Raw genomic sequence first — 55,944 nt, 5'->3', positions numbered from 1 at the left:
CGCCGCCGGCTGGGATCGGTGTCGGTGTGGACGGACAAGCGCGGGCTGACGAAATTCATTGCCCTGCCCGACCATGTCGAGACGATGGACAAGTATCGCGACCGCGGCCTGCCGCTGCGGTCGGCCACCTGGTGGAGCGAGGACCGGCCCGGCGACGCGGCCCTCACCCGGGGTTTGCGCATGCTCGCGAGCACCGCGCAGCGGCGGGTACGGGAGACGCGGCCCGGAGCGAGCTAAGCGAGCAGGCGGTCGAGGGCCTCGGCCGTGAGGACCTCGTAGGAGTCGGTGACGCCGTTGTACCACCAGGTGTTCTCGCCCGGTTCCAGGCGCACCGCGGACTGCACGGCACGAGTGGAGGGCCGATAGGTCGAGCTGCGGGGGATCTCGTCGACGACATAGATCAGATCGGGTCGCCGGGCGGGGTCGAGGGCGCGCAGGCACTCGGTGACGTCCTTCGGCTCCAGCCGATAGCCGCCGCGGATGCTGACCGCGGCGACGGCGAACGTGCGGCCGGAGTCGGCGCGCAGGCCGAACGCCACCTCCATGTCGACCGCGGTGATGTCGTTGAGCGCGTCCACGATCGGCTGGGTGTACACCGGGCCGCGGGCGGTCTGGATGACCGTGTCGCGGCGATCCATCAACCAGTAGTCGCCGTCGCTGTCGCGGCGGAACAGGTTCTCCGTCGGCATCCAGGCATCGCCGGGAGTGAACACCCCGCGCAGGCCACCGCGCGAGATGTCGACCGTGTCGGACGCCTTGCCGATCAGCAGACCCACCTCGTTGTCCGCCGCCCGGCGGGCGAAACCCTGTGCGTCGGTGGCGATCTCGTCGGTCGCCGGATCGTAGGACACCAGCTCGACCCGCGCCGCGCCGGGCACCGGGCGGCCCTTGCTGCCGATCTTCGCGCCCGCCACATTGGCCAGCACCACGTCCCCTTCGATGGAGGCGTAGAACTCCAGAACCCGTGCGGGCGCGAACCTTTCGGTGGTGCGCCGCCACAGTCCGGCGGGCATGCCGGAGCCGATGAACAGCCGGATCGGGTGGGGGTGGCCGTTCGGGAAGGTGTCGGCGTCGAGGATGTCGCGCATCATCGTCCAGGTGTAGGTGACGACGGTGACCCCGTATCGGTGCACCTCCTCGGCGAACCGCGCGGGATCCAGCGAATGCGCCAGCGCGATCCGGCTGCCGCCCGCCACCGCGCCGCCCAGACTCACCAGCAGCCCGGACGAATGATGGAGGGGCGCAAGGCAATACACGGTGTCGCGGCGATCGAGATCGGCGGAGCCCGCGGTGCCGAATGCCGACACCGCCCACCGGTGATTGGTGATGTATTTGATGTCGAGCTTGTCGCCGGTGCCGGTCACCAGCACGAAGGCCAGCTCCCGCGCCAGGCCCGGATCGGGCCGGAACCAGCCGGGCAGCACCACCCGCGACGGATCGATCTGCTCGAGATCGACCACCTCCCGCCCCGGCGGCACGTCCAGTTCGCGCGCGTCGCCACCGCCGAGCACCAGTACCCGCGCGCCGGTGTCGGCGGCGTCGCGCAGGTTCTCCGGGTCGGACACGATCGTCTTGATACCGGTCAGCTCGACGGCGCGCCGCAGTTCGCTGCCGGGGGCGAGCAGGACCGCCACCGCACCGAGCCGCGATAGCGCGGCCACCGTCGCCAGCGCGCTCGGCCTGGTCTCCATCAACACGCCGATCCGGGTCCCGGGCCGGACCCCGACCGAGATCAGCCCGCGCACCACGTTGTCGATGCGCACGTTCACCGCGGCGTTGGTGTGCACGCGGTCGTCGAACAGGAACAGGTCCCGCAGCGGCGCCCGGCGCGCCTGCTCGGCGAGCAGGCGGCCCAGCGAGATTCGGGTGTGCGGCTGGATCATCCCGAGACGCGTCAGCCGCGGCAGTGCGCGCGCCGCCTCGCCGGTCAGCTCCACCGAGCCGCGCAGGGTGCTGTTGGCGATGCTGCCCAGCGCCGCCCCCAGCCCGGCGCCCGCCTCGGCCAGGGTCGCCGCCGTGTGCACGACACGCGTCGCGGCCGAGCGCGGGCGGTTGCTCGCCACGTGTTCGCGCATCGGCGCGATCTGCTCGGGCAGTTCACCTCGGCCGCCGAGCCACCGCACCCAATCGCGCACGAGCGGCCAGGTCTGCTGTGTGGCCGTACTCCCGGCCACCAGGCCGAAATGCCCGGCCACCAGCGACGCCTCGTAGACGTCGGCGTTCGGTGCGGCGCGCACGATGCCGCGCACCGCCGCCGGTTGCCCGATATCGTCGACCTCGCCGACGAATGCCAGGATCGGGCACTTCAGCTCCGCCAGCGAGATCGGCTGGTCGCGAATCACGAACCCGCCCAGCATCATCCGGTTGTGCGCCACGAACTGCTTGAGCAGATCCGCGGCGGCGGGCCCGGAATAGCCGACCCAGCCGTCCTGTTCGAGGAAGCGGCGCTGACGCTCCTTGGGCAGCAGCGCCTCCCGGTCGTGCAGCTGGCGCAGAAAATCGATGCGCGCCTTGGCCGTCTTGACCGGATCCAGCATCTGGAAGCCGACCCGCACCATGGCGTCGGTGATCGGCAGTCGGTTGAGCACGTGGTCCGCGACGAAATCGGCCACGTCGGACACCAGGCCGTGCGGGAGCCCGAACGGCAGGCCCGCCACGATATCGACGGGGCTGCCGAAGGTGACGATGCTCTCGACGCCCTTGCCGTAGCGATAGGCGGTGCTCTGATAGGTGAACATGCCGCCCTGCGAATACCCCATCAGGTGGACGCCGTGCCCGGTCAGCTCGTTGACCGTATCGATCGCGCTGTTGAGGGCCAGCACATGGTCGGCCAGGTCGCGCTGCCAGCCGCCCTCCTCGCTGGCCGGGGAGCCGAAATCGATGACCCAGCAATCGATTCCGGCGCGCTGCAGGATGCCGACCGCGCCGCCCTCGGCGTTGACGTCGTAGATGTCGGCGCTCACCATCAACGGCGGGACCAGCAGGGCCACGGGGCGGCCGGGGGTGGTGTCGTCCGGGAAGTAGTGCCGCAGCCGGTACATGCGCTTGCGCTCGGTCACCTCGTAGGGCGACGACTCCACGTCGTGCGTCAGTCCCCCGAACCGGACGACCTCGAGCCCGTTCTGCGCGGTCGCCATCAACCGCTGCACCGACTGCGCGACGAACCTCGTATCGAACTTCACGGTTACTCCCAGCCCTCACCCTGCATGTGGCGCGCGTCACACATACCGCCGCGTTTCTCCGAGCTTGCCACACACCTACCCTACTGCGCTGCGGCTGTGATCAGTCGCATGCCGTGCGCAGCTATCACCGGGGCCCGCCGGACACCTCCGGCGGCGAGCGACGGAATCGGCCCGGAAGCCCCGCACCGACCGGTTCGTCCCATGATGTCACCGGCAGTTCCTCCGATCGAACGCGTGTCGTAACCATCCGCCAGGGGTTTCGCCCGAGTATTCCAATTCCGCTGCACCGCAACCGTTTCGCAACTACCATCGGTGATGCTGGAACGCACTGTTGCGCACAGCATTTCGCTCGAGTGATCAGTATTCCGAAGGCCCCTGCCGCCTGCCGCACTGCCGTGAGCGTCGCCACCGCCGCCGTCGCACCCCATCTCGACGTGAGGATCCCGCATGACCATCGAAATGCCCGCGGAGACCGAGAATCACGCCCCCAAGAGCCTGTCCACGGGCGCTGCCCATCAGCTCGCGCACACCACCAAATCCGAACCCCAGATGCAGGGCATCAGCTCCCGGTGGCTGACCCGGGCACTGCCGTGGGTCCAGGTCAAGGGCGGTGTGTATCGGGTGAACCGGCGCCTGACCCACACCCTCGGCGACGGCAAGGTGGAATTCGCCGTCGACGGCGGGAAGGCCCAAGTCATCCCCCAGGAGCTGCGGGAACTGCCGCAGCTGCGCGGCTTCGACGACGACGATGTGCTGCGCGCACTCGCGGAGCGCTGCGAACAGCGCGACCTGGAGCCGGGAACGATCGTCGCCGAATTCGGCAACCCGGTGGATCAGCTGCTGCTGGTCGTGCACGGCAAGCTGAGCAAGATCGGCACCGGCGACTACGGCGAGAGCACGAGGCTCGGAATGCTCTCCGGCGGAGCCTATTTCGGCGAAGAGATGCTCATCGACCGCGGCGCCATCTGGCCGGTGACCGTCAAGACCGTCACGCGCACAACGCTGTTGAGCCTGCCGCGCGCCGCCCTGGACCAGCTGATCGAGGAGGCGCCCGCGCTGCGGCGGCACCTGTCCGAGTACGCCGCCGCGCGCACCCGCCCGCAGAACAAGCACGGCGAGGCGAATATCGAGATCTCCTCCGGACATGTGGGCGAGCCGCTGCTGCAGGGCACCTTCGTCGACTACGACAGCGCCCCCCGCGAATACGAACTGGGCATCGGCCAGAGCGTGCTGCGGGTGCACACCCGCGTCGCGGACCTGTTCAACGAGCCGCACAATCAGATCGAGCAGCAGCTACGACTGACCATCGAGGCCCTCTACGAGCGCCGCGAACACGACCTGGTGAACAACCCCGAGTTCGGCCTGCTGCACAACTGCGATCTCAAGCAGCGCATCTACACCGAGTCCGGGCCGCCCACCCCGGACGATATGGACGAGCTGCTGAGCATGCGGCGCAGCACGAAACTGTTTCTGGCACACCCGAAAGCGATCGCCGCGTTCGGGCGCGAGTGCACGCGGCACGGCATCTACCCGGACCCCGTGGACGTCGACGGCCACCGCATTCCGGCGTGGCGCGGCGTGCCGATCTTCCCGTGCGGCAAGATCCCCGTCAGCGACACCGGGACCACCTCCATCCTCGCCATGCGCACCGGCGAGAAGGATCAGGGCGTGGTGGGCCTGCACCAGACCGGCATCCCCGACGAGTTCGAGCCCGGGCTGAACGTGCGGTTCAAGGGCATCGACGACCAGTCGATCATCTCCTACCTCGTCAGCTGCTACTACTCGGCCGCGGTCCTGGTCCCCGACGCGCTGGGCATTCTCGACAATGTCCTGGTCGCCCGGCAGACCGACTGACGGGAGCGGGCAACCATGTCGGTGCTGTCGCGCGCCGCGGCCCCGCCGGCCACCGGAGAGGTGGCCGCGGTCGTCGCCGCGCTCCTGAGCAATCTCGACCACGCGCCCCCGGCACGGCTGGCCGTGCCGGAAGACGCCGAGTCCCGAGAACCCCCGCCGGAGAAGGTCGAATCCGAAGCGGCCCAGCCGGTCCCAGCCGATCTCGGCGGCATGGTCGGTGCCGCCGTGCCGCACAGGCTCCTCGGGCCGACCGGACTGGGCGCCCCTTACCTACCGAAACCACCGGGGCTGGAGGCTACGCCGGCCGCCGGTTCCACCAACGGTGCGCCACCTGCTGCCGACTCCGGTACGGAGCCGGATCACGCTGCCGCACAGTCTGATTCGGCGGACCTCGACGACCCGGGATCGTCGTCCGGCCGTGGGATCAACTCAGCCCTCGACCAACTACTTTCGGGTAGAACAGATCTCACCCGGTTAAGAACCCGGGTGACCCGAACCGACACCACCACCGAAGACCCCACATCCCCCGGGGCCACGGGCGGTCCGCAGCGCTCCGGCGGCCCGGTTCCGGCCCAGCAATCCGCGATCCCGCCGCTGTACTGCCCGCCACCCGTGCGCGACGACCCCGCGCTCGCCGCGGCGGTCAACGAGGGAATCCTCCTCTGGGCCGAGACGATCGGGCTCTACGAGGGCAAGCTCGACGAGCTGCGCAAGGCCGACTTCGGGCGGCTGATCATGCTGGCACACCCGGATTGCGACGATCCGGACCGGCTGCTCGCCGTCGCCAAGTGCGCGGTGTCGGAATGGTCGGTGGACGACTACTACTGCGAGGAGGACGCCGACGACCGCGCCCCCGACGGCACCCCGTCCAGCGCCGAGGCCGAGCTGGGTCCCCGGCTCGAATTGGCCGCGGCCGCCATCGATCCCGTGCACCTACCGGCCCGGTATCAGGCGCAGCTGGAACGCGCCCTGCAGGCGGATCCGATCCTGCGGGCCTTCCGCACGTCGTTCGAGCACCTGTCGCACTACGCGACACCCGCGCAGCTGGCCCGGCTGCGCACCGAGATCGGCGGCTGGTTCATCGCGCTGGGCGCGGAGGCGGGCTGGCGGGCCGCCGACCGGATGCCGCCGGTCTGGGAGTACCTGACCAACCGGCAGCCGCACAGCTTCCTGCCGTGCATGGCCCCGATCGACGTGGTCGGCGGCTACGAGCTGTCCGCGCCCGAGTACACCGATCCCCGGGTGCGGCGGTTGGTCACCACGGCGGCCCTGGCCGCGCAGATGGTCAACGACCTGTATTCGATGGCGCGCGAGGATCTTTCCGGCGGAAGGGAATTCAACCTGCCCACGGTGTTCGCGGCCGAGGAGCAGTGCCCGCGCCGGGCCGCGGTGCGCCGCACGGCGGAGATCCACGACGAACTGGTGCACCGCTTCGAACGCGAGGCCTCGGCCGTCGCGGCCACCGGTTCTCCCGCGCTGCGGCGTTTCCTGGGCGGGCTGTGGGCGTGGATGGGCGGCAATCGCGCCTGGCACGCCGACAGCCGTCGATACCACGAAAAAGACTGATACACACCGCATTTCGAGCACGACCCGGGACCCACCCCGATTCGAGAGGATGATCCGCGATGACCATGCTCGAGCACGAGACCGACAATGTCCTGCGCACCAGCTACCAGCGATCGGTTGCCGCCTACTGGAACGACAACCCCAACGACGACCGGGTCAACACCCGCCTCGGCGAGGTCGACGGCCTCTACCATCACCACTACGGCGTCGGCGAGCCCGACCTGTCGGTGCTGGAGGGTGCGGCCGAGACCCGCCAGGAGCGCATCGTGCGGGAGCTGCACCGGCTCGAGACCGCCCAGGCCGACCTGCTGCTCGACCAGTTCGGCGACGTCCGCCCCGGCGACCGCCTGCTCGACGCGGGCTGCGGGCGTGGAGGCACCAGCATCATGGCCAACCAGCGCTTCGGCTGCCGGGTGGACGGCGTGACGATCTCGGAGTACCAGGCCGGTTTCGCCAACGGCCAGGCCCGCGAGCGTGGGGTCGAGGACAGCGTGAAGTTCCACTTCAAGAACATGCTCGACACCGGATTCGACGCGGGCAGCATGCGCGGCCTGTGGACCAACGAGACCACCATGTACGTCGACCTGCACGACCTGTTCGCCGAGTTCGCCCGGGTGCTGGCACCGGGCGGGCGCTACGTCTGCATCACCGGCTGCTCCAACGACGTCACCGGCGGCCGCTCGTCCTCGGTGAGCTGGATCGACGCGCACTACGGCTGCATGATCCATCCGCGCGGCGAGTACTTCCGCGCGCTCGCCGCGCACGGGCTGGTCCCGATCACCGTCACCGACCTGACCCCCGCCACCATCCCGTACTGGGAGCTGCGCACCCACTCCGAACTGGCCACCGGGGTGGAGAAGCCGTTCCTGACCGCCTATCGGGAGGGCAGCTTCCAGTACCTGCTGATCGCCGCCGATAAGGTAGGTCGGTGATCCCCGAAGCCACGACCGCGATCGACCGCGAGACCCTGCCCGTCGAGCTGGTGGACGAGCAGGGCCGGCCGACCGGGGCGTGCCCGGTGGCGCAGGCGCACACCGCCCCCGGCCGGCTGCACCGAGCGTTCTCGGTGCTGCTGTTCGACGCCGACGGGCGAGTGCTGCTGCAGCAGCGTGCGGGGGTCAAGACTCGGTTCCCCCTCCTATGGACCAACACCTGCTGCGGGCATCCCGCGCCGGATACCGATGTCACCGACGCGGCGGCGGAGCGGCTCGTCGAGGAACTCGGGATCCGCGCGGCACTGACCGAGGTCGGCACGTTCACCTACCGCGCCGCCGATCCGGAGACCAGCCGCGTGGAGTACGAGTGGGATCACGTTCTCGTCGGGCGTTTCGACGGTGAGCCGCCACGCCCGGATCCGGCCGAGATCGCCGCCCACACCTGGATGTGGCCGACTGATTTGCAGGCCGCTATGGCCGCCGACCCGGACGCCTATACGCCGTGGCTCTCGGGGGTGCTGGCGGTGATCAGCCGGTCCGAGGTCAGCCAGCCTCAGTGATCGAGCAGCCAGTCGTTGGGCGCGAACAGCTCGAAATGCACGCGCCGGTCCGGGACTCCGGCCGCCATCAGCTGGGCGCGCACCGACTGCAGGAACTCGCTGCCGCCGCAGAGGTAGAAGTCCGCGTCGGGCGGCAGGTCGACCTCGGACAGGTCCATCAGGCCGTGTCCCTCGGCCTCGTACCAGGCGCGGAACGCGGCATTGCGCAGCGCGCCGACACGGTCACGGATCCGCTCCCGCAGGGGATGCGCCCGCTCGGACCGATCGGCGTGCAGCACAACGGTCCGCCGCTCCGGGGTGTCGGCCGCCAGGTACTCGAGGATGCCCGCCATCGGCGTGGCGCCGATACCCGCCGAGATCAGCACGACCGGGGTGGTCGCGGCGGGATCGATGGTGAGATCGCCGAACGGCAGCGTGATCTGCAGCCGGTCGCCGGGAAATACGGTGTCGTGCAACCAGGTCGACACCTCACCGGCCGGATTCGCCTCGCCCGCCTCGACCTTGCGCACGGCGAAGGCGAGCAGGCCCGCGCCCGGCCGCTCGACCAGGCTGTACTGGCGCAGCTGGCGCGCCCCGTCGGGTAGGTCGGCGCCGACCGAAACATACTGTCCCGGTAGGAAATTCGGCAGTGGGCGGTCGGGGTCCGGCGACTCCACCACGAAGACCGCCGCCCCGGACGGGTCGTCGCGCCGCTCGACCACCCGGGTCTCGCGGAACACATCTCCCGGCTCGACACCGGCGGCCCGGTAGAGCCCGCGCTCGACGTCGATGAGCGTGGTCGCCATCAGCCAGTAGACCCGATCCCACGCGGCGGCGATCTCGGGCATGACCACCTCGGCGCCCAGCACCTCCACGATCGCGGCGAACAGGTGCTCGTGCACGATCCGGTACTCCGGCTCGGTCACCCCGAGCGAGGCGTGCTTGTGGCCGATCCGGGCCAGCAGTTCGCGGGGATGCGGCAGGCCCGGGTCCACCAGGTGCACCGCGAAGGTGGCGATGGACGCCGCCAGCGCCTTCTGCTGGGCTCCCTGGGCCTGATTGCCGCGATTGAACCGGTCGCGCAACAACTCCGGGTGCGCGGCGAACATCTTGCGGTAGAACAGCGGGGTGATCTCGTCGATCCGGGTGGCGATCAGCGGCAGGGTCGCGCGGATCACGTCGGCATGCTCTGGTTCCAGCTCGGGCATCGTGTGCAGAGCCGATTCCGGCACGGTGGTCATAGCTCCTGACCTTTCTCGGTAGGTGGCCGAGCCCGCATCCGGCGGGTGCGAATCACCCTGGGGCGGCGGGTATGGCTTCTCTTTATTCGTTGTGCGACAGGAATGCGGGCGCCGCGGTGAGATGCAGCAACTCGACGGTGCGTTGGTCGACCAGATCGCTCAGCGTGTATTTGTCCAGCTCCTCGTAGAACGCCTGCTGGGCGTCGGCCAGCACCCGCCGCAATCGGCAGGCGCCGACCAGCGGGCAGGGGCGTTCGCCGAGACATTCGACGACTTCGCTGTCCCCCTCGAGGCCGCGCACGATCTGCCCGACCGTCGCGGTCCGCCCCGCCTCGGTGAGGAAGATGCCGCCCGCGCGGCCGCGCTGCGAGGCGACCAGGCCCAGGTCGGACAGCTTGGTGACGGCCTTGGCGACGTAGTGCTCCGAGGCATCGACCTGTCGGGCAATTCGTTTCGCGGTGACCCTCTCCTCGGCACCGCGGCTGACCGCCAGCCGCATCATCGCGCGCAGGCCGAGATCGGTGAACCGGGAAAGTTGCATACCTCTACGCTACGTATTTCCGTGTGGAAAAAGCGCATTCCACGGGTGTGCCCTTTAATACTCATTCGGCTGCGGTTTTTGCGGCGGGCGTCACAGTTGCCGGAAATACATAGCAAAATTGCAGCTAATACAATCTCCGGCAGGTGAACGCTGCCATCCGGCGCACGCCCGACGCGATGCGCTGCCCAAACCCGCACAGACCCGCCGCGCGACTGCGCCCCGCCGGTCGTCGCGATCCCGAAATACAGCCCCGTTGGGCGATCTGCGCAGCTGGCGCCTCCCGCAGACGCGTCAGCTCAGCAGTCCGCCCAGCCGGCGTCGCGCTCGCGGACCGGGCAGCAATTGTCTGGCAGCATGTCGGCCATGGAGTTGATCGGGCTGGATCGCATCGAGTCGGCGGCGAAACTGCTGGGGCCGGTCATCCGGCGCACGCCGCTGGTGGCGTCGCGGGTGCTGTCGGAACGCACCGGGGTCGAGGTGCGGCTCAAGTGCGAGAACCTGCAGCGCACCGGATCATTCAAGCCGCGCGGCGCCTACAACCGGATCGCGAACCTGCCCGAGGCCGACCGGCGGCGCGGCGTGGTGGCCGCCAGCGCGGGCAACCACGCGCAGGGAGTGGCTTGGTCCGCAACGACTTTGGGCATCGAATCGACGGTGTTCATGCCCGTGGGCGCCTCGCTGCCGAAGCTGGTGGCCACCAGGGCATACGGCGCCACCGTGCACCAGGTCGGCGATACCATCGACCGATCCCTCACCGCCGCATTGGATTTCGCGGAGCAGACCGGCGCGACCCTGATCCACCCGTTCGACCACCCCGATATCGTCGCGGGGCAGGCGACGGTGGCGCTGGAGGTCCTGGAGCAGCTTCCGGAGGTCGGCACGGTCATCGTGCCCACCGGCGGCGGCGGACTGCTCGCGGGCGTGGCCGAGGCGCTGCACCATCTCGCCCCGCAGGTGCGCGTCGTCGGCGTCCAGGCCGCGCAGGCGGCCGCCTGGCCGGACTCGCTGGCGGCCGGTAAACCGGTTGCGCTGGAACGGATGTCGACGATGGCCGACGGCATCGCCGTCGGGCTGCCCGGCGAGGTCCCGTTCGCGCACGTGGCCGAGCACGCCCCCGCCGTCACCACGGTCGACGAGGACGCGCTGTCGAGCGCGATGCTGCTGTGCATGGAACGGGCCAAGCTGATCGTCGAACCCGCCGGGGCCGCCGCGGTCGCGGCGCTCATGCACCACGCCGACGAGCTGGACCTGCACGGTCCGGTCTGCGCGATCCTGTCCGGCGGCAACGTCGACCCGCTGCTGCTGACCCGGCTGATCGGCCACGGACTGAGCGCGGCCGGACGCTATCTCGCCGTGCGCGTGACGATTTCGGACCGCCCGGGCAGCCTCGGCACGCTTCTGGCCGCGGTGGGCGGCACGGGCGCCAGCGTCCTGGACGTCGTCCATTCCCGCACCGGCGCCTGGCTGGCGATCGACGAGGTGGAGGTCCTGCTCACCCTCGAGACCCGCGGCCCCGCCCACCGCGACGATGTTCTCGACGCGCTGGAGGGCGCGGGATACGCGGTACGCGTTCAGGATTGAGCGATCCGGCCTACCGCTCGGACTCGCCGGTACTCACGCCGAAGGTTCAGCCCCGGCGCTCGTGCCAGCGGCGGATGAGGCCGCGCATATCCTCCTGGACGAACTCGAAGAACTCGACGGCCTCGGTCAGCCGGCGGCCGGTTTCGGAGTCCTCGCCGTAGAGTCCGATACCGCTCTGCAGCGCCGCCTTCCAGGTGTCGAGTGAGTCGTTGCGGAGCGTGAGGACCGTTTCCCACACGTTGTCGCTGATGCGATAGCGCTCCTTGCGCGTGCGCGGCACCCGCTCCCGGGAGACGAATCCGATCTGGGCGAGGAAGCGGATCGCGCCCGAGATCGACGGCTGACTCACCTCCAGCGCATCCGCCAGCTCGGCCGAGGTCATCGCGCCCGATTCGCTGATCAGCATGCGGGCCATGACCCGGGCGGCCATCGGGGGTGCGCCGCTCGCCGCCATCGCGCCGCCGAGCCGTTCGACGAATGCACTCTGCTCCGCCGAATCGCCGTTCACGGGTACCGAGGATGCCATGCGTCGACCTTACCTAAGCAGATTTCTGAAGTATTGCATCTATCAGATATTCATAATAATGTGCGGTCATGACCATGAACGAGCGATCCTCCGACCCGCGATCCGGGTCTGCGGTCGCAGCAGAGACGAAGTCCGACACCCCCGCGCCCGCCGTGCTGCCCGGCGCCCGCCGCATCGGCGTGCTGACCGCGCTGTGCCTGGCGGTGCTCGTCGTCGGGCTCGACACCACCGTCCTCAACGTGGCGCTCCCGACACTGGCGGTGGATCTCGGCGCCTCCACCGGGCAACTGCAGTGGGTGGCCAACTCCTACAACCTCGTGCTCGCCGCGCTGCTGTTGCCGGCGGGGCTGCTGGGCGACCGGTTCGGCCGCAAGAAGATGCTGGCCACGGCGCTCATCCTGTTCGGCGCGGGGTCGGTGGTGTGCGCGCTGGCCGATTCGGCGAATCAGCTGATCGCCGCCCGGGCCTTCCTGGGAATCGGTGCGGCACTGCTGGTTCCGGTCGTGATGTCGCTCATCACCGTGCTGTTCCCCGGCGAGGCCGAGCGGAAGCGGGCGATCAACTTCTTCGTCGTGGCCAACAGCATCGGCCTGCCGCTGGGCCCGATCGTCGGCGGCCTGCTGCTCGACAGCTTCTCCTGGGCGTCGATCTTCTGGATCAACGTCCCGGTCGCCGTGGTGGCCGTCGTCGCGGTGGTCGCGCTGATCCCGGAGTCGCGCAGCGCGATTCGGCCGACGATCGACTATGTGGGCATCGTGATCTCCTCGGCGGCTCTCGCGGCGCTCGTCTACGGCGTCACGCTGGCCGGAGAGAAGGGCTGGGACGACGTCTGGGCCATCGTCTACCTGGCCGCGGCCGCCGTGCTGCTGGCCCTGTTCGCGCTCTTCGAGCGTCGGCTGAACCGGCTGGGCACCCCGACTCCCCTGGTGGACGCTCGGCTGCTGCGGTCCGCGTCGTTCGTCTGGGGCACGCTGCTCATCACGATGACGGTGTTCGCCATGTTCGGGCTGCTGTTCACCATGCCTCAGTTCTTCCAGGCCGTGCAGGGCGCCGATGCGCTGGGCACCGGCCTGAAGCTGCTGCCGTTCATCGGCGGCATGGTGATCGGCGCGAAGTTCGCCAACCCGGTGGACGCCGCCGCGGGCACCCGGATCACCGTCGCCGTCGGCTTCGTGATTCTCGCGGCCGGGCTGGCGATGGGCACGATGACCGACGTGGACTCCGGATACGGCTACGTGGCGCTCTGGTTCGCCATCGCCGGTGCGGGCGCCGGGTTCGGCATGCCCGCGGCGATGAATGCCGCTCTGGGCGAACTGGATCCGGATCGGGCCGGCGCCGGATCGTCGCTGATCCAGGCGATGCGGCAGGTCGGCGGCACGATCGGCATCGCGCTGCTCGGTACAGTTCTCAATGCCGCCTACCGGGGCGGGGTCGACATCACCGGCCTGCCCGCGGAGACGGCAGATGCCGTGAAAGGTAGTGCGGCCGCCGGACTTTCGATCGCCGATCGGCTGCATTCGACGACGCTCCTGGACTCGGTGACGCAGGCGTTCGTCGACAGCATGTCGACGATGCTGTGGGTGTGCGCGGCCATCGCGGTCGTCGGAGCCGTTGCGTCCCTGCTGTTCCTGCCCAAGCGTGCCGAGGCCGTCGATACCACCGACCTGATGTAGTCCGAGGAGACCCGTGATGGAGAAGGTTCGTTTCACCGAAGAGAAGGCCACCATGCTGGCGACGCTGTACGGGCGGGCCCTGGACTACCGCCGCGACGACCCGATCCTCGGCGACGAGGAGGCCGACAAGGCGGTCCGGCGAATAGATTACGATTTCGGCAGCCTCGGCATCACGGCGGACGGGGCCGCGGGCGTGGCGATGCGGGCGAAGATCATCGACGACTGGGCCGCGGAGTACCTGCTCGAGCATCCGGACGCGATCGTGCTGCACCTCGGCTGCGGCATGGACAGCCGTGTCTTCCGATTCGACCCGCCGCCGACGGTCGAATGGTTCGATATCGACTACCCCGAGGTCGTGGAGCTGCGCACCCGCATCTATCCCGACCGCGCGCACTACCACACCATCGGCACCCCGGTGACCGAGCTGGACTGGCTCGATCGCATCCCGTCCGATCGCCCCGCCCTGATCGTCGCCGAGGGACTGACCATGTACCTCGACCCCGCGGAAGGCGGCGAACTACTGCGGCAGCTGGTCGCGAAATTCCCCTCCGGCCACCTGATCTGCGATGTCTTCAGCCGGTTGGGCATCAAGATGCAGAAGGCCAACCCGGTGGTGCGCAAGTCCGGTTCCACCCTGCACTGGGGAATCGACGACCCCGCGGAGCTCGAGCGGTTCGGCCTGCACCCGGTGTCGTGCACCGACGCCACCGACTGGGTCCGGACGCGCACGGACGCCAACCAACCCCCGGACTACTCCCGCGGCCTACGCCTCCAGCTCGCCGCCATCCGCTACATCCCCCCGCTACGCCGCCTCGCCCGAATCTGCCGCTGGCGGTTCTGATCCGGCCAGCGGCGGGACTGGCTGCGGGCCCGGAACGAGATCAGTTGGCGGACTAGGCAGCCGGTGTCTGTACAGGGCCGCCGTTGCGGTATCGACGGACAGCAACGCCCGTCGATACCGCAACAGCCGGAATGGAATTCAGGACGGCGACGCCCGCCTCCGCGCCGCTACAGACATCGCAGCGCTCGGGTGCGGATTCAGCAGGGCGCTCCGGCATACGTCACAGAATCTCGCCGAGACCACAGCACCCCGGCGCGGGTGACAAAGTTCTACCTGCCACGGTCCGCCGGGACCACAGCACTCGGGTGTGGATTCATGCCCGCGCTGCCCCGCGACTTCTCCTCAGCGCCAGCGCTTCTCGTACCCCGATCCCCCGCCGAGTGGGGACATCGCGGTGCTGGAGCCCGTAGCCCCCGGCGATCGCGAACACCCCGGCGAGCAGCAGCGCGGCGACGAGGCCCCACCCTCGGACGGGATCGATGGGGGTACGGCCGACCCAGTCGAGAGGTGAGAGGTGGCGGACCCAGTCGGGAAGCTGCAGGGTGTCGGCGAGGACGGCGATCACGGCGACGGCGATGTACACGGCCCAGCCCGCCGCGAGGTAGGGCGGGTGGAGGCCGTACAGCGCCACCGCGAAGGTGAGCAGCACCAGCACCGCGGGTAGATAAGCCAAGGCCGCCACAGTGATTCGGCCAACCGCGGACGGATCGGAGATGGCGACGGCGTCGCTGATGCCGAGCGCGAGCCCGCTCACCGCGGTCACGATCGCGGCCCCGGCGGCGACGGTGATCGCCTGCGCCGCGAGCCACCGCGTCCGGGAGCAGGTTCCGGCGAGGATCGGCTCCAACCGGTCGCCCGCCTCCTCCTCCGCGACGCGGCCGATGCCCTGCAGCGCGTACCCGGCGCTGATCAGCGCGAGCAGGATGACCACGAAGGCCAGGTAGGCGTCCTCGTCGGCGCTGCCGCCGCCGAAGATGTCCTGCATCGCCTCGTTGTCCTCCATCAGGGTGCGGATGGCGTCGGCGAGCGACCCGAAGGCGATCCCGACCAGCGCGCCGATGATGCTCCAGGCCAGCACGGGGCCGCGGTGCCCGCGGATCGCGAAACCCATCGGGCGCAACAGGTTCGCCGCGGCGGACGACGGGCCCCGGCGTGAAGCGAACAGTCCCTGTCCGAGGTCGCGGCGCTCGGCGAACCATCCCGCCAGCACGGCCATCGCGGCAGCGAACCCGACCGCGAGCAGCAGCGGCCACCAGCGGGCCCCGGCGAACGCGCGGGTCTGTTCGGCCCAGCCGATCGGCGACAGCCACACCAGCGCGTTGTCGCGCACATCGCCGACCCCGCGCGCGAGGAACGCCACCACCAGGACCGCCAGGCAGGCGGCGGTCCCGGCGCGCGCGGTCGCGACCACCTGCGCGACGGCGGCGGCGAGCGCGGCGAACCCGAACCCGAGCAGTGCCATCGCGGCGGGGTACGCCACCGCGCCCGGCCATCCGACGTCCAGCGCGAAAAGGGTTGCGCTCATTGCCGATCCGATCACCGCGACCCCGGCGGCGGTCAGTGTCAGCGCGGCGCCGACCGTCGCGGTCCGTCCGATCGACCCCGCGCGCAGCAGTTCCATCCGCCCCGACTGTTCCTCGCCGCGAGTCATCCGCAGCACCAGATGGACCCCCAGCAGCGGGAACGCCAGCGCGCTCACGAAACCGAACTCGTAACTGATCAGGCCGCCGATGGTGTCGAGGCCGAACGGTTTTCCATTGATCGCGAACAATGCGCTGCCGGATTCCGTGGCCTGCGCGTACGCCGCGATATCGGCCTGGGTCGGGTAGAGGTCGTTCATCGACCATGCCGTCGCGGCGAAGACGCCCGCCAAACCCAGCACCCAGCCCAGGATCTGGCGCCGGTTGCCCCGCCACAGGATCGACAGCATCGCGGAGTAGCCGCCCATCACCGCACCTCCGCGGTCTCGTAGTTGCGCAGGAACAGCTCGTCGAGGCTCGGCGGATTCGCGGTGACCGACTCGACCCCGGCCGCATGCAGCGCGGCGATCGCGTCGCCGACGTGACCGGCGTCGACACCGAACGACACCGCCCACCGGTCGCCGTCCGGGTGCATCGCCACCGCCGTGACACCGGTCGCGGTCTCGAGCCCGCACGGTTCGGCGGCGGTGACGGCATGGATGTGGGTCGTGGTGTGGCGGCGCAGCTCCGCCAGCGTCCCGGTCGAGACCGTGCGGCCCTGACGGATGATGCTCACCCTGTCCGCGAGCGCCTCCACCTCCGCGAGGATGTGGCTCGACAGCAACACCGTGCAGCCCTGCTCCTGGCGTTCCCGCAGCGTCTGCTGAAACACCTGCTCCATCAACGGATCCAGGCCCGAGGTCGGCTCGTCGAGGATCAGCAGTTCGCTCTCGCTCGCGAACGCCGCGACCAGCGCGACCTTCTGCCGGTTGCCCTTGGAGTAGTCCTGGCTCTTCTTCCCCGGATCCAGCTCGAAGCGTTCGATCAACTCGGCCCGCCGCCGGGTGTCGACGGGTCCGTGCGCGGTCGCCAGCACATCGAGGCATTCGCCGCCGGTCAATCCCGGCCACAGCGAGACGTCGCCGGGCACGTAGGCGAGCCGGTGGTGCAGCTCCACGGCGTCGCGCCACGGGTCGCCGCCCAGGAGCCACGCCTGCCCGCCGGTGGCGCGGACCAGCCCCAGCAGGATCCGGATCGTCGTCGATTTGCCCGCTCCGTTGGGGCCGAGGAACCCGTGCACCTCACCCCGCTCGACCCGCAGGTCCAGCCCGTCGAGCGCGGTGAAATCACCGAACCGCTTGCGCAGGGCCGCGGTTTCGATCACCGCGGTAGATCCGTCACCGATCACCGGTCACCTCCATGAACTATTGGTGTGTACCGATGGTACACGCTTTCGGTCCAGAGTCCGGTGCGTACTGCTAGCATCGGGGTGTGCCGCTACCCCGATTCACTCGTTTACCTGCAGAGGAACAGCGCCGCATCCTGGACGTGGCGCTGCAGGCGTTCGCCCGGGACGGCGTCGACCACGCCTCCTACAACCAGATCATCGCGGCCGCGGGCATCTCGAAGTCCTCGGCGTACAACTACTTCGACGGACGCGAGGATCTGCTCTACGCCGTCCTCGACGACGTCGCCGAACGCCTCGCCGCGGTGCTGGGCACGTGGGAGCACACCGAGAGCGCCCCGGAATTCTGGCGCGCCATCAAGACCGTCGAGGCCCGCCTGAGCGCCCACATCGCGGAGCATCCCGCCGATCTCGCGCTCATCGACCCGGCGTTCCTGCTGCGCGAACAGGGCGCGTTCATGTCCTGGATCGCCGACTTCGTCGACAACGGCGCCGCGATCGGGATCGTCACCACCGTGTGCGACCGCGATCTCCTCGTCGCCGCCACCGCCGCCGTCCTGCGGGCCGGAGATGCCTGGGGCGCACAGCAACTCAGGGACGGGCGGGTTCCCGATCAGGACCAGGTCTGGACGCTGATCCGCAACCTCTGGGGCGCGGCGTGAGCGCCGGTCAGCACTTGCTCTTGTAGAGGTACTTGGCGTTGGCGTCCATATCGGCCTGGGTGATGGCGATCATGTCGGTCTGGATATTGCGGGTGACCGGCTTGTTCTCGATCGCTGCGGCGGCCTGGGCGACACCCTTGGCGCCGATGGCGGCGGGGTCCTGGGCGATCAGCGCCTGCACGGTTCCCGCCTTCAGGTCCTCGACCTGTTTCGGGCTGGCGTCGAAGCCGACCAGCTTCACCTGATCGAGTTTCCCGGCATTGCGCAGCCCCGTGGCGGCGCCCTCCGCCGAGCTCAGGTTGGTGGCGAAGATGCCCACCAGGTCCGGATGCGCGGCCAGCGTGGCGGTCACGATCGATGCGGCCTGGGCTGCGTCGTTGTTGTTGTACTGCACGCCCAGCGACGTCAGCCCGGCCTGGTTCTTCAGCTCCTCCTCGAAACCCTGGGCGCGCAGGTCGGTGGTCGAGGTGCCCGCCTTGGTGTTGATGACGAGCACGGATCCCTTGCCGCCCACCAGTTTCGACAGCGTCTGGGCGGCGAGCTGACCACCCTTGCGGTTGTCGGAGGAGACCGACGACAGCGCCACCGAGGTGTCGTCGAGGGCAGTATCGACCTCGATCACCTTGATGCCGGAGTCCTTGGCCCGCTTGATCGGGCTGGCCATCGCCGTGGCGTGCGTCGGCGCGATCAGCACGGCGCCCGGCTTGTTCGCGATCACTCCGGTCACGATCGGGGTCTGCTCCGTCGCGTCGAACTCCGTGGGCGCCTGGGTGTCCAGCTCGAACCCGAGCTTCTTCGCCTCCTCCTCCGCGCCGCACTGCATCGAGATGTAGAAGGGTTCGTTGGCGACACCGGGAATCAGCACCAGCTTCTGCGCGTCGGCACTGCCCGAATCCCCCACCTGCCCACCGCATCCGGCCAGCATGCCCGCGGCCGCCACCGCGGCGCCGATTGCCGCGGCGGTCCGTCGTCCGGTCCTCATCTCCGCCTCACCTCCGAGATAGGTTGTGCTACTTCCGGTCTCGTGACCGGCTCTATCTGATTGCGGCGCTCGCTGGACCTCCGTGGTTACGCAAGCTACCGCCTCCGGTCCTGACGCGAACGCCGCCGAATCTGGTCGAACCACACCGCGGCCACGAGCACCACACTCACCGCGACCGGCTGCCAGAACACCGGCACCCCCGCGATGACGAAGCCCTTGCGCAGCACCGACGGGATGAAGACCCCGATCACGGTGCCCAGCACCGAACCCGCCCCGCCGAACAGGCTGGTGCCGCCGATCACGACGCCCGCGATGGCGTCGAGATTGTCGGTGGTGTGCCCGGCGATGGTGGTGGTGCCGAAGTAGGCGAGATTCATGAAACCGGCCAGCCCCGCGAGGGTTCCGGCCATCAGGTACACCAGGATCAGGTGCCGGGTGACGCCGATACCCGCCCGCCGGGCGGCCTCGGCGTTGGAGCCGATGGCGTAGGTGTAGCGCCCGAACCGGGTCGTATGCAGCAGCCACGCGCCCACGACGGTCACCGCCGCGGCGACCAGCACCAGGATCGGGACTCCGCCCAGCACGGTGCCGAAACCCAGTGAGTTGCGCAGTTTTTCGGGGACGGTCCGGGTGTCGACGCCGCCGGTGATCAACTGAGCCGCGCCCAGGGCCGCACCGAACGAGCCCAGGGTGACGATGAGCGGTGGAATCCTGGCCTTGGCCACCAGGAATCCGTTCACCAGGCCCCAGAGCGCCCCGCCCGCAAGCGAACCCACGAATCCGATCGCGACGATCCCCCACCCGGCGTGGGTGGCGTCCTCCCCCGGGCTGAGCCATTCCATCGTCTTCGCGCCGATCACACCCGCGAAGATCAGCACCATGCCGACCGACAGGTCGATGCCCGCAGTGATGATCACGAAGGTCATCCCGATCGACAGCACCAGCAGCACGGCGGTCTCGATGAGCAGCGTCTGCAGCGTGAACCGGGTCGGAAACGCGTCCGGCCGCAGCACACTGAACGCCGCGTAGAGCACGACCAGCACCAGCCCGATCCACAGCGTGCTGGCCCCGGCAAGCCGCTGCCACGCTGATCTTTCGGGAAGGGCCACGCTGTCGGCGGCGGCCGAGTCTCCGGTCGCGTCCGTCATGGGACCGGCAGTCTCGCCCGGCTGTTTGCCGGAATCCTCTCCGCCCCCGGCGGAATCGCTGCCGGTCACACCGGAGTCCTTGCTGCTCCGCGTGATGGCGTCACCGGAAGCACCTGCGTTCCCGGGCGAAGCGCCGCCCGCGGTGTCCGCCGATCGAGCGGCGGCACGGCCGCTCGCACCGCGGGTGTCGTGAGCGGTCTCCCCTGGATCCTCGCCACGTCCGCTCATACCGCGTCCTCGTGGGTCAAGGCGCCGGTCATCGCGCCCACCAACTGCTCGAGGGTGGCGTCGGAGCCGAAGCGCGCCACCCGCTTTCCCAGGCGGAGCACCTCGATGCGGTCGGCCACCGCCAGCACCTCCGGCATGTTGTGGCTGATCAGCACCACGGCGACGCCCTGGTCGCGGACGCGCCGGATGACATCGAGGACCCGCTCGCGCTGTACCACGCCGAGCGCCGCGGTCGGCTCGTCCATGAACACGACCCTGCTCGCCCACATCACCGACCGGGCCACCGCCACGGTCTGGCGCTGCCCGCCCGACAGCGCGCCGATCGGCACGTCCGCGCGGGGCAGGGTGACGCCCAGCCGCCGGAAGTGCTCGGCGGCTTCGGATTTCATCGTTTTGCGGTCGAGCATGCCCAGCCGCCCCGCCAGGCCGCGCCGGAACAGCTCCCGGCCGAGGAACAGGTTGGCGGCGGGATCCAGATCCGGTGCGACCGCCAGATCCTGGTAGACGGTCTCGACGCCGAGCCGGCGAGCGGCCGTGGGTGAGGCCATCCGCACCGGCTCGCCGTCGAGCAGGATCCGGCCCTCGTCCGGCTCCTCGGCGCCCGAAAGGCATTTCACCAGTGTCGATTTACCCGCGCCGTTATCGCCGATGAGCGCGGTGACCGCACCGGCGTGCACCTGGAATCCGGTGCCGCGCAACGCGGCGACGCCGCCGTAGCGTTTGACCAACCCCTCGGCTTCCAACACGACGGAAGGCATGATCATCACCCCGGCAACATCGACTGAACGGACGTCCGGTCCGCCCGCCGATGTTAACGCTCACCCTCGCCCCCTGTACGAGAATTGCGAAGATCACGCACATCCCGAACCCCGCCTATCCGGCCTCGTTCCACGCCACGCACGGGTGACGACATCGCCGCACCCCGCGCGCACTCCCGCACCCCCTACAAGCGCTGTAGCGGGTGCGGGAACGAATGGGGGGTGCGTGAATCCGGGGTTCGCGTCCCGGGTTTCAGCTCAGCCAGGTGCGGGCGGTGGTCGCGGCCGACCGGACCTCGTCGAGTTGCTTGGCGACCTGTTCGCCCGCGGTGCCGCCGCGGGCGTTGCGGGAGGCGATGGAGCCCTGGACCGTGAGCACCTCGCGGACGCCCGCGGTGAGGGCCGGGTCGACGGCGGCGAATTCCTCGTCGGTGAGTTCGTCGAGGCCCACGCCACGGGATTCGGCGGTACGGACGCAACCGCCCGCGGCCTCATGGGCGACACGGAACGGAACACCCTGGCGGACCAGCCATTCGGCGATGTCGGTGGCCAATGTGTAACCGGCGGGCGCGAGTTCGGCCATCCGGTCGGTATGGAAGGTCAGCGTGGACACCAGACCGGCGATGGCGGGCAGCAGCAACTCCAGCTGCGCCACCGAGTCGAACAGCGGTTCCTTGTCCTCCTGCAGGTCCCGGTTGTAGGCCAGCGGCTGCGCCTTCAGCGTGGCGAGCAGGCCGGTGAGGTTGCCGATCAGCCGGCCCGCCTTGCCGCGGGTCAGCTCGGACACGTCCGGGTTCTTCTTCTGCGGCATGATCGACGACCCGGTGGACCAGGCGTCGGCGAGGGTGATATAGCCGAATTCCGGTGTGCTCCAGATGATCACCTCTTCGGCCATGCGCGACAGGTCCACCCCGATCATGGCGAGCACGAAGGCCGCCTCCGCGGCGAAGTCACGCGCGGAGGTGGCGTCGATCGAATTGGACGCGGCCGCATCGAAATCCAGATCGGCGGCGATGGCCTCGGGATCCAGGCCCAGCGACGAGCCCGCGAGAGCGCCGGAGCCGTACGGGGATACGGCGGCCCGCTTGTCGAAATCGCGCAGCCGGTCGACGTCGCGCAACAGCGGATGCGCGTGGGCGAGCAGCTGATGGGCCAGCAGCACCGGCTGCGCGGCCTGCAGGTGGGTCTTGCCGGGCATCACGGCCTCCGGATGCGCGGCGGCCTGCGCCACCAGGGCGTCCACCACGTCGAGCAGCCCGGAGGCGATGCGGCGCACCGCATCCCGCAGCCACATCCGGAACAGGGTCGCCACCTGGTCGTTGCGGGACCGCCCCGCCCGCAGCCGCCCGCCGAGCTCGGTGCCGACCCGCTCGATCAGCCCGCGCTCCAGCGCGCCGTGCACGTCCTCATCGGACTCGGCCGGGGCGAACGCGCCCGAATCCACGTCCGCGGCAAGGCGGTCCAGCCCCTCCAGCATCGCCGCGAGATCACCCTCGGACAGCAGCCCGGCCTTGTGCAGCACCCGCGCATGCGCCTTGGACGCGCGAATGTCGTACGGCGCCAACACCCAGTCGAAGTGGGTCGACTTGCTCAGTGCCGCCATCGCCGCGGCCGGTCCGGACGCGAACCGCCCGCCCCACAGCGCCCCCTGATTGGTGCTGCCGCCCTCGTTCATCGGATGTCGTCTCCTAGTGGTCGTGTCGCGGTCATCGGAATGTGCGGTCCGGATCGGTCACGCGTCGCGAGGACCGGTGCTACCCGGTCCTTCTCTTCGAATCGCGGTCATCAGGATGTACCTGTTCATCTCGGCGCGCACCACTTCCGGCACCTCGCGCCCGCGGCCGGTCAGGATGTCGGCCGGCTCGGCTCCGAATACAGTCCACCCGGGGCGGTCGAACCACTCCCGCGGATCGGCGCGACCATCCCACGAGTACCACAGGTTCTCCACGTCGACGGCGATCCCGGCCTCCCGCAACGCTGCCGCGCGTTCGTCACGCAGTGCGCGCAGCTCGGCCGAATCCTGCCGGGCCCGCCCGATGTTCAGCGCGATCCGGCTGCCGGGCGCGCTCAGCGCCACGATGCTTTCGAACAGCCGGTCCTGTGCCTCGGCGGGCAGATAGCGCAGCAGTCCCTCCGCCAGCCAGGCCGTCGGACGATCCGGTTCGAACCCACAGTCCCGCAGCGCCTTCGGCCAGTCCTGCCGCAGGTCCACCGGCACCTCGCGGCGCTCGGCCGACGGTTCGTCCGCGCCGAGCACCGCAGACTTGAAGGCCAGCACATCCGGCAGATCTATCTCGAAAACCACGGTGCCGGACGGCCATTCGAGCCGGTATGCACGCGCGTCCAGGCCCGACGCCAGGATCACGGCCTGGCGCACACCGGCACCGGCCGCCGCCGCGAAATAGTCGTCGAAGTACACGGTGCGCGCGGTCAGCACACCCGCCATCGGCCCGTACAGTCGAGCGCTGTCCGAAATCTCGCCATGCAGGACCCGGCTCCAGCCCGAGCCCACCGCTTCCACCAGCTTCGCCGCGTACGGATCCTGGAACAGCGCGTCCGGCCGACGGGTCTCGGCGGCACGCATGGTCGCGACTCCGACCGCGGTGGCTCCCACGCTCTGTGTGATGTCCCAGCTGTCGTTATCGCTCCGCACGAGGCCTCCTGTGTCCCGCATGGTCGCTGCGGCCCGCCAACCACGGTAGCCGGGCTCGATACCCGGCCTACGCGGACACATATCGCCTCCGGTCGGCAATCAGTGCCGCCGGCGAGCAGTCTGTGACCGTTCAGGCCGGGCCGGAGGGCGCCTACTTCTTGTTGAGGTCCCGGCGGGCGGCGACCTTCGAGGACAAACCGTGGATCTGCACGAAGCCCTTGGCGAGGGACTGGTCGAAGCTGTCGCCCTCGTCGTAGGTGGCGAGGTTGAAGTCGTAGAGCGACTCCTCGCTGCGGCGGCCGTTGACGACCACGTTGCCGCCGTGCAGCACCATGCGGATCTGGCCGGAGACGTGCTGCTGGGTGTCCTGCACGAACGCGTCCAGGGCCCGCTTGAGCGGCGAGAACCACAGGCCGTCGTACACCAGCTCGCCCCAGCGCTGCTCCACCTGCCGCTTGTAGCGGCCCAGCTCGCGCTCGATGGTGACGGCCTCCAGCTCCTGGTGCGCCGCGATCAGCGCGATAGCGCCGGGCGCCTCGTAGATCTCGCGGCTCTTGATGCCGACCAGGCGGTCCTCGACCATGTCCAGGCGGCCCACGCCCTGGCGGCCCGCGCGCTGGTTCAGCTCGGTGATGGCCTCGAGCACGCTGACCGGGCGGCCGTCGATGGCGACCGGAACGCCCTTGTCGAAGGTGACGATCAGCTCGTCGGGCGCCTCGAAGTTCACGGTGGGATCGACGGTGTAGTCGTAGACGTCCTTGGTCGGCGCGTTCCACAGGTCCTCGAGGAAGCCCGTCTCCACGGCGCGGCCCCACAGGTTCTGGTCGATCGAGAACGGCGACTTCTTGCTCACCGTGATCGGCAGACTGTTCTCCTCGGCGAAGGCGATGGCCTTCTCCCGGGTCCAGGCGTAGTCGCGCACCGGCGCGATCACGTTCAGGTCGGGGGCCAGCGCGCCGATGCCGACCTCGAACCGCACCTGGTCGTTGCCCTTGCCCGTGCAGCCGTGCGCGACGGTGGAGGCGCCGTGGTACTCGGCCGCCTCGACCAGGTGCTTGACGATCAGCGGGCGGCTGATCGCCGACACCAGCGGGTAGCGGCCCATGTACATGGCGTTGGCCTGCACGGTCGGCAGGCAGTACTCGTCGGCGAACTCGTCGCGGGCATCGACGACGATGGCCTCGACGGCGCCGCAGTCGAGCGCGCGCTGGCGCACCAGGTTCATGTCCTCGCCGCCCTGGCCCAGGTCGATCGCGACCGCGACCACCTCGGCCCCGGTCTCCTTGCCGATCCAGCTGATGGCGACGGAGGTGTCCAGCCCGCCGGAGTAGGCGAGTACGACGCGATCGGCCATGTCTGTAGCTCCTCAGGTTTCGTGCGTGTCCAAGTCTGCGGTGCCCGATCCACGGGACAGGCGGCGGAGCACGGCCCCTCCCCGGGCGGCTCCCACCACGTGCAAATGATTATGCACGACGATGCAAGGCCATTCATAACCGGGGTGGGTGCGGTCCGGGCCACCGAAGTTGCCGGCGACCCACCTCGGCACGCCACGCTCGGCGCCGTCGACTGCGACACGATGGGCGACACTCCGGGTAATTGGGACAAATGTGGCGAAACCCCAAGAGCCGCAAGGGCCTTGCGGGGTCCACGGCCCCAGTTGTGCCACGCTGAGCGAACGTAGCCAGCAGAAGGGTGGGCGGATGTATTCGACGTTTGCGGAGTACTTCGGCGCGATCGGCCGGGATGTGCTGAGTATCGGCGAGGCGATTATCGGCCTCATCGAACACATCATCGATATCGGCGGATCGGGCCGCGGTGGCCACGGTGGCGGCAACTATCCGCCGGGTCAGTATCCGCTCGCATAGCGGTACGGCACTCCTGTCTCATTATGTGAAATGCGATCCCGCATTCTGAACTTGCGGCCGTACCCTCGGTAGCGGACAGGAGGTTGCCACATGATCGAGGCATCGGCGCTGACGGAGCCCTGGCAGGTCAGGTTCCGCAGCGGCGCGAACGAGGGAATCGCGGACACCGTCAAGGAGGGCGTCGGCGGGACCGCGGGCATGCGGCCGCACGAACTGCTGGAGGCCGCCCTCGCCAGCTGCATGACCATCTCGGCGCGCATGGGTTTGGCGGGCACCGGTGCCGACGACGCCGGTGTGAGCGTGCGGGTCGAGCTGGACCGCGGCGAGACAACCACGACCTTCCGTTACGAGCTGGTACTCGCTCCGGCCCTCGAGCCACACCGCGCGCTCATCGAGGAACGAATCGCCCGCTCGCCCGTCCGTTCGACGCTGGGTAAACAGTTGCGCTTCGAGGCCCGGGCGTAGCGGCCGCCAGCGATCGAGCAGCGGCCCTCGGTACCGCAGGATCCTGCGGCGGATGATCGGCTCGCCAGCGGCGTGCCCGGCGCATGCCCGTAGCGTCAGGCAGGTTCGCCCCGCGCGGCCAACACCTCGGCGGCGGCGCGCTCCCCGGCCTGAATCGCACCGCTGAGGAATCCCATCCAGGCGTCGGCGGTCTCGACACCGGCCCAATGTATCCGTCCCGCAGGGGTTTTCGGCAGCCGTTGTGCCGTGGTCAGCGCCCCCGCCGCGAGACCACCCTCGCAGCCCCAGCTGTAGGGCTCCTCGGCCCAGTTCGTCTCCCCGTAGTATCGGGGCGCCAGGGCCCGGGGGCCGAACATCTCCGCAAGGCCCGCCAGCACTTCGTCGCGGTCCCGCTCGCCCGAACGCGCCCGGGGCACATCAGGATCGACGGTCACATAGAGCGACAGCACACCGGCACTACCGTCCGGCGGCGAAGCGTCCAGCACCGCGGGCGCGGCGGGCAGGTCGCTCAGCGCGGCACCCGACAGCCCGGCCGCCCGCCAGAACGGTTCGTCGTACACGACATTGATCTTGCGGCCGTGCACGGGCCGCCACGCCTCCTGCAGCAGAATGCGGTTGTCCGGAAGCTCCGGCGTGAAACGAATCTCGCGACAGCCACCCGGGCCGACCGCGACGACCACTCGATCTGCCTCGAATTCCCCGCTCGCACACCGTAGGACGACGCGATCCGCGCCGGTTTCCATCTCCCGCACCGGACTCGCGAGCACCACCCGATCACCCAGCGACCCGGCCAGCGCGAGTGCGGGCGCCTGGGCACCGCCGGTGAATCGGTACACCTGCGCGGGCTGTCCGAGCAGCGGCCCGATCCCGCCCCACGTATTCAGGAAATGCAGCGCGTACAGCATCGAAGCCGACGGCGGCAGATACCCGGCGAGCGACGAATCCAGCAGGCGGCGAACCGAATCCGATCGAACCTCCGCCGCGAGCCACGCCTGCAGTGTGACCCGGTCCAGCGCGGCGGCGTCCGGGGCGGTCCACGGCGAGCCGGGCGGAACGCCACCGGCGAGCCTGTCCAGCCGGTCGATGATCCCCAGCAGTTCGGTCATCTCCGCCGGACGCAGCGGCATGTCCACCCAGCGGGACGCCACGCTCAACGCGGCACGCAGTACCGGGCGAAACACTCTGTGCCCCAGTAGCTTCGCTCCACCCACTCCCCCGTAGGCGAATCGGTGCGCCACGCCGTCGGCGTAGAAGGTGAACCGTCCGTCCGTCCCCGTTCGGAACATCTCCACCCCGAAGCGCTCGGCGATCCGGAAGACATTGCGGTGCACGGGATAGACGAGCGTGGCACCGCGATCCACCGGCACTCCACCCGCCTGTTCGGTCGACGTTCTGCCGCCGACCCGGGTCGCCGCCTCCAGCACCACAACCGTGCGCACGCCGCCGTCGAGCAGTCGCCGCGCCGCCGCCAGTCCGGAGATTCCGGCACCGACGACCACCACCACCTCCGCATGCCGGACCGCCATGACAGACCTCCGATTCGTACCTCGTACGTGCTATCCGTACGTTGTACGGATTCTCGTTCACTGTACGATCTCCCGTATGATCGGGCAATGGCCGACAGGACTTCGGTGTGGGCGCGACCGACGAAAACCGGCCGCGCGCAGCCCGCGCTGGACCGCGCACGCATCGTGGCGGGGGCGGTCGAACTGCTCGACCGGGGCACGGTGAGCGGTCTGACCATGCGCAAGCTGGCGACGCATCTGAATACAGCGCCGATGACCCTCTACGGCTATGTGGCCACGAAGGACGATCTGCTCGAGTACGCGGTCGACGCGGTCTTCGCGGAAATGACCGACGGCGCCGCACCGTCCGGCGACTGGCGCACCGATCTCCGCTCGATCGGCAGACAGATGTTCGACGCGCTGCTCCGCCACGCCTGGGCGGCGGAGCTGATCGGCGGTATGCCGCCACTGGGCCCGGCCGCGGTAGCCCAATTCCGTTCGATAGTCGGCGCGTTGGGCGACGCCGGATTCGCCGAGGACCGCGTGCAACCGGCCCTGACCGCCTTCTACTACTACGTCCTCGGCGCGGCGGTCGCCGAATCGGCGTGGGCGCGGGCGGGCAGTCCGGACGACTCCGTCCGCGCGACGATCACCGCCCTCGACGCGGGCACCGGCGCCGCGATCCCACTGCTACTCGACCGCCCGGCTCCCCCCGAGGATCGCGCACAGCGTTTCGAGCAGGGACTACAGTGCGTCCTCGACGGATTCGAACCCCCGTCCGGATGAGTCGGGCACGGCTATGAGCGCCCTCACGGACTCGGAGCCGTCTGCGTGACCGATCAGCGTCAGCCACCGACATCGATCTCGAGATATTGCAGACCCGCTCAGGCCCACTGCTCGATCTTCGCGGCGAGTTCAGCGCCCGTCAGGGGTTCGCGGGCGATGACCGCGACGGTGTCGTCCCCCGCGATGGTGCCGACGATCTCCGGCAGCGCCGCGCGATCCAGCGCGCTGGCCAGGAAGTGCGCGGCGCCCGGCGGGGTGCGCAGCACCGCGAGATTGCCGCTGTGGTCGGTGGAGACCAGCAGGTCGCCGAGCAGCTTCGACAGCCGTCCGGTGCCGCCGGTGACGCCCCGCACCGGGCTGCCGTCCTCGGGCACCACGTAGATTCCGGCGCCGCCGTCGGCCGCGCGCAGCTTCACCGCGCCCAGTTCGTCGAGATCGCGCGACAGCGTGGCCTGGGTCGTCTCGATCCCCTCGGCGGCCAGCAGCGCCGCCAGCTCGGTCTGACTGCGAACGGCGTTGGCGGACAACAGCACCACGATGCGCTGCTGGCGCCCGGCCCGGGTGCGGGCGGTCGCCGGACCGGAGGTGGCTGCGGTATCGCCGGGGCCGCTCATCGGGCCGCCCCGTTACTGTCCTGCCGCGACCGGCCCCGCATCGCCCGGCCCCTGGTTCGCTCGCCGACCTCGGTCATAACCTCACCTCGCCGATGCCCGGCTCCGGCACGGGCGGGCGCTCCACGGTGGACAGCGCTCGCGACGGCCGCACGTCGCCGAATCCCGTACCGCTCATCGCGCATCCCGCCTGGCCAGCAACCACACGAGCAGGGCCTTCTGCGCGTGCAGCCGGTTCTCCGCCTCGTCCCAGACCGCACTGTGCGGGCCGTCGAGCACCTCGTCGGTGATCTCCTCGCCGCGGTGCGCCGGAAGACAGTGCAGCACAACGGCGTCCGTCGCCGCACGGGCCAGCAGGTCGCCGTTGACCTGGAACGGCCGGAACGGACCGACCCGATCCAGGCCGTCGTTCTCCTGCCCCATCGAGGTCCAGGCGTCGGTGACCAGGGCGTCCGCGCCGGTGGCCGCCGCGATCGGATCCCCGGTGACGGTGATCGTGCCGCCGGTCTCCGTGGCGCGCTTGCGCGCGGCCTCGACCACCCAGTCCAGCGGCTCGAAACCCGCAGGCGCGGCGATGGTCACGTTCAGGCCCGCCGTCACACCGCCCAGCAGCAGCGAATGCGCCATGTTGTTGGCGCCGTCGCCGAGATAGGTGAGACTGCGCCCGGCGAGGCTGCCCTTGCGCTCGGCCAGCGTCATCAGATCGGCCAGCACCTGGCACGGGTGGAACTCGTTGGACAGCGCATTGACCACGGGAACCGTTGCGGCGGAGGCCATCTCGTCGAGCCGCTGCTGCTCGAAGGTGCGCCACACCACCGCGTCGACATAGCGCGACAGCACCCGGCCGGTATCGGCCAGCGTCTCCTCCCGGCCCAGCTGGGTGTCGCGACCGTCCACGACCACCGCGTGGCCGCCCAGCTGCGCGATGCCCACCTCGAAGGAGAAACGCGTACGGGTCGAGTTCTTCTCGAAGATCACCCCGACCCCGCGTGGCCCCTCCAGCGGCCGGTGCGAGAACGGCGCCTGCTTCAATTCCGCGGCCAGCGCCAGGATTTCGGCCTGCTCGGCCGGTGAGACATCGTCGTCCCGTAGGAAATGGCGAATCATCACTGCTCCCTGTCGACTTGCGCGGTGTCCATGGCGGCACTCCCGGGCCGCTGCGCGGTTGCGCGGGCTGTCTCCGCGGTGCCCGATGGCGTCGCTCGCATCGCGGAATCCAGCACCGCGGGCAGGTCCGAGACGAAGTTCCCGGCCTGTGCCTCGGTGAGAATCAGCGGCGGCGCCAGCCGGATCACGTTCGGCTTCGCCGGGTTCACCAGGTAGCCCGCCGCCCGGGCGGACTCCTCCACCTGGGCCGAAACATTCTGTGTCAGTTGAATTCCGATGAGCAGACCCGCGCCGCGCACGTGGTCGATCAGTGGGTGGCCGAGTTCGGCGATGCCGTCGGTCAGCGTCTTGCCGACGGTCTCCACCTGCGCGAGCAGGCCGGTCTCGTCGATGGTGCGCAGCACCGCCAGGGCCGCCGCGGCACACACCGGATTCCCGCCGAAGGTGGTGCCGTGCAACCCCGGAGTCAGCAGCTCCGACGCGGGGCCCTGCGCCAGCACCGCACCGATCGGCAGGCCGCCGCCCAGCCCCTTCGCCAGGGTGATCACGTCGGGCACGATCCCGGCGGCCTGATGGGCGTAGAAGTGGCCCGTCCGGCCGATCCCGGTCTGCACCTCGTCGAGCACCAGCAGCGCACCCCGATCGGCGGTGATGGCCCGCGCCTCGGCCAGATAGTCCGGCGGCGGCACCACGACACCGCTCTCCCCCATGATCGGCTCCAGGAACACCGCGGCGGTGTCCTGGTCGACCGCGGAAGCCAGCGCCTGCGAATCTCCATACGGGATATGGACCACGCCCGGCGGCATGGGCTCGAACGGCGCCCGCTTCGACGCCTGCCCGGTCAGCGCCAGTGCGCCCATGGTCCGGCCGTGGAATGCCTCGTCACAGGCGATGATCTTGCGCCGCCCGGTCAGCCGCGCGATCTTGAACGCCGCCTCGTTGGCCTCGGTGCCGGAGTTACAGAAGAACGCCTTGCCGGAACCGTTGCCGAAGTGCGCCAGCAGACGCTCGGCCAATTCGATAACCGGTTCGCTCGCATACAGATTCGACACATGCCCCAGCGTGCCGAGCTGTCCGCACACCGCCTCCAGGATCGCCGGATGCGCGTGGCCGAGGCTGTTGACCGCGATCCCGCCGAGGAAGTCCAGATAGCGCTCGCCGTCGGCGTCGTAGACCACCGCGCCCGCGCCGCGCTCCAGCGCCACCTTCGGGGTGCCGTAGTTGTTCATCAGCGCGGCCGACCACCGCCGCTGTAAGTCCTCTGTACTCATGGCTTCTCCTCCGGCGGGGTCACCATCGTGCCGATGCCTTCCCCGGTGAACAGTTCGAGCAGGACCGAGTGCGGCACCCGGCCGTCGATCACGTGTGCGGTCGGCACGCCGCCCCGCACGGCGCGCAGGCAGGCCTCCATCTTCGGCACCATGCCCGCGTCCAGGGCGGGCAGCAGCGCCGCCAAGGCATCGGTGTCGATGCGGGTGGTCAGCGACGAGCGGTCGGGCCAATTCGTATACAGCCCTTCGACATCGGTGAGCACCACCAGCTTCTCCGCGCCGATGCCCTCGGCGAGCGCCGCGGCGGCGGTATCGGCGTTGATGTTGTGCACCACGCCGTCGGCGTCGGGCGCGATCGTCGACACCACCGGAATGCGGCCCGCCCGAATAAGATCCAGCACAGCGTCCGGGTCGACCGACGTGACGTCGCCGACCAGCCCGATATCGGTGGCCACGCCCTCGACCGTGACGGTGCGGCGGGTCGCGGTGAACAGCCGCGCGTCCTCACCGGAGATGCCCACCGCGTACGGGCCGTGCGCGTTGATCAGCCCGACCAGCTCGCGCCCGACCTGGCCGAACAGCACCATGCGCACGACCTCCATCACCTCGGGGGTGGTGACGCGGAAACCGCCGCGGAATTCGCCCTGCAGGCCCAGCTTCTGGAGCATGGCGCTGATCTGCGGGCCGCCGCCGTGCACCACCACCGGATGCACGCCCACGGTGCGCAGGAATGCCATATCGGCGGCGAAGGCCTCCTTGAGATTGTCGTCGATCATGGCGTTGCCGCCGTACTTCACGACCACGATCTTGTCGCGGAACCTCTGCAGCCAGGGCAGTGCGCCCGCCAGCACGTGCGCCTTGTCCAGCGCCGACAGGCTGATCGAGGTAGCCGAAAACCCTTGCGTCTCCGCGATGCTCATGAGCTGTAGGCCGAGTTCTCTTCCACGTACCCGTGCGACAGGTCGGTGGTGCGGATGGTGGCGGTGCCCTCGCCCACCCCGAGCTCGATCAGCACGTGAATATCGGCCCCGGACAGGTCGACCTCGCGGGCGCCGGGCGCTCCCGTTCCGTCGACGCACACCGGACTTCCGTTGAACGACACCGAAATGCGGTCCGGCTCCAGGGTTATCGGGGCCATGCCGACGGCCGCCAGCACCCGGCCCCAGTTCGGATCAGAACCGAACAGCGCCGTCTTCACCAGCGAGTCGCGGGCGACGGTGCGGGCGCCGATCAGCGCCTCGTCCTCGTTCGCCGCCCCGGACACCGTGACCAGCACCCGCTTGGTGACACCCTCGGCGTCGGCCATCAGCTGCGCGGCCAGATCGTCGCAGACCGCCAGCACGGCGGCGTCGAGCTCCTCCTGGCTGGGCGCGACCGCGCTGGCGCCGTTGGCCAGCAGCAGCACGGTGTCGTTGGTGGAGCAGGAGCCGTCGACGTCGAGCCGGTCGAAGGTGCGCGCGGTGGCGTTGCGCAGCGCGCGGTCCAGCTGTTCCGGGGTGGCGACCACATCGGCGGTGAGCACCACCAGCATGGTCGCCAGCGACGGCGCCAGCATGCCCGCGCCCTTGGCCATCCCGCCGACGTTCCACTTGTCGCGGTGGTGGTACGCCGCCTGTTTCGGCACGGTGTCGGTGGTCATGATGGCGTAGGCCGCGTCGGTGCCGCCGCCCAGTCCCCCGCCCATCTCGTGCACGATCTCGGTGACCGCCGGAAGCAGCTTGTCCATCGGGAGCCGGTCGCCGATCAAACCGGTTGAGCAGACCGCGATCTCACCGGCGCCGGTATCGGTCCCCCAGTTGCTCAACGCCTTCGCCAGTTCCTCGGCGGTGGCGTGCGTGTCCTGGAAGCCGCCCGGCCCGGTGCAGGCGTTGGCGCCGCCGGAGTTCAGGATCACCGCGCGCAGGTGGCCGCCGGTCAGCACCTGCTGCGACCACAGCACCGGCGCCGCCTTGACCTTGTTGCGGGTGAAGACGCCCGCCGCCGAATACTCCGGCCCCTCACTGAAAACCAGTGCCAGGTCGGGATTTCCGCTCGCCTTGATGCCTGCGGCGATCCCCGCGGCCCGGAAACCGAGCGGCGCGGTCACGCCCTGGGTGCGCACGAGCTTTGTCACGGTGCCACTCCTACGGTGGAAAGTCCGGCGGTCTCGTCGAGACCGAGTGCGAGGTTCATCGATTGCACCGCGGCGCCCGCGGTGCCCTTGGCCAGATTGTCGATCGCGCCGATCACCACCAGCAGTCCGGCGTCGGCGTCCACGGCCACCTGCAGGGTGACCGCGTTCGAACCGAGCACCGAACCCGTCTGCGGCAGTATGCCTTCGGGCAGCAGGTGCACGAAAGGTTCGTCGGCGTAGGCCTTCTCGTAGACCGCGCGGGCCTGCGCCGCATCGACGCGAACGGGCGCGGTGCAGGTGGCGAGGATGCCGCGGGGCATCGGCGCGAGCACGGGGGTGAACGACACCGTGACCTCGCTGCCACCCGCCGCCGTCAGGTTCTGCACGATCTCCGGGGTGTGCCGGTGCGCGCCGGCGATGTTGTAGGCGCGGGCCGAGCCCATCACCTCCGAACCCAGCAGACCGACATCGAGTTTGCGGCCCGCGCCCGAGGTCCCGGTCACCGCAACGACATTCACCGACGGTTCGACGATGCCCGCCGCCACCGCCGGCGCCATCGCCAGGCTCGCCACGGTCGGATAGCAGCCCGGCACCGCGATGCGGGTGGCGCCGCGCAGCCGGTCGCGGGCGCCCGGCAGCTCCGGCAGCCCGTACGGCCAGCTGCCCGCGTGCGGCGACTTGTAGTACTTCTCCCACGCCTGCGCATCGGTGAGCCGGAAGTCGGCGCCGCAGTCGATGATCACCGTGGATTCCGGCAGCGCGTGCGCGATCGCCGCCGACTGCCCGTGCGGCAGGCCGAGGAACACCACGTCGTGCCCGGCCAGCACCTCCGGCGTCGTGTCGGCGAGCACGCGCTCGGCCAGCGGGAGCAGGTGCGGCTGCAGCTGCCCGAGCGTCGTCCCGGCGTTCGATCCCGCGGTCAGCGCCCCGATCTCGAGGCGCCCCGATCGGTAGCCCGGATGCCCCAGCAGCAGACGCAGCACTTCTCCGCCCGCGTATCCGCTCGCACCAGCCACCGCGACCCGCAGCACGGGCCCACTCGAGGTATCCGCCATGTGATGATTATGCACGATCGTGCAAGGCCATACATTCCCGGGGGTAAACCCGCCGCCATCGGCCCGGCTGTGCACGACACATTTCGGCACCGGCCGAAGTGTTCCGCCGCTACGGTCGCGGCATGCCCGAGACCTTCGGCGCGGCGGACCGGACCGACCTGTTCCACAGCCTGCACCACCGCGACCGCCCGCTGCTACTGCCGAATGCGTGGGACTACACCTCGGCGGCGGCCCTCGCGGACGCGGGATTCCCCGCCGTCGGCACCACGAGCCTCGGCGTTTCCGCGGCCGCGGGCCTGCCCGACGCCGCGGGCGAGACCCGCGACGAGACCGCGGCGCTCGCACGTCGCCTCGGGAGGCTGCGGATTCCGGTCTCCGTCGATCTGGAGGCCGGGTTCAGCACCGATCCACAGCAGGTCGCCGCACTGGCGGAGGCGCTCGCGGCCTCGGGGGTGGCCGGTATCAACCTGGAGGACGGCCGCGGCAATGCCCTGGCCGACCCGGCTGCGCAGGCGGGAATCATCACGGCCGTCAAGGAGCGCGCGCCGCGGCTGTTCGTCAATGCCCGGGTGGACACCTACTGGCTGGACCTCGATCACGAGTCCACGCTCGCGCGCGCGGATCAATACAGCGCAGCCGGTGCGGACGGGATTTTCGTGCCCGGTCTGCGCGAGCCCGAGGACGTTCGCCGGATCGCGGCGGCCGTCGCGCTCCCGCTCAATGTGCTGTACATGCCGGGTGGGCCCACCGTGGCCGAGTTCGCCGCGCTCGGGGCCCGCCGCATCAGCACCGGCGGCCTGCTGTTCCGCGCCGCCGTGGCCGCCACGGTCGACGCTGCGCGTGCGGTGCACGACGGACGGCCACTCCCGGAGGGGATTCCGAGCTACCGCGATATCCAGGCTTTGGTCGCCAACCTCTAGTTACCGACGGGTAATCAGAAGTTCCACGGGAAACACGTTGCAGTACAGCAGGATTCACAAGCAGTCCGAGTTTGTCCGACCCTGGGGAACATTCGCGCTACACGACTGGCGGCCCCCGGTCATGCAGGTCCATCAGACAACGCAGAGTCTCGAACGTGATCACACCGCTGGTCGCCAGCACCCCGAATTGCTCGACTTCGGTTCACGTGCAACGCCACACAGGACCGGGTCCGCATACTCCTATTTGATATGCGCGCTTATTACTACTACCCTCGATCAGGCATCAGGCGAACCCCGCACTGGAAGCAGGCGCACATGTCCACCATCACCACGCAGCCCGGCATCCTCACGCTGATCATCACCCTCGACGTGCAGCCGTCCCGCTGCGACGAGCTGATCGACGAAATCCAGCGCACTACAATGGATTTCATTTCCCGACAGCCCGGGTTCATCTCGGCCAACCTGCACCGCACCGCGGATTCGACCCGCATCGTGAACTACGGCCAGTGGGAGAACCGCGAGCTGTACGCCCGCGCACGATCTCGGCCGGAGTTCGAGGCGTTCTCCGCACGGGTGGGCGAACTCGCCGATCGCATCGACCCGGTCCCGTGCGAGGTGGTGTTCACCGAGGAGCGAACACAGATGCAAGACCGGCACCGTTGACCGAATCTGCCTGCCAGATTCGAAACCTCCTCAGCATCAATGGATCTCGTCCAGTCCGTGCACGCGACCGGCTTATGCCCTAGAGTCGCGGCCGGTGCCGCGAACGGTGGCGCCGCGGACGACGCGGGAGGGGAATTGCATGGTCGAGCAGGCAGCAGCAGTCGGCGGAGCGGGACAGGCGACCGCCGCGCCCGGCGGCACCTTCCGCAATCCCCTGAATCCGGGCCCGGACCCGTTCCTCGTCTTCCATGAGGGGAACTACTACCTGTCCACCAGCCAAGGCGACGCCCTGAAGATATGGAAGGCCCCGTCGCTCGCCGGCCTGGCCACCGCCGAGCCGGTCACGGTGTGGCAGGACGCCGATGCCTCGCGCAATCAGGAGATGTGGGCGCCGTCGTTCCACCTGATCGACGGGCACTGGTACTTCTACTACACGGCCAGCGACGGGAACGACGAGAACCACCGGCTCTACGTCCTGAAGTCGGCGGGCGCGGATCCCCTCGGCCCCTACGAGTTCGCCGCGCAGCTCGGCGCACCGGATACGTGGGCGATCGACCCGGAGCTGCTCCGGCTCGGCGACCGGCTGTACCTGCTGTGGAGCGGGCCGAGCAACGAGCTGCAGATCGCGCCGATGAGTGATCCGGTCACGGTCTCCGGCCCCGCGGTGCATCTGCCGTCGGCGGGCGGTTGCGAGGACGTCCGCGAGGCGCCGGCGGTGACCCAGCGCAACGGCATCACCTATCTCGTCTACTCGACCTGTGACACAGGCACGCCGGACTACCAGCTGTGGATGCACACGCTCCCGGCCGGTGCCGATCCCCTGATGCCCGAGAGCTGGATTCAGCATCCCGCCGCGCTGCTCACCCGCAACGACGAGGCGGGCGTCTTCGGCCCGGGCTCGAACGGATTCTTCACCAGCCCCGACCGCACCGAGGACTGGATCGTCTACCACGGCAAGGACACCGCCGAATACACCTACGACCGCCGCACCACCCGCGCCCAGAAGTTCACCTGGAACCCCGACGGCACGCCCCACTTCGATGCTCCGGCATCCTTGGACGCCGATATCGCGCTGCCGTCCGGCGATCCGGGCAGCGGCACCCGATCGTCAGCGGTAACCGCCCGCGAGCGGGTCTGACACCGCGCCGCACCGCTCGGCCCATCGCTCACGCCGCCCGTCCGGCCGATACCCGGTGTCTCACAGGCGCTTTCAACGCCAGTCCGCCGCACCGTCGAAGTGCACGTCGAAGCGATCGTGCAGGCCGTCCATGCTCTCCCACCCGGCCTCGCCGCGTGCGATGCGGCCGAGCTGACGGAAGTACTCGAAGCGCGCGATGCCCGGCGTGAGCACCGCGAAGAACTCCGCGGGCCCGGATGCGGACGCACCGAAGGCGTGCACGACACCGGGTGGCACCACCACCAGCCCGCCCTTGTCGACGCGGTGCCGCTCGCCGTCCACCAGGAATTCCATCGTGCCGTCGAGAACGTAGAAGAACTCGGTGGAGCCGTCGTGATGATGCGGACGCGTGCCGTCGGCCCCGGCGGGCAACCGCAGCCGGTTCGCGCCGAACACGCCATCGGTGCGCTCGCTGTCCTCCAGCAGCCAGAAGGCACCGCCGCCGGGCAGCGACACCGCCTCCACGTCGCGTTCCTGCACGATCAAAGGCTTTGTCATGGGGCTCATCTCCGGCTCGCTCCGATGTGGGTCGGTGGCGGAACCGGATGCCTCCGATCCGCCGTCCAGCACAACCGGACCGCAGTCCGAATTGTTCCGGGGCCGGGTTCGACTGCGCCGGAACTCGTGAGCAGACGAATTGCCCGAGGTATGCCGAAACGTAACGCGGGCGGCGGTAACGACGATCGGGCGGTTCCGATTCACTGCATGACAGGGAACGTCAGCGCGGTCCCGGTCGACACCGGGGTTGTTCGCGGCATTTGCCCGCGGCATCCAGATCACCGCTCTGCCAGGAGAGTTCGTTGTTGCTCTGTTTAGCCGCCCTGATCGCCGCCGCGATCTCGATCGGCATCCTCGCCACCTGCCGCGTCTCCTCTCCGCGTCCCACGACTCGGCTCCCGCGCGGCGCCGCGCCCGGACCGGCGCCCGGCGTGCGCGTCCGCACGTGCACACACGCCGATATCACGGCCCTCAGCCGACGATCGCGAACAGCACCGCCGACACCGCGAAGCTCACCACGGACAGGATCGTCTCGAGCACGGTCCAGGTCTGCAGCGTCTGCTTGACGGTAAGGTTGAAGAACTTCGAGATGATCCAGAAGCCACCGTCGTTCACGTGACTGAGGATGATCGAGCCCGCGGCGATCGCCATCGCGATCAGCGCGATGGCCATCTGCGAATACCCCTGCCCGGCCACCAGCGGCGCGACGATGCCGCCGGTGGTGACGATCGCGACCGTCGCCGAACCCTGGGCGATGCGCAGCCCGCAGCTGATCAGGTAGGCCAGCACGATGACCGGCAGCCCGGCCTCGGACATGGTGTGCGCCAGGGCATTACCGATTCCGGTCGCGGAGATCACCTTGCCGAAGAACGCACCCGCGCCGACGACCAGCAGCAGCATGCCGACCGGGCGCAGCGACTCCGCCGTGATCTCGCCGAGTTCCTGCACGGTCGATCCGCGTCGCACGCCCAGCAGGTAGAACGCCACCAGCACCGCGATCAGCAGCGCCACCGCGGGCGTGCCGAGAAAGGTCAGCACCTGCAGCGGTTTCGACCCGGCGTCGAGCAGCTGGCTGCCGAAGGTCGCCCCGAGGATCAGCACCAGGGGAATCGCGATGATGAGTCCGATGAGGCTCACCGACGGCGGCTTCTCCAGTGTGCGTGCCGATTCCGGCGCGGCGGTCGCGCCGGGGCCGTCGCTGACACGTTCGGGCCGCACCAGGAATTCGTCCGGTACCTCCACGTGCACCCGCTTGCCGATATAGGAGCCCCAGACGAGACCGGCGGCCACGAAACCCGGTAGGCCGCAGACCAATCCCATCAGGATCAGCCAGCCCAGGCTCACGCCGAGCAGCCCGCCCAGGGCCACCGGGCCCGGATGCGGCGGCAGGAACGCGTGCGTCATCGACAGACCGGCCACCATCGGCATGGCGTACAGCACCAGCGATTTGCCGCCGCGCTTGGCGGCCACGTAGATCAGCGGCGCCAGCACGAAGATGCCGATGTCGAAGAACACCGGGATACCGAAGATCAGGCCCACGACGCCCATGGCAACCGGAGCGCCCTTGGGACCGAACAGCTTCAGCAGGCGCGCGGTGAGAACGTCGGCGCCGCCGGATCGTTCGAGGATCGCGCCCAGCACCGTGCCCAGGCCGATGATGACCGCGATATGCCCGAGGATGCTGCCGAAGCCGGTCTCCAGCAGGGAGTCACCGGATTTCAGCGCCGTGCCGACGATCTGGCTCACCGGCAGTCCGGCCGCCAGGGCCAGCGCCAGGCCGGTCAGCAGCAGCGCGACGAACGGCTCCAGCTTGTATCGGATGATCGCGAGCAGCAGTACGGCGATCGCGAGACCGCACAGCACCAGCAGTCCGGGTGTACTGGTCCGAAGCCAGTCGACGGCGGCGCTCATCTCTTACCTCACTTCATGGATCGAACGAAATTCGTGGCGCGCACGGCGATTTCGGACCACCGGCCCGCCGCGACGTCGGAGGGGTCGACGACGTCGGTCCCCGCCGTGACGGCCACCGCGCCCTGCGCCAGGAACTCCGCGGCGTTGCCCGCATTCACTCCGCCGGAGGGAATCAGCGCCGCGTCGGGGAACGGTCCCCGCAGGTCCCTCAGATATCCCGGGCCGAGGGCGCGGGCGGGGAAGATCTTCACCGCCGCGGCGCCGAGATCCAGGGCCTGCATGACCTCGGTGGGCGTGAAAGCGCCCATCACGACCGGGATGTCGTGGCGGGCGGCGACCTCGGCGACCTCGGCCCGCAGGCCGGGAGTGACCAGGAAGCGGGCGCCGCTGCCGATCGCCTGCTCGGCCTGCTCGCCAGTCAGCACCGTCCCGGCGCCGACCACAGCCTGCTCCGACGCGGCGGCCGCACGCAGCGCCGCGAGGACATCCGGCGTCGTGAAAGTCAGCTCCACCGCGCGGATTCCGGAATCGGAGAGGGTGTCAGCGAGGGCGAGCGGGTCCGGAATCTGCGGCGCACGCACCACCGTCAGCACGCGGTCGGCGCGGATCACGTCCAGGGCGGTGGTCACCGGATCTCCTTGCTGTGCAGGGCCATTGGATAAATCGGACGTGCAGTCCACAGGGCTCGGTCGTCCGATCCCCGGGGACCGATGGACATCGCGGTACCCCCGGCGCAAGCCGCCGCTCCCGCTCTCACCGGATCGGTGGTCCGGTGGCCCTGGGCGTCAGCGCGCATACTTCCCGTCGCGGGTACATGGGCCGCAGTCACCGGGTCTCCCTTCCGGCCATGCGCAGCGCCCGCCCCGCACGCGCACCGGTCGGTACTCCCCCGTCGAGCGCGAACTCTCCGTTGACCAGCACATGCTCGATCCCGCGCGCCTGCTGCTTCGGGTCGTCGAAAGTGGCGGTGTCGGAAATCGTTGCGGGATCGAAGATTACGAGGTCGGCGGCATAGCCGGGCCGAATCAGCCCGCGGTCGCGCAGGCGTAGTCGCTGCGCGGGGCGGCCGGTGAGGTGATTGACGCACTCCTCCAGGCCGAGCACGCCCAGCTCGCGGACGTAATGCCCGAGATAGCGCGGGAAGGTGCCCCAGGCACGCGGATGCGGCCGGGCGCCGACCAGCAGCGCGTCGCTGCCGCCCATATGCCGCGGGTGGCGCATGATGGCGCGCACGTTGTCCTCGTGCCCGACGTGCTGCAGGATCGTCGTCGCCAGCTGGTCGCGCCGCAGCAGATCGAAGAAGATCTCCACGGGCGCAACGTCTTCGGCGGCGCCGATCTCGGCAACGGTCCGGCCGACATGTCCCGCCAGCGCCGGATCGGTGACGCCGCTGATCTGGATGGTCTCCCATTCGACGGTCACACCGTGGCACCCGTCCGAACCGTGAACGTCGACGTCCGAGGCGATGAGCGACCGCTGCTCCGGATCGGCCAGCCGCGCCAGCGCCGCGTCCGGGCCGCCGGACATCGCCCAGCTGGGCAGCAGCGCCGACAGCGTCGTCGCACCGGGCAGATACGGGTAGGTGTCGAGGCTGATATCGCACCCCTCGGCCAGCGCGGCGTCGATCATGGCGAGCAGTTCCGGTGCGCGGCCGCGGTTCACGCCGAAGTTCATCGTGGCGTGCGTCAGGTGCAGCGCACAGCCGGTGGTGCGGGCGAGGCCGATCATTTCGGCGTAGGCCTGCAGTGCCCCGGCGCCGTAGGACCGGGTGTGCGGCGCGTAGAAGCCGCCCGCCTCGGCGACCACGTCGCACAGCGCGGCCAATTCCGCTGTGTCGGCATACATTCCGGGTGTGTAGGTGAGCCCGCTGGACATGCCGACCGCGCCCTCGGCCAGGCCCTGTGCGAGCAGTTCACGCATGCGCGCGATCTCCCAGGGCGTGGCCGGTCGTTGTTCCGCGCCGACGACCAGCAACCGCAGCGTGCCCTGCGGCACCAGGTAGGCGGCGTTGGGCGTGATGCCCTCGTCGAGCCGCTCGAGATACTCGCCGACGCTGCGCCAGGACATGTCCAGATCGGCGGGATTGCCGTTCCACCCGGCGATCTGGCGGCGCAGCACCGCCAGCGCGGCATCGTCGATCGGGGCATAGGACAGGCCGTCCTGGCCGATCACCTCGGTGGTGACGCCCTGGCTGAGCTTCGGCAGATGCTCCGGCTCGGTGAGCAGGTGCAGATCCGAATGCGCGTGCATATCGATGAAACCCGGGGCCAATGCCAGATTTTCGCCGTCGACCACCCGGTCTGCGGTGGCGACCGAACGCGGCGGGGCGACCCCGGCGATGCGGCCGTCACGGACCACCACGTCGCCGCGATACCGTGGTTCGCCGGTTCCGTCCACGACGTCGATATTGCGAATCAGCAAGTCGCCCATGATGTTCCGCCGGATCAGAAGAAGGTGTGCAGGAGATCGACGACCCGGGGCCGCGCGGCATCGGCGTCGTCGATCACCGGGATGAGCCGCCACTTGTCGAAGGCCGTGCAGGGGTGCGACAGACCGAGCCGCACCACACTGCCGACCGGCACATCGCCGCCTCCGGGCCACCGCAGGAAGGTGTGCTGGTCGTTGAGCGCCGACACGTGGGCGCCCGGCGGTACTCCTTCCCCGCCCGAATGCCGTTGCGGTACCGGCAGCCCCTCATCGAACGGCAGGTCCCGCTTCCCGGCGTCGAGCAGCGCCAGTCCCGGCTCCGGCCGCGACACCGCGCGGGCCCAGCCGTGCATGGCCGAGCGCAGCGCGGGTCCGGCGGACGGATCGGCCAGCGGCGAGATGCCGGAGTAGAAGCCGTCGTCGTGAATGAGATAGGCACCCGAGCGCAGCACCACCGTGGTCGGAACACCGTGTGCGCCTTGCTCGTCCGCGAGTCCCGCCAGCCGCTCGACGATCAGGTCCGGATACGCGCTGCCGCCCGCGGTGACGATCGCGGGTCGCTCGTACCGGCCGGAGAGCTCGCGGTGCAGCCGAGCCAGTTCGTCGAGGTAGCCGCGCACGGCGGCGACGGCGCCGTCGGTGCGATCGTGCGCGAGAGCGCCCTCGTATCCCCCGACGCCCGCCAGCTCCAGGCGCTCCGAGCGGACGATGGCCGCCGCCACGTCCAGCGCCTCCTCGACGCTGCGCGCGCCGGTGCGACCGTGCGGGCCGCCCAGCTCGACCAGAACCGGCAGCCGCGTGCCCTCGGGCAGATGACGCTCCATCTGCCGCACGGTCGCCACGCTGTCGGCCCAGCTGAGGAATTCGAAATCCGGATCGCGGCGCAATTGCTCCGCCGCCCAGCGCAATCCGACCGGATCGACCAGCGCGTTGGCGAGCAGTATCCGCGTCAGCCCGAACGCGCGCCCGACCTGCGCCTGCCATCCGGTGGCCAGGGTGATCCCCCACGCACCGGCGGCCAACTGCCCGGCCCACAGCTGCGGGGCCATCGTGGTCTTGCCGTGCGGCGCCAGCCGCACCCCCGCGGCGGCGGCCCACTCGGCCATCACCGCGAGATTCGATTCCAGCGCCGCACGATCCACGGTCAGTACCGGAGTCGCGAACTCATCGAGATACGGTGCCGTGGAAAGGAACTCGCGCGCGGTCATCCCCCACGCGGCCGGCGGCACGGATTTGTGCTCCACCCCCAGCACCCGGTAGCCGAGTTCTGCCACCGCGGCAACATCGATGCCACGCCCGTCCGCAGCGCGCCGTCGACCGTCACCCGCGGGTACAGCCTTCGGCGAGGCATGGCTCGTAGGCGCGACGCTTCCACCCGTATCGGTAGCCACCGCGCTCCCTTCATGCAAGCCATGGCCTTGCCAATCATAGCCTTCATGCATTGCATATTCTGCAATGCATGTTGCGCCTTGTGTTTTCGGTGGTTAGTCTGCACGAGACGCCACCTAGCCGCAAGCATTCGAAGGAGATTGTGTGAGCTGGCCTACGCCGACCACGCCGCGCGCGGTCACCGTCGGCGAAGGACTCGCCGTCCTCGTCGCGCAGCCGGGTCCGCTCGAGGATTCGCCGCTCTTCGAGCGCGCCGCGGGCGGCGCCGAGGTCAATGTCGCCACCGTGCTCGCCCAGCTCGGCGTCGACACCGCCTGGGTCTCGCGGGTCGGCGACGACGGATTCGGCCGATACCTGTTGCGGCACCTGTCCGAACGCGGCGTGCGCACCGACGCCGTCTACACCGATCCGGCCCGGCCTACCGGCATCTACGTGAAGGAGCGCGGCGGCGGGTCCGGCGCGGCCACCGATCTGGCCATCGGCGCCAGCCGGATGCTGTACTACCGGGGCGGATCGGCCGCCAGCGCGCTGTCACCGGCGGACCTGACGGCCTCGGCCGAACTCCTCGACGGCTGCGAGCTGATCCACTTCACCGGCATCACCACCGCGCTGTCGGCCTCGGCCACGGAGCTCACCGACCGCCTGGTCACTCTCCCGCGGCACGGCCGCATGGTCAGCTTCGACCTGAATTATCGTCCGGCACTGTGGATCCGGCGCACCGAATCGGCCACCGACGTGCTCGCCCGGCAGGTGTCCGGAAGCGATATCGCCTTCCTCGGCGCCGACGAGGCCGAGGAGGTGTTCGGCACCGGCGACCCGGCCCGCCTGCGCGAGATGTTCCCGCGCCCAAGGCATCTGGTGGTGAAGAACAGCGGGCATTCGGTCACCGGATTCCTCGGCGACGAACGGCGGGAAGTTCCGGCGCTGCGACTGGCGGTGACCGAGGCCATCGGTGCCGGCGACGCCTTCGCCGGTGGCTACCTGGCCGCGCTACTGCAGGGCCGCCCCCACGAACAGCTGCTGCGTTTCGGGCACCTGTGCGCCGCCGCCGCACTCACCGGCACCGGCGATATCGCCGAGCTGCCGCCCCTTGCGCACCTCGAAAATCGAGCCACCGCACCGGATTCCGAGTGGGCAGCCACCCACTATCCGGCGACCGACCGGGAGAATGCTGTGCTATGAGTGACCTGCTACGAGTGAGCGCAGCGCCCCCACCTCCACCATCGAGTGTGCCGGGATCACCGACCGGCGAGGAGATCGCATGAGTGAGCGGAGCATCGACACAGAGCCCTCGACCGCGCCGGGCCCCAACATCGACAGAGTCGCCGCATGAGCCAAAGCCTGCAACGCGCGCTCGTAATCCTCACCGAGCTCGGCGAGGACCAGAAGACGTTGGACCAGTTGGCGACTCGGCTCGGCGTGCACAAGTCCACGGTGCTGCGCCTGCTGCAGACCATGGAGGCGCAGCGGTTCGTCACGCACGACGCCGACCACCGCTATTCCCTGGGCGCGCGGCTGTTCGAGCTGGCGAACCGGTCGCTGGAGCGCCGCGACGTGCGCACCGTGGCCCGCCGTCATCTGGAGCGGCTCAACGCCGACACGGGTCAGACCGTGCACCTGGCCACCTACGAATCCGGCGAGGCGATCTACATCGACAAGCTCGACGCCATCCAGAGCGTCCGGATGTACTCCCGAGTCGGGCGCCCGGCGCCGCTGCACTGCACGGCCGTCGGCAAGGTGCTCGTCGCCGGGCAGCCGCGCGCGCAGTGGCGATCGGTCGCCGAGCGGCTCGACTACCACCCGTTCACCGACCGCTCCATCCGAACTCCCGAACAGTATCTGTCCGAACTGGAAATCGTTGCGGCCCAGGGCTTCGCCGAGGACCACGAGGAGCATGAGAGCTTCGTCAACTGCATCGCGGTCGGCATTCGCAACGGCACCGGCACCGTGGTATCCGCGCTGTCGGTGTCGGTGCCCGACATGCTGCTCGATCACGATCAGGTACTCGGCCTACTTCCGCGCGTGCGCGTGGCGGCCGACGCCGTATCCGCCGAGCTCGGCTGGAGCCCGAGCCCCGAACTTCGAAAGGCCCACCATGAGTGAGAAAATCGCCGTCCGCACCACCGCCGCGCCCGCCCCCGCGCACACGTTCTCCCAGGGCGTGCGCAAGGGACCCTTCGTCCAGGTGTCCGGCCAGGGCCCGGTCGACCCCGCGACCAGCGACTACCTGTACCCGGGAGACGTTGCGGCACAAACGACCCGGACCCTGGAGAATGTGCGCGCCATCGTCGAGGCGAGCGGCGCCCGCTTCGACGACGTGATGATGCTGCGCGTCTACCTCACCCGGCGCGAGGACTTCGCCGCCATGAACGAGGCCTACGGCAAGTTCGTCGAGGCGCACACCGAGGGCGGCGTACTCCCCAGCCGCACCACGGTTTTCACGGGCCTCCCCCGCGAGGAGATGCTCGTGGAGATCGACGCGTTCGCCGTCACCACTGACTGAGCGGTTCTCAGTGACTCAGGCGTCAGCCAGAATCCCCAGCACCTGCTCGGAGGTGTAGAACGGCTCCAGGCGCTCGCGAATCAGCTTGGCCAGCACGCCGTTTCGCTTGGCGGCCTCGATCACCGCGGGGCCGTAGGCCAGGATCTCCTCGGCGATATCGTCGGGCGTGACGCCCAGTTCGGGCAGCAGACCGGCCAGGGTGTGGTCGCCGTACTTCTCGAAGAACACCTCGACCGACTCGTCGAGCAGCAGCCCGACGTACTCCTTGTTGCGGGTGGTGACCACGATGCGGTGCACGATCAGCGCCAGCTCCCGCAGATCGGCCTGGGTCAGGTAGTCGCGCAGGCCGCTGACGGGCTCGCCCGCGTGCACATCCCAGAACTCCATGGCCGCACCGTGCACCGGCGAATCCCGCAGGGTCTCCCGGACCGCGTTCGTCACCCGCTTCAGCGCGTAGAGCGTGCCCTTCTCGGCCAGGGCGCCGACGCGGCTGCCCTCGGCGGCCTTGCGCGCCGACTTCACCGCGTTCTGCCCGATGGACATCAGCGAATTGACGCCGGGCACCTTGCCCGCGATCTTCTTGTTCGCCTCGAGGATGTCGTCGATCAGCATGTCGGTGAACTTCGCCGCGACCGGACCGGCCGTCGGCGCCTCGCTCAGCCGGTCCAGCAGCCGTTCCTGGGCGTGGTGCATGCCGAGAATCTTCCGCAGCAGCGCCTCGACCGGCTCCCGCTCGACCACGTCGCCGAGGGTATGGCCGTCGTTGGCGGCGATGTGGTCGTACAGCGAGTCCGACAGCACGCCGACCAGATCGCGCACGATCGGACTGTCGCTGCGATCGACCACCTTGCGGACGGTCCGCTTGGCCTGCTCGACGGTCACCACGTCGCGGAAGATGATGGTGTCGGCGACGCCGATCACCGATTCCACATCACGCGCGACCACTTCGGCGAAGCGCTCCCCACTCACCTCCGCGACAATGAAATCCACCTGGGCATCGAGCAGGCGCTCGGCGATCTCCCGCGGCTCGGTCATCGAATCCACCCTCAATCCATTCCTGGCTCACCCGGAATCGTTGCGGCGCACCGACTTCCGGATCCGGTCCAGGCGTTCCCGCGCGGTTTTCTCCCGCGCCTCCCATTGTTCTTCGACGCTGCGGCCCGCCGGCGTCTGCGAATCGAGTTCGCCCATCCCCTGCGCGGTGCCGAAGCGATGCTCGACCTTATCCCGAACTGACTCGAAAGTAGGGACTCCGGAGGCGGAGTATCCGGCAGTCTCGGAAATACCCGTCGGCGGTAGGGGTACCCCGGATACGGGCTCGACCTGCCCGAATGTCCCAGACACCGGCCGATCGGGAGCCGAACCGGTGGTAGACGTCACATCCGGCTGCGCAGCGGCATGACCACGCTGCGCCAGCAGTTCGGCGGCCACCAGATGCAGCTGTTCCAGCCCCGGCCGCCCCGTGGTCGCGGTCACCACGACCGCCAGCAGGTCCTCGTCCGTCAGGCCCGCGAGCAGCGCCGCCATATCACTGGTATCCGACATGGATCCAGGCTACGCACCGGGTGCGAACCGCGGCGGCTGATCGGAGCCCGACGCACTCCGGCCGATGCGGTAATACGTTTTTGCGCGGCCGCCGACATTGCTACCGTGCTCCTCAGCGCACCACGCGCCGCTCGGATCGAGGGAGGTCGATGAATATGGCCGTCACCGGCTGTATTTCGCGTACCCTCATCCGGCCCGCCTGCGCCTGACGGCCGCGGGACCGGATCCTCACCCACGATCTGGAGCATCCATGTCTTCCCAGTCCGCACCCGTCATCGCCGACCTGATCGGCGACCGCGTACTACTGCGCCGCTGGACCGTGGCCGACATCGCCGCCGTCCGCGACGGACACCGCCGCCCGCACTGGGCCGCGGACTTCCCCGCTGACGGCGACCGCGTCATCGCCGACCTGCTCGCCGAGAACCCGGCGTGGACCGGCGAATACGGCCACCGCCTCATCGTCGAACGAGCCAGCGACCTGGTGGTCGGCTCCATCGGACTGTTCTGGCCGCCGCACGACGGCCGCGTCGAAATCGGTTACGGCACAGTGCCTTCCCGCCGCGGTCGCGGATACGCCGCCGAAAGCACCCGGCTCCTGGCCACATTCGCGCTGACCGACCCGCTCGTCCACACCGTCTACGCGAACGTGGAACGAGCCAACCCGGCCTCGATCCGCGTCCTCGAGAAGGCAGGATTCGAACGCTCGACCGAGGAACCCGACGGCGCCACGGAACGCTGGTCCCACACCGGATTCCGGCCAAAAGCATGCCGGAAATGACGTGGAGCGTGGGCCGGACATGACAGGGAGGGTTGCCGGACATGACGGGGAAAGCATGCCGGACATGACCGGGGACGGTGGGCCGGACATGACCGGGGAAGGTGGGCCGTGGGCCGACTATTCTCCGGCTGCTGTGGATGTGTCCGCCAGCACTCCACGCGCCCAGTCCGCGATGACTCCCGTCCAGCCCGGGATCATGATCAGGTCATTGTGCCCAGCGCCGGGATAGATCTTCAGCTGCTTGGGTTCCGCGGCGGCCGCGTACAACGCGCGGCCCATGTCGACCGGCAGTAGTTCGTCGTTGTCGCCGTGCATGATCAGGACCGGCGTACGCACCGAACGGATCCGGCGCAAGCTCGGGAAGGCGTTCGGCACAAAGGGTTTGGGCAGGAACGGGTATACCGCCGTGGCCGCGTCGCGCAGGCCGGTGAAGGTGGACATGAGAACCAGTCCGGCGGGCGGGAATTCGGTGGCCAGCTCGATCATAACGGCGCCGCCGAGCGACTTACCCAGGTAGAACACCCGATTCGGGTCGACTCCCGGCCGCTCCAGCAGCGCCTGCCGTGCCGCCCGCGCATCCAGGTAGCTGCCGTGCTCGCCGGTGCTCCCCTCGCTGCGCCCGTACCCGCGATAGTCGAACACCAGCACGTCGAACCCGGCCGACGCCAGCATGGCCAGCACCGGCGACCGATCCCCGATATTGCCCGCATTGCCGTGCGCGAACAGGATGTGCCCGATCGGCTTCTCAGCCCGCACGAACCACCCGTTCACCCGGACACCGTCCGCGGCCGTGAAGTACAGGTCGTCGTACGCCATGCCGACGTCCGCGGGCGTGATCGCGATCCGCCGCTCGGGCATGAACGTCAGCGCGTTGAGAATGCGCGTGGCGGGATGTCGCATGGGCTCTTTCTACCTCGAGTGAGGCCGCGACTCACGCCCCCGGGATCGATCGTTTGCGCCCTCCGTGCCGCAGCGCACGCCCGCGCCGCCACTCATGTCGCCGGAAAACCGTTTGTCCTTCCACCCGCACCGCGGTTACGGTGCCCGCATGGCTGTCGAGGCTTCCGAGGCGCCCACCGCGTCCTAGCTGTCCCGCTCCGCACCCGGCCGCATGCCACGGCCGGGGCATTCGGCATACCCCGCCCGACAACCGTTCCGAGGTATCTCCGTGCGCGCAGCCACCCTGCGATCCGCCCTTCTCGCCCTGGTCATCCGTCCCGACGTGGGGCGGGATCCGCCCGCCCCATCCGCGTTCCCCCGGCCCGGTCGGCCGACCGGGCTCACCAGCGGAAGACGGGAAGGAAACCCATGTCCAGCTCCATGTTCCGGAAGAAGTCGCGGGCCAATGTCCGGTCCCATCGCGCCCAGTGGTTCGCGAAGGCCGGCACCCCGCAATTGACGCGGTGCCCCAATCCGGCCTGCGGCGCCGTCAAACCACGGCAGGTCGTGTGCCCGGAGTGCGGCCAGTATCGGGGCCGTCAAGTGCTCCGTCCGCGTAACCGCGGCTGATGTCACGCCCGCTCCCGACGATCCGGCCGGGAGCGGGCCACACCGTCACCTCCCGCCGACCGCCTCACCGCCCCGCGAGTCCCGAGGTGGCGATCCCCCGCACGAACGCCTTGTTGGCGAAGGCGTACACGACCAGCATCGGCGCCAGCATCATCAAGGACGCCGCCATGAACACCGGCCAGTGCGCCGTGTACTGCCCCTGCATCCACACCAGCCCGAGGTTGAGCGTGGCAATGCTGTTGCGCTGCAACATGACCAGCGGCCACAGGAAGTCGTTCCACACCGTCACCCAGGTCAGCACCGCGAGCACCATGACGGCGGGTTTGGTGTGCGGCAGCAGCACCCGCCAGTACGTCTGCCAGATGCTGCAGCCGTCGAGAATGGCGGCCTCCTCCAATTCGGTTGGCAGGGTGAGGAAGAACTGCCGCATCAGATAGGTGCCGAAGGCGCTGCCGAACAGCCCGGGCACGATCATCGACAGCGGGCTGTCCACCCAGCCGAAGGTGCGCATGAGGATGAACTGCGGCACGACGGTCACGACCAGCGGCACCATCAGCGTGCCCAGATACGCGAGAAATACGACGTCGCGCCCTTTGAAAGGTAAGCGCGCGAACGCATATCCCGCCAGCGAGCAGAAAAACACCTGTCCCGCGGTCACGCATCCGGCGTAGAGCACGGTATTGAGGAACATCCGCCCGAACGGCACATACTCGAAGACCAGGCGATAGTTCGACCACTGCGGATCCGACGGCACCAGGGCCGTACTCGACACCTCGCCTTGGCTTTTCAGTGATCCCGACAGCGCCCACAGCACCGGCAGCAGCGCGCACCAGCCCATCGCCATCAGCACCGCGTACAGCAGCAAGCCACGTCCGGTGCGTCGGACGATGCTCCGCCTCGCCCTGGAATCCGTTGTGACAGAGTCCTGTTCGCGTACGGCCACGCTCACACCTCCTCGCTCTGGTTGCGACTCAGCCGCAACTGCAGATACGTGAGCGCCAGGAGGATCGCGAACACCACCCAGGCGACCGCGGACGCGTAGCCGAGATCGTTGAAGGCGAAGGCGTTCTGGAACATCATGATGCCGAAGACGTAGGTCCCCGATTCCGGCCCGCCGCCACCGCCGGTGAGCACATAGGCCTGGTCGAAGGCCTGGAACGCGTTGACGACCGAGATCACGAACACGAATCCGAGCGCGGGCCGGATCAGCGGCACCGTCACCGATCGAAACCGCTGCAGCCCGTTCGCGCCGTCGATGCGGGCCGCGTCGTGCAGATCCTCCGGGACGCCCTGCATGGCGGCGAGCAGCACGGCGGCGGCGAAGGGCACGCTCTTCCAGATACTCACCAGGCACAGCGACGCCATCGCCCACCCGGGCTCGATGAGCCAGTGCACCGGCCCGAGCCCGACCCACCCCAGAACGGTGTTGAACACCCCGCCCTCGGTGTTGAACATGAATCCCCAGATGATGGTCATGGCCGCGGTGGACGCGATCAGCGGCATGAACATGATGCTGCGGAACAGCCCGATCCCCCGCACCTTCGTATTCAGCGCAGCCGCCACGGCCAGACTGACGGCAAGCGTCGACCCCACGGTGACGACGGTGAAGACCACGGTGTTGCGCAAGGCCGGATAGAACAGCGGATCCTCGGTGAACATCCGCCGATAGTTGTCCGCCCCGACGAATTCGGGCGGGTCGAACATATTCCAGTGGTGGAAGCTGAGATACAGCGAGAACGCCAGCGGAAACAGCAGGAATACCAGCACGGCAAGCAGATTCGGCGTGATGAAGACCCGCCCGGCCGCGGCCCTGCGGCGGGCCAGCCCCGACCGGCCCCGCCGCGCCGTCCGGTCGCGCGACTCGACGGCGGTCATACCTTGCCTCGCAGTACGCGATTGAGGTCGTCCGCGGGCCCCTCCTTGAACCACGCCGCGGGAGCACCGCCACGCAGCACGCGGTCGGACGACCGGCGGAAAAGGTCATCGAGCTGCGGCCACAACGGAGTCACGGGGAAATGATGCGAGTTGTCCGGGCCACCGGTGAGCACCTCCAGATTGCCGATGCCCCGGTGCGCCTCGAGGAATTCCGGGGAATGCAGCGCCGATTTCAGGGCCGGGACGAACAACCCGGACGCGGCGACGGCCCGCTGCCCCTCCGGCCCGGTCGCGAATTTCACGAACTCCCAGGCCAATTCCTTCTTGGCGCTGGCCGAGGCGATGGCCAGACCGGTGGTTCCGATATCGGACTTCGCGCCCCCACCGTGCCGCCCGACCGGCAGCACGGTGATATCGAAGTCCAGGTCGGACGCGGACAGCAACCCGCTGTACTGCCAGTGCCCGGTCAGCACCATCCCGGCCTTGCCCTGGGTGAACAGGTCCAGCGCCGCCATCGACGCGGACTGGGACTGCAAGTCCGCGGACAGGGGCGCGACCTTGTGCCGCACCGAAAGATCGGCGTAGAACTGATAACCCTCGATGAAGAGATCGTCATCGATATTCGCCCGCGTCGGATCGACCGGCGGACTGAACGCCTCGACGCCGCTGCTGTTCATCCCGAAGAATGCCGCCGACCATCGCGGCACCGGCCACGCGTCGACCAATCCCCACTGCGTGGTCCGCCCGCTTCCGTCCCGCTTGGTCAAAGCCTTGGCGGCATCGAGGAATTCGGCGAAGGTCCAGGCGTCCTCCCAGCGCCCCGGCGGCGGTTTCACCCCGGCCTCGTCGAACAGCGCACGGTTGTAATAGAGGAAGATCCCCGCCCACTGTTCGGGCAGTACGTATTGCCCGTCCCGGAATCGGAACGTCTCCAGCAGGCTGGGCACGGCATCCGCGCGCAGCTGCGCCGCGTACTGCGGATCCTGATCCAGGAAGACGTTCAGATCCTGCAGCACGCCCAATTCGGCGAAGCGCGAATACGATTCCCATTGCATCAGAATGTCCGGGCACTTGCCGCCGGCGCAGTAGGTGATGATCTGCTGCTGCGGGTCCGGCCCCGACATCTGCACCCGGATCTTGATATCCGGCCGCACCTTCGCGAACTCCTCGATGAGCCGCAGCCGCACCTTCGCCTCGCTCGGCGACGCCTGGAAGAAGAAGGTCAGCGCGTCCGAATCGTCCGAGCAGCCCGCGAGCCCCGGCACGGCCGCCGCGGCACCCGCCGCCGCGGCACCGCGCAGCAGTGACCGCCGGCTCAGCATTCGATCCTCCCGAAACCGTGCCCTTCGAAACCCGTTGAGACGAAACGTCAATCACGGTAACCGAAGGTGTGCGCGGTCACACCGGGATTCGGCGAAGCAACATCAGGTCCGGTGCTGCGGCAGCCGGGACTGCTGCTCGTTCGCCCCGGGCCCGGCGACCGCCGTCACCTCCGACATATCCGGCGACTGTCCGCACCGATCGCAGGCGGTGGTCACGTGCACCAGCCCACCGCACTCCCGGTGTTCGAACAGGATCGGCGCACCGTCCGGCGCCGCCCACCGGTCGCCCCACTCGGTCAGCGCGATGATGATCAGCCCGAGTTCGCGGCCCTTCGCCGTCAGCACGTACTCGCGGCCTGCCGAGCCGTCCGCGGGCGACCGCAGCTCCATCAGCCCGTCGGCAACGAATCCCTCGAGACGCTTGGCGAGGATATTCGGCGCGATACCGAGGCGCCGCTCGAATTCCGAGAACCGGGTCCGGTCGGTGAAGACGGCGGTGCGGATGATCAGCAGGCTCCAGCGCTCGCCCACGATCTCCAGGGCGCGCGCGGCGGAACAGTTCTCGCGTTCGTACATCCGGCCCAGCACACGTCAATAGTAGCCACAAACCACTTGCGTGATGCAAGTCACCGGCCTACCCTACTTGCATCACGCAAGTTGTCATCGAAGGAGTAACCATGGCACTTCCGCAGATCGTCTCGCAGGACGAATGGCTCACGGCGAGAAAGGAATTGCTGCAGCGGGAGAAGGAACTCGCCCGCGCCCGCGATACGTTGAATGCCGACCGGCGGCGGCTGCCGATGGTCCGGATCGACAAGGACTACCGGTTCGCCGGGCCCGACGGCGAGGTCGGCCTGCTCGACCTGTTCGGCGACCGGCCGCAGCTCATCGTCCAGCACCTCATGTTCGACCCGGCCTGGGACGGGCCGTGCGGCAGCTGCACCGCCATGGCCGACGGGCTCGGCGAACGCATCCGCGCCCAACTCCGCCTGCGCGGCACGGCCTTCGCCGCGATCTCCCGCGCGCCGTACTCGAAGCTCGCGGCGGTGAGCAAGGACAAGGGCTGGACGTTCCCCTGGTTCTCTTCGCACGACAGCGATTTCAACTACGACTTCCACGTCACGCTCGACCCGGCCGTGCAGCCCGCGTACTACAACTACCGCGACGCCGACGAACTCGTTGCGGCCGGCATGGACTGGATGATCGACTTCGCCGGCGAACAGCCCGGCATCAGCACCTTCCTGCGCGACGGCGACGAGGTCTTCCACACCTATTCGACCTACCACCGCGGCGTCGAGGTCATGATGCCCGCCTACTGGCTGCTGGACCTCACCTCGCTCGGCCGTCAGGAGGAGTGGGAGGAGCCGAAGGGCCGCGCCCCGGAACTTCACGAAGTAGACCCGATCCTCGCCCACTGACATACCGACGGTCCCGCACCTCGAACGTCATCGGCCAGACCCCGATGCTGGATTACCGAGCGCAGCCGACCTCGAGGTCTGCACCACAGCACCGACTCCGTGCACACACGCCGAACCGGCCCCGAGGCTCAGTCCTGCTGCGCGCGTTGCTAGAGTCCGCCCGGTACACGTTCTCAGGGCGGGGTGGAACTCCCCACCGGCGGTAATGGCATCCGGGCCGATCCGGGTGCACGAGCCCGCGAGCGCCACGGTGTCCTCGGATGCCGTGGGTCGAGCAGATCCCGGTGCGATCCCGGAGCCGACGGTCACAGTCCGGATGAAAGAGAACGCGGCATCGGAGCACCCGCGTGCGGGTGACCCCTGTTCGCGTCGCTATGCCCTGGGTGACATAGCGAACAGGAGGAACCATGTCACCCATCTCCCACCGCATCGCCCTCGTCGCCGCCCGCTGGCACGCCGATATCGTCGACCGGGCGGTGGCGTCCTGCCGCACCGGCCTCGCCGCACACGGATTCACCGATATCGACGTCATCGAGGTCCCCGGCGCCTTCGAAATCCCTTTGCGCATCAAGCGTTTGGCGTCCACCGGCCAGTACGCCGCACTAGCGGGCTGCGCCCTGGTGGTCGACGGCGGCATCTACCGGCACGATTTCGTGGCGGCAACCGTCGTGGACGCGCTGATGCGCGTACAACTCGACACCGACGTCCCGGTCTTCTCGGCAGTCCTCACCCCCCACCACTTCCACGAACACGCCGAACACCTGACCTACTTCACCCGCCACTTCGAGACCAAGGGCGCAGAGTTGGCCAACGCCATCGCCGCAACCCTCAATCCAACCGACGTCCCCGCCTGACCCGCCCTGCCGTTCGCGCACCCTTTATTCATTCCCGCACCCCCTGCGAAGTCGTGCAGGGGGTGCGGGAACACGCACGGGGTGCGCGAAGCGTCCGGGCCTTGGCGCTCAGCCGCGCAGGACTGCGCCTACCGAGGCCGAGGCTGCGGCGACGGCGGCGTCGCGGGCGGCGCTCGCCTCGTCTTCGGTGAGGGTGCGGTCGACGGCGCGGAAACGCAGAGCGTAGGTCAGGGACTTGCGGCCCTCGCCCGCCTGGGCGCCCTCGTACACGTCGAACAGCGCGATGTCCTCGAGCAGTTCGCCCGCACCCGTGCGCAGCGCCGACTCCACCGAGGCCGCCGGAACGGTCTCCGCGACGCTCACCGACACGTCCTGCAGCACCGCCGGGAACGCGGAAACCACGGGGGCGGGCCGGGATTCGCGCAGCGGCAGCGCATCCAGGTCGAGCTCGAGGGCGCAGGTGCGCGGCGGCAGATCAGCGCGCTCCAGCACCGCCGGATGCAGTTCGCCCGCACGCCCGACGACCGTGCCGTCGACCACCAACTCCGCGCAGCGCCCCGGATGGAACGGCTGGTACACCGCCGCCCGGCGCTCGATCCGCA

The 55,944-nt window shown here is 69.3% G+C and carries 55 protein-coding genes and 1 riboswitch (1 of these 56 only partly in view); of the genes, 22 read left to right on the top strand and 33 right to left on the bottom strand.

The window, feature by feature from the left end; genetic code table 11:
* Window positions 1–237, top strand: the 3' portion of a protein-coding gene (locus NM1_RS31665; protein WP_147288991.1) for a hypothetical protein. The gene continues 285 nt to the left of window position 1, outside the view; only the last 237 of its 522 coding nucleotides appear in the window; its start codon lies beyond the left edge, outside the window; its stop codon occupies window positions 235–237.
* Here the strand turns inward: NM1_RS31665 and NM1_RS31660 are convergent.
* Entirely contained in the window at window positions 234–3,182 is a 2,949-nt protein-coding gene (locus NM1_RS31660) for an AMP-binding protein (protein ID WP_084520223.1), read from the bottom strand. The genes NM1_RS31665 and NM1_RS31660 overlap by 4 nt on opposite strands.
* A 447-nt stretch (window positions 3,183–3,629) precedes the next feature.
* Here NM1_RS31660 and NM1_RS31655 point away from each other — a divergent pair, with 447 nt between their 5' ends.
* Genes NM1_RS31655 through idi form a run of 4 tightly spaced genes read left to right on the top strand, consistent with a single transcriptional unit; the run spans window position 3,630 to window position 8,097 of the window.
* Window positions 3,630–5,036: a family 2B encapsulin nanocompartment shell protein gene (locus NM1_RS31655; RefSeq protein ID WP_068028371.1), complete on the top strand. Its 1,407-nt coding sequence runs from the start codon at window positions 3,630–3,632 to the stop codon at window positions 5,034–5,036.
* Between the two features lie 15 nt (window positions 5,037–5,051).
* The gene (locus NM1_RS31650; protein ID WP_068028369.1) at window positions 5,052–6,602 is read left to right on the top strand and encodes a family 2 encapsulin nanocompartment cargo protein terpene cyclase; all 1,551 of its coding nucleotides are present in this window, start codon (window positions 5,052–5,054) and stop codon (window positions 6,600–6,602) included.
* A 59-nt stretch (window positions 6,603–6,661) separates the two neighbouring features.
* The gene (locus NM1_RS31645; RefSeq protein WP_068028366.1) at window positions 6,662–7,534 is read left to right on the top strand and encodes a geranyl diphosphate 2-C-methyltransferase; all 873 of its coding nucleotides are present in this window, start codon (window positions 6,662–6,664) and stop codon (window positions 7,532–7,534) included.
* Window positions 7,531–8,097, top strand: a complete 567-nt coding sequence (gene idi / locus NM1_RS31640) for an isopentenyl-diphosphate Delta-isomerase (protein ID WP_246011346.1) — start codon at window positions 7,531–7,533, stop codon at window positions 8,095–8,097. Before NM1_RS31645 ends, idi begins: the two co-directional genes overlap by 4 nt.
* Here idi and NM1_RS31635 read toward each other — a convergent pair.
* Together NM1_RS31635 and NM1_RS31630 are read right to left on the bottom strand one after the other, a co-directional pair.
* A complete protein-coding gene (locus tag NM1_RS31635; protein ID WP_068028364.1) occupies window positions 8,091–9,317 on the bottom strand; it encodes a globin domain-containing protein in 1,227 nt (408 codons plus the stop codon). The genes idi and NM1_RS31635 overlap by 7 nt on opposite strands.
* Window positions 9,318–9,399: 82 nt before the next feature.
* The gene (locus NM1_RS31630) at window positions 9,400–9,858 is read right to left on the bottom strand and encodes an RrF2 family transcriptional regulator (protein WP_068028361.1); all 459 of its coding nucleotides are present in this window, start codon (window positions 9,856–9,858) and stop codon (window positions 9,400–9,402) included.
* A gap of 354 nt (window positions 9,859–10,212) precedes the next feature.
* Here NM1_RS31630 and ilvA point away from each other — a divergent pair, with 354 nt between their 5' ends.
* A complete protein-coding gene (gene ilvA / locus NM1_RS31625; RefSeq protein ID WP_068028346.1) occupies window positions 10,213–11,439 on the top strand; it encodes a threonine ammonia-lyase in 1,227 nt (408 codons plus the stop codon).
* A gap of 46 nt (window positions 11,440–11,485) precedes the next feature.
* Here the strand turns inward: ilvA and NM1_RS31620 are convergent, their stop codons facing one another.
* Window positions 11,486–11,965, bottom strand: a complete 480-nt coding sequence (locus tag NM1_RS31620; protein ID WP_068028344.1) for a GbsR/MarR family transcriptional regulator — start codon at window positions 11,963–11,965, stop codon at window positions 11,486–11,488.
* 68 nt (window positions 11,966–12,033) lie between these two features.
* On the opposite strand from NM1_RS31620, the gene NM1_RS31615 reads away from it, so the two are divergent.
* Window positions 12,034–13,638, top strand: a complete 1,605-nt coding sequence (locus NM1_RS31615; protein ID WP_211339408.1) for an MFS transporter — start codon at window positions 12,034–12,036, stop codon at window positions 13,636–13,638.
* Window positions 13,639–13,654: 16 nt separating this feature from the next.
* Window positions 13,655–14,479: a class I SAM-dependent methyltransferase gene (locus NM1_RS31610; protein WP_068028340.1), complete on the top strand. Its 825-nt coding sequence runs from the start codon at window positions 13,655–13,657 to the stop codon at window positions 14,477–14,479.
* Between the two features lie 313 nt (window positions 14,480–14,792).
* Here NM1_RS31610 and NM1_RS31605 read toward each other — a convergent pair whose 3' ends face one another.
* Window positions 14,793–16,427: an ABC transporter permease gene (locus NM1_RS31605; protein ID WP_068028338.1), complete on the bottom strand. Its 1,635-nt coding sequence runs from the start codon at window positions 16,425–16,427 to the stop codon at window positions 14,793–14,795.
* Window positions 16,427–17,344 (bottom strand): ABC transporter ATP-binding protein, encoded by a 918-nt coding sequence (locus NM1_RS31600; protein WP_373864082.1) that lies wholly within the window; start codon window positions 17,342–17,344, stop codon window positions 16,427–16,429. Before NM1_RS31600 ends, NM1_RS31605 begins: the two co-directional genes overlap by 1 nt.
* 86 nt (window positions 17,345–17,430) lie before the next feature.
* Between NM1_RS31600 and NM1_RS31595 the strand changes: the two genes are divergently transcribed.
* Window positions 17,431–18,006 (top strand): TetR/AcrR family transcriptional regulator, encoded by a 576-nt coding sequence (locus NM1_RS31595; protein WP_068028336.1) that lies wholly within the window; start codon window positions 17,431–17,433, stop codon window positions 18,004–18,006.
* Between the two features lie 7 nt (window positions 18,007–18,013).
* On the opposite strand, the gene NM1_RS31590 is transcribed toward NM1_RS31595, so the two are convergent.
* From NM1_RS31590 to NM1_RS31565, 6 genes are all read right to left on the bottom strand, one after another.
* Window positions 18,014–18,988 carry an ABC transporter substrate-binding protein gene (locus NM1_RS31590; protein WP_068028334.1) on the bottom strand — a complete coding sequence of 325 codons (975 nt, stop codon included), beginning with the start codon at window positions 18,986–18,988 and terminating at the stop codon, window positions 18,014–18,016.
* Between the two features lie 95 nt (window positions 18,989–19,083).
* The gene (locus tag NM1_RS31585; protein ID WP_246011348.1) at window positions 19,084–20,205 is read right to left on the bottom strand and encodes an ABC transporter permease; all 1,122 of its coding nucleotides are present in this window, start codon (window positions 20,203–20,205) and stop codon (window positions 19,084–19,086) included.
* A gap of 155 nt (window positions 20,206–20,360) precedes the next feature.
* Window positions 20,361–21,122: an ATP-binding cassette domain-containing protein gene (locus NM1_RS31580; protein WP_068028438.1), complete on the bottom strand. Its 762-nt coding sequence runs from the start codon at window positions 21,120–21,122 to the stop codon at window positions 20,361–20,363.
* Between the two features lie 253 nt (window positions 21,123–21,375).
* A complete protein-coding gene (gene argH, locus NM1_RS31575) occupies window positions 21,376–22,797 on the bottom strand; it encodes an argininosuccinate lyase (RefSeq protein WP_068028331.1) in 1,422 nt (473 codons plus the stop codon).
* Window positions 22,798–22,854: 57 nt separating this feature from the next.
* On the bottom strand, window positions 22,855–23,775 hold the full coding sequence (locus NM1_RS31570; protein ID WP_084520230.1) for a class I SAM-dependent methyltransferase: 921 nt from the start codon (window positions 23,773–23,775) through the stop codon (window positions 22,855–22,857).
* 151 nt (window positions 23,776–23,926) lie between these two features.
* Window positions 23,927–25,129: an argininosuccinate synthase gene (locus tag NM1_RS31565; RefSeq protein ID WP_068028325.1), complete on the bottom strand. Its 1,203-nt coding sequence runs from the start codon at window positions 25,127–25,129 to the stop codon at window positions 23,927–23,929.
* Between the two features lie 346 nt (window positions 25,130–25,475).
* Between NM1_RS31565 and NM1_RS42655 the strand changes: the two genes are divergently transcribed.
* Together NM1_RS42655 and NM1_RS31560 are read left to right on the top strand one after the other, a co-directional pair.
* Window positions 25,476–25,640 (top strand): hypothetical protein, encoded by a 165-nt coding sequence (locus NM1_RS42655; protein WP_157124038.1) that lies wholly within the window; start codon window positions 25,476–25,478, stop codon window positions 25,638–25,640.
* Window positions 25,641–25,730: 90 nt separating this feature from the next.
* A complete protein-coding gene (locus NM1_RS31560; RefSeq protein WP_068028322.1) occupies window positions 25,731–26,105 on the top strand; it encodes an OsmC family protein in 375 nt (124 codons plus the stop codon).
* A 95-nt stretch (window positions 26,106–26,200) separates the two neighbouring features.
* On the opposite strand, the gene NM1_RS31555 is transcribed toward NM1_RS31560, so the two are convergent.
* Window positions 26,201–27,631 (bottom strand): flavin monoamine oxidase family protein, encoded by a 1,431-nt coding sequence (locus tag NM1_RS31555; RefSeq protein ID WP_068028319.1) that lies wholly within the window; start codon window positions 27,629–27,631, stop codon window positions 26,201–26,203.
* Window positions 27,632–27,718: 87 nt separating this feature from the next.
* Here NM1_RS31555 and NM1_RS31550 point away from each other — a divergent pair, with 87 nt between their 5' ends.
* Window positions 27,719–28,396 carry a TetR/AcrR family transcriptional regulator gene (locus NM1_RS31550; protein ID WP_068028315.1) on the top strand — a complete coding sequence of 226 codons (678 nt, stop codon included), beginning with the start codon at window positions 27,719–27,721 and terminating at the stop codon, window positions 28,394–28,396.
* A gap of 98 nt (window positions 28,397–28,494) precedes the next feature.
* Here the strand turns inward: NM1_RS31550 and NM1_RS31545 are convergent, their stop codons facing one another.
* The 6 genes from NM1_RS31545 to argC all read right to left on the bottom strand — a co-directional run bounded on the left by NM1_RS31545 (window position 28,495) and on the right by argC (window position 34,553).
* Window positions 28,495–29,010 (bottom strand): arginine repressor, encoded by a 516-nt coding sequence (locus NM1_RS31545; RefSeq protein ID WP_068028312.1) that lies wholly within the window; start codon window positions 29,008–29,010, stop codon window positions 28,495–28,497.
* Window positions 29,011–29,181: 171 nt separating this feature from the next.
* Window positions 29,182–30,114, bottom strand: a complete 933-nt coding sequence (gene argF / locus NM1_RS31540; RefSeq protein ID WP_068028310.1) for an ornithine carbamoyltransferase — start codon at window positions 30,112–30,114, stop codon at window positions 29,182–29,184.
* Entirely contained in the window at window positions 30,114–31,385 is a 1,272-nt protein-coding gene (locus NM1_RS31535; protein WP_084520221.1) for an acetylornithine transaminase, read from the bottom strand. Before NM1_RS31535 ends, argF begins: the two co-directional genes overlap by 1 nt.
* A complete protein-coding gene (gene argB, locus NM1_RS31530; RefSeq protein ID WP_068028307.1) occupies window positions 31,382–32,305 on the bottom strand; it encodes an acetylglutamate kinase in 924 nt (307 codons plus the stop codon). The genes NM1_RS31535 and argB overlap by 4 nt, the downstream gene beginning before the upstream one ends.
* Window positions 32,302–33,498: a bifunctional glutamate N-acetyltransferase/amino-acid acetyltransferase ArgJ gene (gene argJ / locus NM1_RS31525; protein WP_068028304.1), complete on the bottom strand. Its 1,197-nt coding sequence runs from the start codon at window positions 33,496–33,498 to the stop codon at window positions 32,302–32,304. Before argJ ends, argB begins: the two co-directional genes overlap by 4 nt.
* Window positions 33,495–34,553 (bottom strand): N-acetyl-gamma-glutamyl-phosphate reductase, encoded by a 1,059-nt coding sequence (argC, locus tag NM1_RS31520; protein ID WP_068028301.1) that lies wholly within the window; start codon window positions 34,551–34,553, stop codon window positions 33,495–33,497. The genes argJ and argC overlap by 4 nt, the downstream gene beginning before the upstream one ends.
* A gap of 122 nt (window positions 34,554–34,675) precedes the next feature.
* Here argC and NM1_RS31515 point away from each other — a divergent pair, with 122 nt between their 5' ends.
* From NM1_RS31515 to NM1_RS31505, 3 genes are all read left to right on the top strand, one after another.
* Complete coding sequence (locus tag NM1_RS31515; RefSeq protein WP_068028436.1) at window positions 34,676–35,473, top strand: isocitrate lyase/PEP mutase family protein; 798 nt, start codon at window positions 34,676–34,678, stop codon at window positions 35,471–35,473.
* A gap of 315 nt (window positions 35,474–35,788) precedes the next feature.
* Window positions 35,789–36,136, top strand: coding sequence for an antibiotic biosynthesis monooxygenase family protein (locus tag NM1_RS31510; RefSeq protein ID WP_068028298.1), 348 nt, complete (start codon window positions 35,789–35,791; stop codon window positions 36,134–36,136).
* A gap of 139 nt (window positions 36,137–36,275) precedes the next feature.
* The gene (locus NM1_RS31505; RefSeq protein WP_068028296.1) at window positions 36,276–37,274 is read left to right on the top strand and encodes a glycoside hydrolase family 43 protein; all 999 of its coding nucleotides are present in this window, start codon (window positions 36,276–36,278) and stop codon (window positions 37,272–37,274) included.
* A 72-nt stretch (window positions 37,275–37,346) separates the two neighbouring features.
* Here NM1_RS31505 and NM1_RS31500 read toward each other — a convergent pair whose 3' ends face one another.
* The 6 genes from NM1_RS31500 to NM1_RS31480 form a co-directional block, all read right to left on the bottom strand.
* Window positions 37,347–37,811 carry a cupin domain-containing protein gene (locus NM1_RS31500; RefSeq protein ID WP_114699618.1) on the bottom strand — a complete coding sequence of 155 codons (465 nt, stop codon included), beginning with the start codon at window positions 37,809–37,811 and terminating at the stop codon, window positions 37,347–37,349.
* 220 nt (window positions 37,812–38,031) lie between these two features.
* The gene (locus tag NM1_RS44265) at window positions 38,032–38,163 is read right to left on the bottom strand and encodes a hypothetical protein (RefSeq protein WP_255286240.1); all 132 of its coding nucleotides are present in this window, start codon (window positions 38,161–38,163) and stop codon (window positions 38,032–38,034) included.
* A 119-nt stretch (window positions 38,164–38,282) separates the two neighbouring features.
* Window positions 38,283–39,722: a GntP family permease gene (locus NM1_RS31495; RefSeq protein ID WP_068028293.1), complete on the bottom strand. Its 1,440-nt coding sequence runs from the start codon at window positions 39,720–39,722 to the stop codon at window positions 38,283–38,285.
* 8 nt (window positions 39,723–39,730) lie between these two features.
* A complete protein-coding gene (locus NM1_RS31490) occupies window positions 39,731–40,351 on the bottom strand; it encodes a bifunctional 4-hydroxy-2-oxoglutarate aldolase/2-dehydro-3-deoxy-phosphogluconate aldolase (RefSeq protein WP_068028291.1) in 621 nt (206 codons plus the stop codon).
* Between the two features lie 196 nt (window positions 40,352–40,547).
* Window positions 40,548–42,152, bottom strand: coding sequence for an N-acyl-D-amino-acid deacylase family protein (locus tag NM1_RS31485; RefSeq protein WP_068028289.1), 1,605 nt, complete (start codon window positions 42,150–42,152; stop codon window positions 40,548–40,550).
* A 14-nt stretch (window positions 42,153–42,166) separates the two neighbouring features.
* Entirely contained in the window at window positions 42,167–43,423 is a 1,257-nt protein-coding gene (locus NM1_RS31480; RefSeq protein WP_246011349.1) for a type III PLP-dependent enzyme domain-containing protein, read from the bottom strand.
* A gap of 259 nt (window positions 43,424–43,682) precedes the next feature.
* Between NM1_RS31480 and NM1_RS31475 the strand changes: the two genes are divergently transcribed.
* From NM1_RS31475 to NM1_RS31465, 3 genes are all read left to right on the top strand, one after another.
* Entirely contained in the window at window positions 43,683–44,720 is a 1,038-nt protein-coding gene (locus tag NM1_RS31475; protein WP_068028286.1) for a sugar kinase, read from the top strand.
* A 147-nt stretch (window positions 44,721–44,867) separates the two neighbouring features.
* A complete protein-coding gene (locus tag NM1_RS31470; RefSeq protein WP_068028284.1) occupies window positions 44,868–45,641 on the top strand; it encodes an IclR family transcriptional regulator in 774 nt (257 codons plus the stop codon).
* Window positions 45,634–46,041 carry a RidA family protein gene (locus NM1_RS31465; protein WP_068028281.1) on the top strand — a complete coding sequence of 136 codons (408 nt, stop codon included), beginning with the start codon at window positions 45,634–45,636 and terminating at the stop codon, window positions 46,039–46,041. Before NM1_RS31470 ends, NM1_RS31465 begins: the two co-directional genes overlap by 8 nt.
* Window positions 46,042–46,056: 15 nt before the next feature.
* Here NM1_RS31465 and NM1_RS31460 read toward each other — a convergent pair whose 3' ends face one another.
* Window positions 46,057–47,076 carry a hypothetical protein gene (locus NM1_RS31460; protein WP_068028427.1) on the bottom strand — a complete coding sequence of 340 codons (1,020 nt, stop codon included), beginning with the start codon at window positions 47,074–47,076 and terminating at the stop codon, window positions 46,057–46,059.
* Between the two features lie 27 nt (window positions 47,077–47,103).
* Window positions 47,104–47,586: a hypothetical protein gene (locus NM1_RS42650; protein WP_114699595.1), complete on the bottom strand. Its 483-nt coding sequence runs from the start codon at window positions 47,584–47,586 to the stop codon at window positions 47,104–47,106.
* 250 nt (window positions 47,587–47,836) lie between these two features.
* On the opposite strand from NM1_RS42650, the gene NM1_RS31450 reads away from it, so the two are divergent.
* Window positions 47,837–48,364 (top strand): GNAT family N-acetyltransferase, encoded by a 528-nt coding sequence (locus tag NM1_RS31450; RefSeq protein WP_068028279.1) that lies wholly within the window; start codon window positions 47,837–47,839, stop codon window positions 48,362–48,364.
* Between the two features lie 117 nt (window positions 48,365–48,481).
* Here NM1_RS31450 and NM1_RS31445 read toward each other — a convergent pair whose 3' ends face one another.
* Window positions 48,482–49,264, bottom strand: a complete 783-nt coding sequence (locus NM1_RS31445; RefSeq protein ID WP_068028276.1) for an alpha/beta hydrolase — start codon at window positions 49,262–49,264, stop codon at window positions 48,482–48,484.
* Between NM1_RS31445 and rpmF the strand changes: the two genes are divergently transcribed.
* The gene (rpmF, locus tag NM1_RS44710; protein ID WP_373864081.1) at window positions 49,256–49,873 is read left to right on the top strand and encodes a 50S ribosomal protein L32; all 618 of its coding nucleotides are present in this window, start codon (window positions 49,256–49,258) and stop codon (window positions 49,871–49,873) included. The two genes, NM1_RS31445 and rpmF, sit on opposite strands and share 9 nt — an antisense overlap.
* Window positions 49,874–49,937: 64 nt before the next feature.
* Here the strand turns inward: rpmF and NM1_RS31440 are convergent, their stop codons facing one another.
* The 4 genes from NM1_RS31440 to NM1_RS31425 all read right to left on the bottom strand — a co-directional run bounded on the left by NM1_RS31440 (window position 49,938) and on the right by NM1_RS31425 (window position 53,658).
* Window positions 49,938–50,717 (bottom strand): carbohydrate ABC transporter permease, encoded by a 780-nt coding sequence (locus NM1_RS31440; RefSeq protein ID WP_084520228.1) that lies wholly within the window; start codon window positions 50,715–50,717, stop codon window positions 49,938–49,940.
* A 101-nt stretch (window positions 50,718–50,818) separates the two neighbouring features.
* The gene (locus tag NM1_RS31435) at window positions 50,819–51,748 is read right to left on the bottom strand and encodes a carbohydrate ABC transporter permease (RefSeq protein ID WP_068028273.1); all 930 of its coding nucleotides are present in this window, start codon (window positions 51,746–51,748) and stop codon (window positions 50,819–50,821) included.
* Window positions 51,745–53,070 carry an ABC transporter substrate-binding protein gene (locus tag NM1_RS31430; RefSeq protein ID WP_068028271.1) on the bottom strand — a complete coding sequence of 442 codons (1,326 nt, stop codon included), beginning with the start codon at window positions 53,068–53,070 and terminating at the stop codon, window positions 51,745–51,747. The genes NM1_RS31435 and NM1_RS31430 overlap by 4 nt, the downstream gene beginning before the upstream one ends.
* Window positions 53,071–53,172: 102 nt before the next feature.
* Window positions 53,173–53,658 (bottom strand): winged helix-turn-helix transcriptional regulator, encoded by a 486-nt coding sequence (locus NM1_RS31425; RefSeq protein WP_084520218.1) that lies wholly within the window; start codon window positions 53,656–53,658, stop codon window positions 53,173–53,175.
* Between the two features lie 89 nt (window positions 53,659–53,747).
* Here NM1_RS31425 and NM1_RS31420 point away from each other — a divergent pair, with 89 nt between their 5' ends.
* Entirely contained in the window at window positions 53,748–54,488 is a 741-nt protein-coding gene (locus NM1_RS31420; RefSeq protein WP_068028270.1) for a DUF899 domain-containing protein, read from the top strand.
* A 165-nt stretch (window positions 54,489–54,653) separates the two neighbouring features.
* A riboswitch (FMN riboswitch) is annotated at window positions 54,654–54,820 on the top strand.
* Window positions 54,821–54,895: 75 nt separating this feature from the next.
* Entirely contained in the window at window positions 54,896–55,342 is a 447-nt protein-coding gene (locus NM1_RS31415; RefSeq protein ID WP_068028268.1) for a 6,7-dimethyl-8-ribityllumazine synthase, read from the top strand.
* A gap of 108 nt (window positions 55,343–55,450) precedes the next feature.
* Here NM1_RS31415 and NM1_RS31410 read toward each other — a convergent pair.
* Window positions 55,451–55,944: phenylalanine--tRNA ligase subunit beta-related protein (locus tag NM1_RS31410; RefSeq protein WP_507762184.1), on the bottom strand; the 494-nt coding region annotated here is incomplete at its 5' end.

It is taken from the genome of Nocardia mexicana NBRC 108244 (assembly GCF_001613165.1).
GTDB lineage: Bacteria > Actinomycetota > Actinomycetes > Mycobacteriales > Mycobacteriaceae > Nocardia > Nocardia mexicana.
The sequence above is the reverse complement of the archived record's forward strand: the minus strand, read 5'-3'. Positions and strand labels throughout refer to the sequence as shown.

Excerpts from the sequence above, each read along its gene's own strand:
- NM1_RS31655 (WP_068028371.1), top strand. The coding sequence starts at position 3,630 with ATGACCATCGAAATGCCCGCGGAGACCGAGAATCACGCCCCCAAGAGC.
- NM1_RS31650 (WP_068028369.1), top strand. The coding sequence starts at position 5,052 with ATGTCGGTGCTGTCGCGCGCCGCGGCCCCGCCGGCCACCGGAGAGGTG.
- NM1_RS31645 (WP_068028366.1), top strand. The coding sequence starts at position 6,662 with ATGACCATGCTCGAGCACGAGACCGACAATGTCCTGCGCACCAGCTAC.
- NM1_RS31635 (WP_068028364.1), bottom strand. The coding sequence starts at position 9,317 with ATGACCACCGTGCCGGAATCGGCTCTGCACACGATGCCCGAGCTGGAA.
- NM1_RS31630 (WP_068028361.1), bottom strand. The coding sequence starts at position 9,858 with ATGCAACTTTCCCGGTTCACCGATCTCGGCCTGCGCGCGATGATGCGG.
- ilvA (WP_068028346.1), top strand. The coding sequence starts at position 10,213 with ATGTCGGCCATGGAGTTGATCGGGCTGGATCGCATCGAGTCGGCGGCG.
- NM1_RS31620 (WP_068028344.1), bottom strand. The coding sequence starts at position 11,965 with ATGGCATCCTCGGTACCCGTGAACGGCGATTCGGCGGAGCAGAGTGCA.
- NM1_RS31615 (WP_211339408.1), top strand. The coding sequence starts at position 12,034 with ATGACCATGAACGAGCGATCCTCCGACCCGCGATCCGGGTCTGCGGTC.
- NM1_RS31610 (WP_068028340.1), top strand. The coding sequence starts at position 13,655 with ATGGAGAAGGTTCGTTTCACCGAAGAGAAGGCCACCATGCTGGCGACG.
- NM1_RS31605 (WP_068028338.1), bottom strand. The coding sequence starts at position 16,427 with ATGGGCGGCTACTCCGCGATGCTGTCGATCCTGTGGCGGGGCAACCGG.
- NM1_RS31590 (WP_068028334.1), bottom strand. The coding sequence starts at position 18,988 with ATGAGGACCGGACGACGGACCGCCGCGGCAATCGGCGCCGCGGTGGCG.
- NM1_RS31580 (WP_068028438.1), bottom strand. The coding sequence starts at position 21,122 with ATGCCTTCCGTCGTGTTGGAAGCCGAGGGGTTGGTCAAACGCTACGGC.
- argH (WP_068028331.1), bottom strand. The coding sequence starts at position 22,797 with ATGAACGAGGGCGGCAGCACCAATCAGGGGGCGCTGTGGGGCGGGCGG.
- NM1_RS31565 (WP_068028325.1), bottom strand. The coding sequence starts at position 25,129 with ATGGCCGATCGCGTCGTACTCGCCTACTCCGGCGGGCTGGACACCTCC.
- NM1_RS42655 (WP_157124038.1), top strand. The coding sequence starts at position 25,476 with ATGTATTCGACGTTTGCGGAGTACTTCGGCGCGATCGGCCGGGATGTG.
- NM1_RS31560 (WP_068028322.1), top strand. The coding sequence starts at position 25,731 with ATGATCGAGGCATCGGCGCTGACGGAGCCCTGGCAGGTCAGGTTCCGC.
- NM1_RS31555 (WP_068028319.1), bottom strand. The coding sequence starts at position 27,631 with ATGGCGGTCCGGCATGCGGAGGTGGTGGTGGTCGTCGGTGCCGGAATC.
- NM1_RS31550 (WP_068028315.1), top strand. The coding sequence starts at position 27,719 with ATGGCCGACAGGACTTCGGTGTGGGCGCGACCGACGAAAACCGGCCGC.
- NM1_RS31545 (WP_068028312.1), bottom strand. The coding sequence starts at position 29,010 with ATGAGCGGCCCCGGCGATACCGCAGCCACCTCCGGTCCGGCGACCGCC.
- argF (WP_068028310.1), bottom strand. The coding sequence starts at position 30,114 with ATGATTCGCCATTTCCTACGGGACGACGATGTCTCACCGGCCGAGCAG.
- NM1_RS31535 (WP_084520221.1), bottom strand. The coding sequence starts at position 31,385 with ATGAGTACAGAGGACTTACAGCGGCGGTGGTCGGCCGCGCTGATGAAC.
- argB (WP_068028307.1), bottom strand. The coding sequence starts at position 32,305 with ATGAGCATCGCGGAGACGCAAGGGTTTTCGGCTACCTCGATCAGCCTG.
- argC (WP_068028301.1), bottom strand. The coding sequence starts at position 34,553 with ATGGCGGATACCTCGAGTGGGCCCGTGCTGCGGGTCGCGGTGGCTGGT.
- NM1_RS31515 (WP_068028436.1), top strand. The coding sequence starts at position 34,676 with ATGCCCGAGACCTTCGGCGCGGCGGACCGGACCGACCTGTTCCACAGC.
- NM1_RS31510 (WP_068028298.1), top strand. The coding sequence starts at position 35,789 with ATGTCCACCATCACCACGCAGCCCGGCATCCTCACGCTGATCATCACC.
- NM1_RS31505 (WP_068028296.1), top strand. The coding sequence starts at position 36,276 with ATGGTCGAGCAGGCAGCAGCAGTCGGCGGAGCGGGACAGGCGACCGCC.
- NM1_RS31500 (WP_114699618.1), bottom strand. The coding sequence starts at position 37,811 with ATGACAAAGCCTTTGATCGTGCAGGAACGCGACGTGGAGGCGGTGTCG.
- NM1_RS44265 (WP_255286240.1), bottom strand. The coding sequence starts at position 38,163 with ATGCCGATCGAGATCGCGGCGGCGATCAGGGCGGCTAAACAGAGCAAC.
- NM1_RS31495 (WP_068028293.1), bottom strand. The coding sequence starts at position 39,722 with ATGAGCGCCGCCGTCGACTGGCTTCGGACCAGTACACCCGGACTGCTG.
- NM1_RS31485 (WP_068028289.1), bottom strand. The coding sequence starts at position 42,152 with ATGGGCGACTTGCTGATTCGCAATATCGACGTCGTGGACGGAACCGGC.
- NM1_RS31470 (WP_068028284.1), top strand. The coding sequence starts at position 44,868 with ATGAGCCAAAGCCTGCAACGCGCGCTCGTAATCCTCACCGAGCTCGGC.
- NM1_RS31465 (WP_068028281.1), top strand. The coding sequence starts at position 45,634 with ATGAGTGAGAAAATCGCCGTCCGCACCACCGCCGCGCCCGCCCCCGCG.
- NM1_RS31460 (WP_068028427.1), bottom strand. The coding sequence starts at position 47,076 with ATGACCGAGCCGCGGGAGATCGCCGAGCGCCTGCTCGATGCCCAGGTG.
- NM1_RS42650 (WP_114699595.1), bottom strand. The coding sequence starts at position 47,586 with ATGTCGGATACCAGTGATATGGCGGCGCTGCTCGCGGGCCTGACGGAC.
- NM1_RS31450 (WP_068028279.1), top strand. The coding sequence starts at position 47,837 with ATGTCTTCCCAGTCCGCACCCGTCATCGCCGACCTGATCGGCGACCGC.
- rpmF (WP_373864081.1), top strand. The coding sequence starts at position 49,256 with ATGTCGCATGGGCTCTTTCTACCTCGAGTGAGGCCGCGACTCACGCCC.
- NM1_RS31445 (WP_068028276.1), bottom strand. The coding sequence starts at position 49,264 with ATGCGACATCCCGCCACGCGCATTCTCAACGCGCTGACGTTCATGCCC.
- NM1_RS31440 (WP_084520228.1), bottom strand. The coding sequence starts at position 50,717 with ATGGCGATGGGCTGGTGCGCGCTGCTGCCGGTGCTGTGGGCGCTGTCG.
- NM1_RS31435 (WP_068028273.1), bottom strand. The coding sequence starts at position 51,748 with ATGACCGCCGTCGAGTCGCGCGACCGGACGGCGCGGCGGGGCCGGTCG.
- NM1_RS31430 (WP_068028271.1), bottom strand. The coding sequence starts at position 53,070 with ATGCTGAGCCGGCGGTCACTGCTGCGCGGTGCCGCGGCGGCGGGTGCC.
- NM1_RS31420 (WP_068028270.1), top strand. The coding sequence starts at position 53,748 with ATGGCACTTCCGCAGATCGTCTCGCAGGACGAATGGCTCACGGCGAGA.
- NM1_RS31415 (WP_068028268.1), top strand. The coding sequence starts at position 54,896 with ATGTCACCCATCTCCCACCGCATCGCCCTCGTCGCCGCCCGCTGGCAC.